Genomic DNA, 55,657 nt, shown 5'->3' on the forward strand with positions numbered 1-55,657 from the left:
ACGCTGCGCCACGGCATGAGGGCCGAGTCCTGGAAGGCGATGCCGAGCTTGTGGTCGCGGCGGAGCTCCTTGGGGCTCTTGCCGTCGACGCGAGTGGTTCCGCTGGTGGGCTGCTCGAGCCCCGCCAGGATGCGCAAGATCGTCGACTTGCCGCATCCTGACGGGCCGAGCAGCGACAGGAACGTGCCCTGTGCGGTGTGGAGGTTGGCGTCCTGCAGCGCGACCACGTTCTTGCGGCCGGTCGTGAAGACCTTGTTCAGTGCGGTGATCTGAAGGCCGGTGCCCAGGTTGTCCTGGGCACCGGTCTCGACAGCGGGCTGCGTCACGACGCTCTTCTCCGTGTGGTGGTGCTGATTACTTGGCGTACTTCACGAGGCCGGGGTTCTCCTGGTAGACCTCGGTGAGCAGCGACATGTCGAACAGGTCGGAGGCCTTCAGGGTGATGCCGGCGCCCGAGAGCGACTTGATGGTTGCATCCTGCAGGGTCTGCGAGATGGTGAACAGGCCGTTCTGCGCGGTCTCGTCGGAGACGACGAGCTTCTGCGCCTGCTCGGTCGCACCGGCGATCGAGTTGGTCAGGTCGAGTCCGAGGTCCTTGCCGTAGGTGTTGACGGCGAGCTCGGCGCCGGCCTGCGGGTTGTTGACCGCGTCGGACCAGCCCTGGATCTCCGCCTTCAGGAACGCCTTGAGCTTGTCGCGGTTCTTCGCGATCTGGTCGTCGGTCGTCGTGATGGTCTCGGCGACGAACGGCAGGCCGTTGTCGGCGAACGGGAGGTTCGCGACGCTGTAGCCCTTGGCGGCCACGGTAATCGACTCGTTCGTGAGGTAGGCGATGTAGCCGTCGATCTCACCGGAGAGCAGCGGCGCCGGGTCGTACTGCACGGGCACGACGGTCAGGTCGCTCTCGCTCATGCCGTTGGCCGCGAGGAACGCGTCGAACAGTGCCTTGTTCGAGTCCTGCACGCCGATCTTCTTGCCCTTGAGGTCCGAGGGCTTGGTGATGTTGCCCTTGTCGGCCAGCGAGAGCACCGTGAACGGGTTCTTCTGGTAGGTCGTGCCGATGATCTTCAGCGGCGCGCCCTCCGAGGCGACGACCGAACCGATCGAGACGGCGTCGGAGAGGGCCACATCGGCCTTGCCCGAGAGCAGCTCGCTCGCACCGGTCGAGGGGCCGGGGGTCATGTTGACCTTCGAGAAGCCGGCGGCGGTGAAGTAGCCGTTCGCGTCGGCGAGGAACTCGCCCGAGAACTCCTCGTTCTTGATCCACGACAGCTGCAGGTTCAGCTCGCCGTAGGTGCCGGGGGCGACCGAGGCGGCGCCGGTCGACGTGGGGGCCGTCGTGCTCGACGAGCTCGACGAGCAGGCGGACAGGGCGACGGCCGACACGGCGACCGCCGCAAGGGCGACCGCCGCGCGCAGCGCGCGCTTCGAGGTGCGGATGTTCATATGCTGTGTCTCCAGATGCTGAGTGCGTCGGGTCGGGACTCGTCTCTCACGTACCCGCCGGGTGCTCTGGGAACGACGAGGCAGCGGCGCAAGGGGCGACTCACTCGACGCTAGGCGATGGAGATTTCATCAACATCCGCTCGAATGTTTCCGCGGCGTTACGCGTCGCTTCGAACCGGAGTCGGTGATCAGCGGCGCTCGTGGCCGAGGAGCACCACTGATTCTGCCAGCGCCCGGATGCCCGCGGCGACGTCGGCGGCGCTGACCGCCTCATCGGGATGGTGGCTGATGCCGTCGGGGTTGCGGAGGAACAGCATTCCGACGTCGGTGATCGCCCCGATCGTCATCGCATCGTGACCTGCCCGCGAGAAGATCGTCGCCGGATCGGATGCCCCGGGGGCGCCAGTCGCGCCGATGCCCTCGCGCACGACGTCCTGCAGCAGCGGCGCGCACATGACCGCGGCGGCGTTGTGCACCTCGCGTGAGCGCCATCGCAGGCCGCGGCGACCCATGATGCCGTCGAGCTCGCGGGAGATCTCGTCGAACACGCGGTCGCGTTCGCCGTCGAACTCGCCGCGCAGGTCGAGGGAGAAGTGGGTCTCGCCGGGGACGATGTTGACCGCCCCGGGGAAGGCCTCGAACTGGCCGACCGTGCCGATGATGTGATGCTCGGTGCGGCAGATGCGCTCGATCGCGAGCGCCGCCTCGCTCGCACCGAGCAGGGCGTCACGGCGCATGTCATAGGGAGTTCCGCCCGCGTGCCGGGCCTCGCCCTCGACGACGAGCTGGAAGCGGCGAGCCGACGCGATCGACGACACCACGGCGAGGGCCTCCCCCCGCCGGTCGAGTTCCGGGCCCTGCTCGATGTGCGCCTCGAGGTAGCCCACGAGGCTGTCGGGGCGTCGCGCGGCCTCACCGATGCGTCCGGGGTCGAGTCCGAACTCGAGGAAGGCCTGGCGCAGAGTGGTGCCCGCGGCATCCGTCAGCGCCCACCAGTCGTCGTTCCACAGTCCCGCGACCGCCGACGACCCGAGCAGCGCCTTGCCGAAGCGGGTGCCCTCCTCGTCGCTGAAGGCGACGACCTCGATCGCGAACGGGAACGGCGAGCGCCATGCACTGTCGCTGTCGCCCGCGGGCACGCGCAGCAGACGCACGATCTCGAGGCCCATGAGCACGCCCACGATGCCGTCGTAGCGCCCCGCGTCGGGCACGGTGTCGAGATGCGAGCCGATGAGGAGCGCGGGAGCGTCGGAGATCACCGCGCCCGACGGATCGAGCACATCCAGGCGGCCGAGCTGGTTGCCCGCGGCATCCTGTCGGGTGCGCATGCCGAGCTCGCGCATCCACTCCGCGGCGAGACGGTTCACTCGGGCGTGCTCCGCCGACAGGTAGACGCGCTCGATGCCCTGGTCGGCGGCGCTGACCCGGGCGAGCTCGTCGCAGCGGTTCATGACGCGCCTCGCCGCGGCCGCGATGCGGTCGGGCGAGCCGAGGGACGGCACCGTCACGCGGGCGCCCCCGCGAACACGTCGCGCGCCGCCTCGACACCGCCACCCACGGGCACGGCCGCGCCGAAGCGCCGCAGCACGCTCTCGAGCGCCGCGAGGGTGGTGAGCACGGCGTCCTTGCGGGCGTTGTAGCCCATCGTGCCGATGCGCCACACGCGACCGTGCAGCGGACCGAACGACGTGCCGATCTCGATGCCGAAGTCGTCGAGCAGCGCGGCGCGGGCGACGTCTCCCGGAACCCCCTCGGGGATCTCCACCGCGACCACGTTCGCCATCTTGTGGGCGACGTCGCCGAAGACCGTCAGCCCCAGCGCCTCGACGCCGGCGAGCATGGCGTCACCCGCGAGCCGGTGGCGCGCGATGACCGCGTCGCGGCCCTCGCCCAGCAGCACGCGCGCGCACTCGCGGGCGGCGTAGAGCATGCTCGTCGCCTCGGTGTGGTGGTTGAGCCGGCGCGGACCCCAGTAGTCGAGGATCATGCCGAGATCGAAGTAGTTCGAGCGCACGAAATCGGATGCCGCGGCATCCCCCTCCTCGCGGATGCCGGCCTCCACGCGGCTGCGCGAGCGGACCACCTCGACCGCGCGGGGCGACAGCGTGATCGGCGCCGACCCGGACGGACCGCCGAGGCACTTCTGCAGGCCGGCGGTGGCGGCATCCAGCCCCCAGGCATCGGCCTCGAACGGGTTGCCGCCGAGCGACGCGGTCGCGTCGGAGTAGAACAGCACGCCGTGGCGGGCGCAGATCGCGCCGATCTCGTCGAGCGGCTGGTTCATGGTGGTCGAGGTGTCGCCCTGCACGAGGGCGAGCAGGGTGGGCTTGACCCGCACGATGGCCTCTTCGATGGCCGACGGGGTGAACACCTGGCCCCAGGCGGTCTCGATCGTGTGCACCTCGGCGAGCGCGCGCTCGGCGATCTCGGCGAGCAGGTGCCCGAACCGCCCGAACACGGGCACGAGCACCCGGTCGCCCGGGCGCACGAGCGAGACGATCGCCGCCTCGATGCCGGCGCGCGAGGTGCCGTCTATGAGCAGGGTCGCGTCGTTGCCTGTCGCCCAGACCTCGCGGTAGAGCTGTTGGGTCTCGGCCATCGCCTGCGTCATGAACGGGTCGTACTGCCCGACGAGCGGCGCCGACATGGCCCGCAGCACGCTCGGGTACGCCGAGATGGGGCCGGGCCCCATCAGTAGGCGCGCGGGCGGGTCGATCGGGCCGGGGAGGGTCACGGGAGGTCCTTTCGGAGGGCGAGGCCGGCGGAGAGACGACGCGCGAAGCGCACCAGCGCGACATCCGTGCCCGGCCGGGAGACGAAGCAGACGCCGACGGGGGCGGGTCCGAGCTGCGAGGGCACGGTGAGCAGCGGCACCGAGATCGCGGGCGCGCCGCCGACCGCGGCGGGGGCGGTCATGCGCAGGGTCGCCTGGCGCACCGCGTCGACGCGGTCGCCGTCGGAGGTGCGCACGGGCGCCGGGCCGGGCACGGTCGGCAGCACCAGCACGGCGTCGCGCACCAGACTCTGCACGTGGTCGCGGAGCGGCTCGAGGGCGGCGCGTGCCGCGGTCTCGTCGTCGCGGGTGACGGATGCCGCGATGCGGAACCGTTCGGCGACGGCGGCGCCCAGCGCGGTCGGGTGCGCGCGCACCCACTCGGCGTTGTTGCGCCAGGCCTCGGCGCCCTGCACGGTGCGGAACGCGGCCAGGTAGTCGTCGAGGGATCCGACGCTGACCCGGCGAAGGCTCGGCGCGTCATCGAGGCCGGCGATGCGGGCGAGCAGCGCCTCGAAGGCCGCACGGGTCTCGGGCTCGGCGGCGTCGACGATCTCGTCGGGCACGAGCAGGCGGGCGGGCAGATCGGCGCCCGACTCGCCGAAGACGCTCTCGGTCGAGGTCGACCCGTCGTAGCTCAGCGACCAGTCGACGACCCGCTGCAGGGTGTCGCCGTCGCGGGTGAGCCAGCCGATCGTGTCGAACGACTGGGCGAGAGGCAGCAGGCCCTGGCGCGGCACGAGGCCGTGGGTCGTGCGCAGTCCCCAGAGCCCCTGGTAGGAGGCGGGAACACGGATGGAGCCGGCCGTGTCGGTCGCGAGCCCCACCGACGCCTGCCCGGTGGCGACGGCCGTCGCCGGGCCGCTCGACGACCCGCCGGGCAGGGCACCCGCGAGGGCGCCGTTGGGCGGGGTGCCGTAATGGGCGTTGTCGCCGGCGATCGAATAGGCGAACTCGTCGGTGCGGGCGATTCCCCGCAGCGACGCCCCGCCGCGCAACAGCTCCGACACGGCGGCGGCGTTCGCCGTCTCGGGGCGGGCCGTCTCGAGGAAGGTCGGGTTGCCGGCACCGATGCGATAGCCCTTGATGGCGAAGAGGTCCTTGACGGCGACGGTGAGACCGTCGAGCGGCCCCTCCCATGCGCCCTGCAGCAGCGGGTCGCCGACCGAGCGCCACACCGACCGGTCGAGCGCCTGCGCGCGCGGGGTGACGTGGGCCGCGGTGATCAGCCAGCGGCCGTCGAGGCGCTCCCAGATCTGCGTCTGCAGGCCGGTGCCGCCGCCGCGGTAGCGCGAGATCGACACGAGCAGCGCGACATCCGGCGCCAGCTCTCGGTACTCGATGCGCTCGATCTCGCGCGGCGGCACCCCGCCCCGCACCCCGCGGAACGCGCTGATCGCGTCGTGACCGACGAGCAGGCCCGCCGCGTCGCCGCGCAGGGTGCCGGGTCCGGGGGCGAACAGCTCGTCGAGAACGGCGAGATCGTTGTCGAGGATCGCCCGCTCATACCGGTCGAACGCGGTGAAGAGGGCATCGGGGATGTCGCGGCTCACGGCACCCCCGGGGCATCCGTGGTCGTGGCCTGTGTGGCGCGCGCGACCCCGGCCGCGGCGCGCGCGACCCTCGCCGTGAGAACAGGCGAACTCTCGTGCACAGGACGCTTCGTCACGTGTGGTCCTGTTCCGGCGCGTTCTCCTGCGGTCCAGCCGTGGCGGGCGCGGCGGGCGTCGCAGGCGCGGCGGGCACCGCGGCGAAGTCCGCCACTCGGATGCGCGCGTGCACACCGGTGACGATGTCGACGACCTGCGAGATGTCGAAGTCGGTCGCCGCCGACAGGTAGGCATAGGCGAGGTGCTCGGACATGCCCCAGCGCGCCTGGATGAGCGCGAGCGCCGCCCGCACGCAGGCGCGCATCCCCTCATTGAGGTCGCGGTCGAGGCCGGTCGGCACGAGGTAGTCGGCGGTCTCGACGAGCGGGCCGAGCACGTCGCCGAAGGCGGCGAGCGCCTCAGCGCGCGGCACGACGTCGAAGCGCAGCGTCGCCCGCAGCGACGCCTCGAGCGCGGTGAGCGCCACCTCGCCGTCGCCCTGAGCGAAGTGCGGGTCTCCGACGTAGGCGAGGGCGCCGTCGACCTGCACGGGCAGGTAGAGCACCGAGCCCTCGGTGAGCAGCTTGATGTCGATGTTGCCGCCGAAGTTCGAGGGCGGCACCGAGTGGGGGCGCTCGTCGCTGTCGGGCGCGACGCCCATGGTGCCGAGGAACGGCGCGAGCGGGAACTCCACCACGCGCGGACCGCCGTCGGTGAGCGGGAGGGTGCCGACGAGGCATCCGTCGCGGTCCTCCACCGGGGTGAAAACGCTCATCGTGCCCTCGCCGCGCGGCAGCTCGCCGGGGAGCGCGCCCTTGCCGTGCCTGTTGGAGATGACCCCGTACGGCACCCGCGGCTGCAGGGCGACGACGGTGATCTTCAGCAGGTCGCCGCGGCGGGCGCCGTCGATGCGCACGGGCCCGGTGACGACGTGGGGTCCGTCGGCGGCGGGGTCGCGCGAGAGTGCGGCGGCGATCGCGACGGCGTCGTCGAGCACGGATGCCGCGACCACCCCGTGACCGGTGAAGTAGCCGAGCGGGTCCTTGCCCTGGTCCTCGAGGATGCCCTCGTGGCTGACCGTGTCGATCGTCACCGTGGTGCCCGCGGGAACGGTGAGCACGGGCGCGTCGGCGCGCGAGGGCAGGCGCCCCCACGTGACCGTCTCGGGGCTCGCCGGCAGGTAGACATCGGCCGGGATGGGTCCGGTGTGGGGCTGGAGGATCTCGAACGTCATCGTTCCGCTCCCGTGGGTCGCAGGGTGTGCAGGATCTCGGCGCCGGCTCGCACGCCGACCCCCTCGCCGAGGCGGAAGACCTCGTGCCCGGCGAGATAGGTGCGCTCGACGCGGCCCGTCAGGGTCTGGCCGTGCCACGGCGAGAGCTTGTTGCGGTACTCGAGCTCGGCGGCGTCGACCGTCCAGGCGCGATCGGGCGCGAAGACGGCGAGGTGCGCGGGGGCGCCGACGGCGATCTCGCCGAGGCCGGGCTGGCCGGCGATGCGCGCGGGGCCCTCGGTCATGAGCGGGAGCACGCGCTCGAGGGGGATGCCGCGTCCCGCCGCCGCGGTCCAGATCGCCGCGAGCCCGGTCTGCAGCCCCGCGATCCCGCCCCAGGCGAGGCCGAAGTCGCCGCCGCCCTGCTCCTTGAGCTCGCGGGTCGAGGGCGAGTGGTCGCTGACGATCGCGTCGATCGTGCCGTCGAGCACGCCCACCCACAGGAGGTCCTGGTTGGCGCGGTCGCGGATCGGCGGGCAGCACTTGAAGGCGCCCGCACCGTCTGGCACATCCTCGGCGGCGAGGGTCAGGTAGTGGGGGCAGGTCTCGACGGTGAGGCGCACACCGTCCGCCTTCGCGGCGCGCACCGCGTCGAGGGCGCCGCCGTCGGAGACGTGCACGATGTGGGCGCGGCCACCCGTGCGGCGGGAGGCCTCGATGACCTGCTCGATGGCCGCCTGCTCGCTCATCGGCGGGCGGGTCGCGAGGAAGTCGGCGTAGTGCACGCCGAGCGCGCCGTCGCCGTGCAGGTGGGCGGGGTCTTCCGCGTGCACGATGAGCACGCCGTCGAATGTCGCGATCTCGGCGAGCGCCGCCTCGAGCTGGTCGGCGTCGAGGTGGCCGAACTCGTCGATGCCCGACGGCGACAGGAAGCACTTGAAGCCGACGACACCGGCGGCGGCGAGCTCGGCGAGGGAGCCGAGGTTCTCGGGCACGGCGCCGCCCCAGTAGCCGACGTCGACGGCGAGCTTGCCGGCGGCGGCGGCCCGCTTGGCGGCGAGCGCCTCGGGGGTGGTCGTGACCGGCACGCTGTTCAGCGGCATGTCGAAGAGGGTCGTGACGCCGCCGGCTGCGGCGGCGGCGGTGCCGGTGGCGAAGCCCTCCCACTCGGTGCGGCCCGGCTCGTCGAGGTGCACGTGCGAGTCGACGAGGCCCGGCAGCAGCACGGTGTCGTCGGGCAGGACGACGTCGGCGGCGGGGTCGAACGGCCCAATGGCGGTGATCACGCCGTCGACGATCGAGACGGATGCCTCGTCGAACTCTCCGGCGACGAGCACACGGCGGGCCGCGATCGTGAAGGCGGGGGTCGTGCGCGACATGGCCCCACCCTAGGGCCGGTGCGTTTCACAGATGTAACCAGGATGAACATTCTGTGACGCGTGCGGGCGACCTCTCGCGCCGATCCGGCGGCCGCCTCGGACACCGGATCGGCGCGAGGCGACACCTGCCGCCCGGATAGGGTGACGCCATGCGCATCGCCGAGTTCGACGCCCTGCCCGCGCGCGACGCGGAGGACGTCGTCTCGGTGTGGGCAGCGATCCCCGCCTGGGTGACGGATGTCGTCGCCCACCGCCCGTACGGCACGGTCGAGGCCCTCGCCGACCATGCCGCGCGGACGGCGGGTGCGTGGTCCCGCGCCGACCTCGACGCCGCCCTCGCCCACCACCCCCGCATCGGCGAGAAGCCGAACGGCGCGGGCGCGGAGGCCGCGGCATCCCGAACCGAGCAGGCCGCGATGGCGACCGCCGACGACGACGTCACCGCGGCGATCGCGCAGGGCAACCGCGACTACGAGCAGCGCTTCGGGCGCGTGTTCCTCATCCGCGCGGCGGGCCGCACACCCGCGGAGATCCTCGCCGCCCTCACCCGCCGCCTCGCCCACGACCCCGAGACCGAGGAGCGCGAGGCCGCCGCTCAGCTCGCCGAGATCGCCCTGCTGCGCCTGCGCACCGCCGTCACCGAAGGAGACCCCGCATGAGCCACCTCACCACCCACGTGCTCGACGCCGCCACGGGCGCTCCGGCGTCGGGCGTCGGCGTCGTGCTCGCCCACGCCTCCGGCGCGGTCATCGCCCAGGGCGCCACCGACGGCGACGGCCGGCTCGCGCTCGGACCCGATGCGCTCACGGCCGGCGACTACACGCTGACGTTCCTCACCGGCCCGTACTTCGCGGCGGTCGGCGTCGAGACGTTCTACCCGCACGTGGCCGTCACGTTCCGCGTGCAGCCGGGCCGCGCGCACTACCACGTGCCCCTGCTGCTGAGCCCGTTCGCCTACTCCACCTACCGCGGCAGCTGACCCGCGCTGCCGGTCGATCGCCGCCCGCCCGCGTCGACGTGACGGGTGCCGGATGCCGCGGGCCGCGGCATCCGGCACGAAACGCGCCCGTGATGTGCGCGCCCTAGGGTGCCGACCATGCGCGTGATCATCATCGGGGCCGGCATCGGCGGAACCAGTGCCGCCCTCGCCCTGCAGAAGCTCGGCCACGACGTGGTCGTCTACGACCAGATGCGGGAGAACAAGCCCGTCGGGGCGGCCCTGTCGCTGTGGTCCAACGGCGTGAAGGTGCTCAACTGGCTCGGCCTCGGCGATGAGGTCGCCGCCCTCGGCGGCCGCATGGACGACATGGCCTACTACGAGGGGTTCGGCGGCGCCGAGATGTGCCGCTTCTCGCTCGAGACGGTGACGACCCAGACCGGGCAGCGCCCCTACCCGGTGGCGCGCGCCGACCTGCAGGCGCTGCTGATGGAACGCGTCGGCACCGACCGCGTGCACCTCGGCCGCAAGCTCGTCGCGGTGTCGGAGGCCGACGGGATCGTCACCGCCACGTTCGCCGACGGCACGACCGACACCGCCGACCTGCTGATCGGGGCCGACGGCGCCCGTTCTCTCGTGCGCGACTACGTGACCCGCGCCGACGAGGGCGGCACGCGCATCGAGCGCACCTACTCGGGCTACACGAACTTCAACGGCCTGGTGCCCGTCGACGAGCGCATCGGGTCGGCGACCCAGTGGACGACCTACGTCGCCGACGGCAAGCGCTGCGCGGTCATGCCGGTGGCGGGCGACCGGTTCTACTTCTTCGTCGACATCCCGCAGCCCTCGGGTCTGCCCTACGACAAGCAGGCCGACGGCAAGCGTCCGCTCGAGGAGGCGTTCGCCGGCTGGGCTCCGGGCGCCGAGGCGCTCATCGCGGCGATCGACCCCGAGACATCCCTCAACCGGGTCGAGATCTGGGACATCGACCCCTTCCACACGTGGGTGCGCGGCAGCGTGGCGATCCTCGGCGACGCTGCCCACAACACGTCGCCCGACATCGGGCAGGGCGCGTGCTCGGCGCTCGAGGACTCCTTCGCGCTCGGCATCGTGTTCGCGACCAACACCCTCGGCGTGCCCGACGCGCTGCGGCGCTACGAGAAGATCCGCGCCGAGCGTGCCGGCGACCTCGTGCTGCGCGCCCGCAAGCGCGCCTGGGAGACCCACGCGTTCGACCCGGCCGTGACCGACGCCTGGTACGAGAGCCTGCGGGGCGCCGACGGCGTCGGCATCATCCGCGGCATCGTCGGCAACATCGAGGACAGCCCGGTCAACCTCGGCGGCGGGCTGCTGTGACCGCTGCGGTCTACCGCGGCCACCTCGTGCACATCGCGGGCGCGCCCGTGGCGGGCGACGTCGATGCCGCGCTCGTCTCCGAGCCCGACGGGGTGCTGGTCGTGGACGCGGCCGGACGCGTCGCGTTCTCGGGCGCCTGGCGCGACCTTCCCGCCGAGTGGGCCGAGGCCCGGGTCACCGAGACCGGCGGCGTGCTGCTGCCGGGCTTCGTCGACACCCACCTGCACTTCCCGCAGACCTTCACCACCGACGCGTTCGGGGGCGGCGAGCTGCTCGAATGGCTCGAGCACTGCGTGTTCCCCGCCGAGTCCCGTCTCGCCGACGCGGCCTTCGCCGACGCAATCGCACGGGCGTTCGTCGCCCGCCGGGTGGCTGTCGGCACGACGGCGGCGATGGTGTTCGGCTCGGCGTTCCCGGTCGCGCAGGAGGCCCTGTTCTCCCGCACCCTGCAGGCGGGCCTGCGGGTGGTGAGCGGCCGCGGCATCCAGACCGTCGGCCCCGCCTCGGCCACCGCCCTTCTCACCACCGAGGCCGACGCGCTCGCGCTGACCCGCGACGAGATCGATGCCTGGCACGGGCAGGATGGCGCCGGCCCCGCGGCCGACGCGACGCGCGCGCTCGCGCAGGTCGCGGTCGTGCCGCGCTTCAGCCTGTCGGTGACTCCGACGACGCTGCGGGGGCTCGGCGAGCTGTACGGCGAGTCGCGCGAGCGCGGCGTCTACTTCCACTCGCACCTCAACGAGAACAACCGTCCGGGCGACGGCGAGATCGCCGCGGTGCGCGAGGTCTACGGCACCCGCACCTACCTCGACACCTACGACGGGCACTTCATGCCCGGATCGGCATACGGTGGCGAGAGCCTGCTGGGACGGCGCAGCATCCTGGCCCACGCGGTGCACTGCGAGGACACCGAGCTCGCCCGGCTCGCCGAGACCGGCTCATCGATCGCGCACTGCCCGACATCGCAGCTGTTCCTCGGCAGCGGCACCATGCCCTGGCGTCGCACGCTCGCACACGGCGTCACCGTGGCCCTCGGCACCGATGTCGGGGCGGGCGACGAGTGGCTCATCCCGCGTGTGCTCTCCGACGCATACAAGGTGCACATGACCGAGCCCGGTGACGACGCGATCGCGCTGCACCCCGCCGAGCTGCTCTTCCTCGGCACCCTCGCCGGTGCCCGCGCGCTCGACCAGGAGCACGTGTTCGGCAACCTCGACGCCGGCAAGGAGGCCGACTTCGTCGTGGTGCGGCCGCAGGACCAGCCCGGCTTCGCCGACGTACTCGCGCACAGCGGGGAACCCGGGACATCCGCCCATCTGTTCACGCTGCTGCTGGGCATGCGCGAGCAGGCGGTCGCACAGGTCTACGTGCGGGGGCGGCGCGTCGTCGCGCGGACCGCCTGACCTCAGACAGTGAACAGGGCGTGCACGTCTCCCGTGAGCGCCCGGCCGCCGAGCGCGGTGAGCTCGAGCAGCACGGCGGTGCCCGCGACCGTGCCGCCCAGACGCTCGACGAGGCCCTGCGCCGCGGCGATCGTGCCGCCGGTCGCGAGCACGTCATCGATCAGCAGCACCCGGGTGCCGGGAGCGATGTCGTCGTGCATCTCGATCGTGGCGGTCGCGTACTCGAGGGCGTAGTCGACGGATGCCGCGGGTCGCGGGAGCTTGCCCGCCTTGCGAATCGGCACGAGACCGGCATGACCGGCGACCGCCGCGGCGGCCGCCAGCAGGAATCCGCGCGCCTCGATCCCGGCGACGACGTCGTAGGTGCCCTCGAACGGGGCGAGGAGGCCGTCGATCACCGCACGGAACGCGTCGGCGTCGGCGAGCAGCGGCGTGATGTCGCGGAAGTTGATGCCCGGCGTCGGGAAGTCGGGAACGATCGCGATGAGACTCTCGGCGCGGGCGAGGTCGGCGGCAGACGGGGCTTCGATGGGCACGCGGTCACGATACCCGGCGTGTGTTTCCGGCATGGGGCGGGCGTCCCTTCGCTCCCCCGGCAGCACCACCCCTCCCGCGGCGGCGAGTCGCCGAGCTGCTGCGTTCCCGCAGCCCGCGCCCGACGCCGCCCCCAGGCGATAGGGACGCCGCCCTCAGGCGATGGGGCGGCCGCCCGCGCGCCCGAGCGCGCCCGCGGCGACGACGATCGCGCGGCGGGCGGCGACGGTCACATCGGCGCCGTCGTGGCGAGCCGCGAGGAAACCCGCGGCGAACGCGTCGCCCGCACCCGTCGGGTCGACCACCCGCACGCGCGGCGCCGGCAGGTGCACGCCGCGCTCACCCCGCTCCGCGACGAACACGCCCTCTCCGCCGAGGGTGATGACGACGGCGGGCACGATCTCGAGCAGCGCCTCGGCAGCGAGCCGCGGGTCGTCTTCGCCGGTGAGCGCCTCGGCCTCCGCGCGGTTCGGAAGCAGCACGTCGGTGCCGGCGATCGTGTCGAGGAAGGTCTGCGCGCCGATGTCCCGCAGGAAACCGGCCGACGACGGGTCGACGGTGACATCCAGCCCCGCCGCCTTCGCCCTCGGGACCAGGGCGGCCGTGTCGACCCGCCGCCACGCGTCGAGCATCGAGTGCCCGGTGAGGTGCAGAGCGGATGCCGCGCCCAGCTGCTCGTCGTCGAGCACGGCCGGCGAGAGCGAGCGCGCCGCGCCGCCGTCGGTGAGGAAGCTGCGCCGGTCGCCGTCGACGATCACGATGATGCGCCCGGTGGCGAGCACCGGGTCCTCGTCGATGAGCGCCTCGACGCCGAACGCCTCCAGGGAGGCCCGGTGCCGGGGGCCGTCACCCGCGCCCACGCGACCGACGAACCGCACCGCGGCACCGAGCGATCCGAGCCACGCGGCGACGTTCGCCGCCGACCCGCCCTGGGTCGACACGATCGTCGACAACGTGTCGGTCTCGGGTCGGATCGGCCCCGCGGGCACGACGATGATGTCGTCGATCACGTCGCCGATCACGAGGATCGGCCGCGCGCCCCCCGTCACAGCAGGCTCAGGCCCCGGCCGCGAACGCCGTCGCGATGCGGGCCGCAAGGCGCACGTTGTTGCGGGCGATGTCGAGGTTCACCTCGAGGCTCTTGCCCCCCGACAGCTCGACGATGCGCAGCAGCAGGAAGGGCGTCACTGCCTTGCCGCGCACCCCCTGCGCGTCGGCCTCGGCGAACGCCTCCGCGAGCACCCGGTCGTGCTCGACCAGGTCCCACTCGAGCTCGGGCGGGAGGGGGTTGGCGACGACGAGGCCGGCCCCGGTGCCGAGGAGGTCCTGTGCGCGCAGGATCGCCGCGACATCCGCCGGGTCATCGACCCGCCAGTCGAGCGTCAGGTCGGACTCGCGCAGCCAGAACCGGGGGAACACGTCGGTGCCGAAGCCCACGACCGGCACGCTCAGCGTCTCGAGGCGCTCCAGGGTCGCAGGCAGGTCGAGCACGCTCTTCGCACCCGCCGAGACGACGGCGACCCGGCTGTGCGCGAGCACCGACAGGTCGGCCGACTCGTCGAAGGTGTCCTGGGCGCCGCGATGCACACCGCCGAGGCCGCCGGTCGCGAACACGCGCACCCCGGCGAGGCCGGCGAGGTAGGCGGTCGCGGCGACGGTGGTGGCACCGCTGCGGCCGAGCGCGGCGAGGATCGCGAGGTCGCGCACGCTCGCCTTGGCGAGGTCCTCCTCGGCGATGCGCCGCACCTCGTCGGGCTCGAGGCCCACCCGCGGCACGCCGTCGAGCACCGCGATGGTCGCCGGCGTCACGCCCTGCGACCGCAGGATCTCCTCGAACTCGCGCGCCGCCTCGAGGTTGCGCGGCCGCGGCAGGCCGTGGCTGATGATCGTGGACTCGAGGGCGACGACGGGACGGCCGTCGGCGAGCGCCGCGGCGACCTCGGTCGACAGGCGCAGAGCGGGGTGGATGGTCACCCGACCAGCGTAGGGGCGGTGGACCGAGGCATCCGTCGAATCGATACGATTTCTGCCGTACCCTGGTGCCCATGACCTCGACGACGGATGTCTCTCCCCTGCCGAGCACCCCCGGGCACGAGTGGTGGCGCACCGCCGTGATCTACCAGATCTACCCGCGCTCGTTCGCGGACTCCAACGGCGACGGCATCGGCGACCTGCCCGGCATCACGTCGCGCCTGGACGCCCTCGCCGACCTCGGCGTCGACGCGATCTGGCTGAGCCCGTTCATGGTCTCCCCCCAGCGTGACGCCGGCTACGACGTCGCCGACTACTGCGACGTCGACCCCCTGTTCGGCACGCTCGCCGACTTCGACGAGATGCTGGCGCAGGCGCACAGCCGCGGCATCCGGGTGATCGTCGACCTCGTGCCCAACCACTCGTCCGATCAGCACGTGTGGTTCCAGCAGGCGCTGAAGGCCGCGCCCGGCAGCTCGGAGCGCGCCCGCTACATCTTCCGCGACGGCAAGGGCGAGAACGGCGAGCTGCCCCCGAACAACTGGGAGTCGGTGTTCGGCGGCGGCATGTGGGAGCGCGTGACCGAGGCCGACGGCACCCTCGGCCAGTGGTACCTGCACATTTTCGACGTCACCCAGGCCGACTTCGACTGGGACAACCCCGAGGTGCGCGAGTACTTCCGGGGCGTGCTGCGGTTCTGGCTCGACCGCGGTGTCGACGGATTCCGGGTCGATGTCGCGCACGGCATGATCAAGAAGGCGGGCCTTCCCGACTACGTCCCGCCGGTCGACGGCGGCTCGATGGGTGGCGAGGACGACGACGTGCCCTACTGGGGCCAGCCGGGCGTGCATGAGATCTACCGCGACTGGCACGAGGTGCTCGCCGAGTACGACGGCGACCGGGCCCTGTGCGCCGAGGCATGGCTGCCCACGCCCGAGAAGACCGCCCTGTGGGTGCGGCCCGACGAGATGCACCAGGCGTTCAACTTCCCCTACCTCACCACCGAGTGGGAGGCGGAGCCGCTGCGCCAGGTGATCGTCGACTCGCTGCGCGCCTTCCCCGCCGTCGGCGCGCCCGCCACCTGGGTGCTCTCCAACCACGACGTGATCCGGCATGCCTCCCGGCTCGCCCTCACGGCGCCGAGCCCGCAGGGCGAGGGCATCGGCCCGCTGTCGGCGGCCCAGCCGATCCCGGCGCTCGGTCTGCGCCGCGCGCGGGCGGCGACATCCCTCATGCTCGCCCTGCCCGGCTCCGCCTACGTCTACCAGGGCGAGGAGCTCGGGCTGCCCGAGGCCATCGACATCCCCGACGACAAGCGCCAGGACCCGACGTGGTTCCGCACGAACCACGAGAAGTACGGCCGTGACGGATGCCGCGTGCCCCTGCCCTGGACGTCGACCGGCCCCTCGTTCGGCTTCAACTCGACGGGCGCGTCGTGGCTGCCCCAGCCGGCGGAATGGGCGGAGCACGCCCGCGACGCCGAGACCGGCGACCCCGGCTCCACCCTGTCGCTCTACCGCGACCTGCTCGCGACACGTCGCGCCCACGGTCTGGGCGCCGGCGCCGTCGAGTGGCTCGACGGGTTCGGCGACGACGTCATCGCGTTCCGCAACGGCGACGTGACGGTCGTCGCGAACGTCGGGGCATCCCCGGTGGCGCTGCCCGCCGGCGACGTTCTCGTCGCGAGCGAACCGGGCATCGAGAAGACCCTGCCCGCCGACACCACGGTCTGGCTGCGCGCCTGACTCGCCGTGTCCGTGCGTAGCGCAGCGGCATGACGCGCGGACGCACTCGCCGCGGCGGCGGCTCGGGCACAGGCATGTTCGCCGCGACGGCGATCTGCCCGGAGGCGCCGGCGACCTAACCTCGCCGAAAGCCATCCACGAGCGGGAGTTCTCATGCGCATCCTCATCATCGGCGCGGGCGGGGTCGGATCGGCGGCGGTGCGTATCGCCGTACGTCGCGACTTCTTCGAGGCATTGGTCGTCGCCGACTACGACCCGGCGCGTCCGCAGGCCCTCGTCGACGCCGTCGGCGACCCTCGAGTGATCGCCGCACAGGTCGACGCCTCGAACGCGGACTCGGTCGCCGACCTCATCCGCGCGCACGACATCACCCACGTGCTCAACGCCGTCGACCCGCGGTTCGTGATGCCGATCTTCGACGGGGCGTTCGCGGCCGGCGCCACCTACCTCGACATGGCGATGAGCCTGTCGCACCCGCATCCCGACCAGCCGCACGCTCTGCCCGGTGTCAAGCTCGGCGACGAGCAGTTCGCGAAGGCCGCCGAGTGGGAGGCCGCCGGGCGCCTGGCGCTCGTCGGCATCGGCGTCGAGCCGGGCCTGTCGGACGTCTTCGCCCGCTACGCCGAGGACGAGCTGTTCGACGAGATCGACGAGCTCGGCGTACGCGACGGCGCGAACCTCGTCGTCGCCGGGTACGACTTCGCCCCGTCCTTCTCCATCTGGACGACCATCGAGGAGTGCCTGAACCCGCCGGTCATCTACGAAGAGGGCACCGGCTGGTTCACGACGCCGCCGTTCTCCGAGCCCGAGGTGTTCGATTTCCCCGACGGCATCGGCCCGGTCGAGTGCGTGAACGTCGAGCACGAGGAGGTGCTGCTCATGCCCCGCTGGACGAAGGCGAAGCGCGTCACCTTCAAGTACGGTCTCGGCGACGAGTTCATCGGCGTGCTCAAGACCCTGCACAAGCTCGGGCTCGACAAGACCGACAAGGTGACCGTGAAGGGCGTGGATGTCTCGCCCCGCGACGTCGTGGCCGCATGCCTGCCCGACCCGGCCACCCTCGGCGACAAGATGAGCGGCAAGACCTGCGCCGGCGTCTGGGTGCGCGGCACCGGCAAGGACGGCAAGCCCCGGTCGACGTACCTCTATCACGTGGCCGACAACGAGGAGACGATGCGCGAGTACGGCTCGCAGGCCGTGGTCTGGCAGACGGCCATCAACCCCGTCGTCGCCCTCGAACTGCTCGCCACCGGTGTGTGGTCGGGCACGGGCGTACTCGGCCCCGAGGCGTTCTCGGCGACCCCGTTCCTCGACCTGCTCGCCGCCCCCGCCCCGGCCGGCTACGGATCGCCGTGGGGCATCGAGGAGAAGCCGATCGACTGAGCCGCGCCGGGCGACGCTCGCGTAGGGTCGGGGCATGCCTCTCGACCTCGACGCGATCTATGTCGACCTGCACCGCCACCCCGAGCTCTCCTTCCAGGAGCACCGCACGGCCGGGGTGATCTCCGAGCACCTGACCGCGCTCGGCATCCCGCACGAGACGGGCGTCGGTCGCACAGGCGTCGTCGCGACGCTCGAGAACGGCGACGGCCCGGTCATCTGGCTGCGCGCCGACACCGACGGGCTCCCGGTGCCCGAGCAGACCGGCCTCGACTACGCGAGCACCGCGCGCGGCGTCGACCCGGCGGGCGTCGATGTGCCCGTCATGCACGCGTGCGGGCACGACATGCACATCACCGCGCTGCTCGGCGCGCTCGAGCGCCTGTGGACCGAGCGGGGCGGCTGGGCGGGCACGATCGTGGCGCTGTTCCAGCCGGCGGAGGAGTTCGGCGCGGGCGCTCGGGCGATGCTCGACGACGGCCTGCTCGACCGGTTCCCGCGGCCCGAGGTGGTGCTCGGCCAGCACGTGACGAGCACCCTCCCCGCGGGCCGTCTGGGTGCCCGGCCGGGCACGCAGATGGCCGCCGCCGAGGGCCTCACCGTCACGCTCCACGGGCGCGGCGGCCACGGCTCGCGCCCGCACGAGACGATCGACCCGGTCGTGCTCGCGGCGGCGACGGTGATGCGGCTGCAGACGATCGTCGCCCGCGAGACGAGTGCGCAGGACATCGCGGTCGTGACCGTCGGCTCCATCCACGCCGGCCTGAAGCACAACATCATCCCCGCCGAGGCGACCCTCGAGCTGAGCCTGCGCTACACGACCGACGACCAGCGCGAGCGACTGCTCAGCCAGGTGCACCGCATCGTGAACGCCGAGGCCGCGGCATCCGGGGTCGAGGTTCCGCCCACGTTCGACGGCGTCTTCACCCTGCCGCCCACCATCAACGACGAGGCGGCGACCGAGCGCGTCATGGGCGCGTTCCGCGCGGCGTTCGGCGAGCACGACGTCGTCGACCCCGGGCTGTTCACCGGCAGCGAGGATGTCTCGTGGTTCGCGCGCGACGCGGGGGTTCCCCTCGTCTACTGGTTCTGGGGCGGCGTCGACCCCGAGGCGTACGCCGCCGCGGCCGCGGCCGGCACGCTCGGTCGCGACATCCCGGCGAACCACTCGCCGTTCTACGCGCCGGTCATGCACCCGACGATCGAGCGGGGCGTCGACGCGCTCGTCGTCGCCGCCCGCGCCTGGCTCGGCTGAGCGCGCGAGACCGTGCGCGCGGCTGACCGTTCGGCGCCCCGTCGAGCACGATCGGAGAAGCACGCACAGAATCGCGCGGGGTACCGTGTGCTCGATGCCGCCGCGTGCGGCCCGAGTGGAAGAGACGCCATGACCCCGAGCGACGAGACGTTCAGCGCCGAGGAGCGCGCCGCCATGAAGGAGGCCGCAGCCGAGAAGCGCACCGCCGCCAAGCGCGCCAAGGACGCGGACAAGGCCGCCGCCGAGCTGCAGGACGTCATCGACAAGATCGCGACCTTCTCCGACTTCGATCGGCCGCTCGCCGAGAAGGTGCACGAGATCGTGACGACCGTCGCCCCGCAGCTCGCGCCGAAGCTCTGGTACGGCATGCCGTCGTACGCGAACGCCGAGGGCAAGTCGGTGCTGTTCTTCAAGGACGCCGCGAAGTTCAAGGACCACTACGCGACCCTCGGATTCCAGGCGACGGCCCACCTCGACGAGGGCACGTTCTGGGCGAAGGAGTTCGCGATCACGGCCATCGACGACGCCGTCGCCGCCCAGATCGCCGAGCTCGTGCGCCGCGCGGTGAGCTGAGGCATCCGCTCTCGATATCGCGTCGGGGATGCCGCATCCGCACCTGCGGACGGCATCCCTCACAACGATCGGGTGAACCCTCAGGAATCCGCGTTGCGGCGCCGTCGGCAAGCGCGTAATGTCGCGCGTCGTGACAAACGACGGTTCCGAACACGGCACGGACGCCACGGCGGCTGACCCGGCCCCGGACACACCCATCGCCAAGCGCATCCTCATCGGTGATCCGCTGGCTTCCACCGACGCCGAGGACCACCTGCTGCGCAAGCGCATGGCCCTTCCGATCTTCGCGTCGGACGCGCTGTCGTCGGTCGCGTACGCCCCGCAGGAACTACTCATGATCCTGCTGATCGGCGGTACCGCGTTCCTCGCGTTCAGCCCCTGGATCGCGACCGCCGTGGTCGTGCTGCTGATCGTCGTGGTGCTGTCGTACCGGCAGCTCATCAAGGCCTACCCGTCGGGCGGCGGCGACTACGAGGTCGCCCGCGTGAACCTCGGTGAGAAGTCGGGCGTCGTGGTCGCCTCGGCCCTGCTCGTCGACTACATCCTGACGGTCGCGGTGTCGGTCGCCTCCGGCGTCGACAACATCATCTCCGCGCTGCCGGTGCTCAACACGTGGCGCGTCGAGCTCTCGATCGGCTTCGTCGTGTTGCTCGTGCTCGTCAACCTCCGCGGCGTGCGCGAGGCATCCCGCGCCTTCGCTCTGCCGACCTACATCTTCATCGGCTCGATCGCGCTGATGATCGTGGTGGGTCTTGCACGCTGGGCCGTCGGCGACACCCCCATCGCCTCGAGCGCCGGCTTCGCGGTCAAGGCCGAGGACATCACGCAGGCGGGCATCATCCTGCTCATCCTGCGCGCGTTCTCCAGCGGCTGCTCGGCGCTCACCGGCGTCGAGGCGGTGTCGAACGGCGTGCCCGCCTTCCGCCGCCCGAAAGTGAAGAACGCGCAGCGCACGCTCACCGCGATGGGCCTCATCGCGATCATCCTGTTCGCCGGCCTCACGATGCTCGCCCTGGTCGCGGGAGTGCGCTATTCGGAGGACCCGTGTGCACTCGTGGGCTTCGACTGCGTCAACCAGCCCCAGCCGAGCCTCATGGCACAGGTCGCCGCGGCCACCTTCGGCAACAACTCGATCCTGTTCTTCGTCGTGCAGGCGGCGACCGCGGCGGTGCTGCTGCTCGCGGCGAACACCGCCTTCAACGGCTTCCCGCTGCTGGGTGCGACCCTCGCCCGCGACGGCTATGCACCCAAGGCCCTCAACACCCGCGGCGACCGTCTCGTCTTCTCGAACGGCATGGTCGCTCTGGGCCTGGCCGCGATCATCGTGCTCGCCGTCACCCAGGCGAACCTCACGACACTGATCCAGCTGTACATCATCGGCGTCTTCGTGTCCTTCTCGCTCGGACAGGCCGGCATGGTCGTGCACTGGCGGCGCGAGCTGAAGAAGCTGAAGTCCCTCACGCCCGAAGCACGGGCGCAGAAGTCCGCGAGCTTCACGCACCGCGAGATCTGGAACGGCCTGGTCATCAACGCGATGGGCGCCGGCTTCACGGCGGTCGTGTTCATCGTCGTGACGATCACCAAGTTCGTGCACGGCGCCTGGCTCGTCTTCCTCGCCATCCCGATCCTGTCGCTGCTGATGATCGGCGTGAACCGGTACTACCGCGATGTCGAGCACGAGATCCGCTTCGACGACCATGTGCACTTCGGCTCCGCGGGTGACGTGGCGATCGTGCTGGTCGGCAAGCTCCAGAAGCCGGTCGCGAAGGCTCTCGACTACGCGCTCGCCGCGCGCCACGACAAGACGATCGCGCTGCACGTCGCGCTCACCAAGGAGAGCGGCGACGACATCCAGAAGGAATGGGTCGACCACCGGATGCCTGTGCCCCTGGTCATCCTCGACTCGCCCTATCGCGCCTACGTCGCACCGATCGTCGGCTACATCGAGAAGTACCGCGAGAAGCACGGCCCCGCCGTCGTCACCGTCTATCTGCCGCAGTACATCGTCGGTCACTGGTGGGAGAACTTCCTGCACAACCGGCGCTCGCGGCGCATCGCGCAGCAGCTCATGCTCGTGCACGGCGTCTCGATCACCCTCGTGCCGTGGATGCTCGACTCGTCGGAACTCATCTACGGTCGTCGCTCCCGCCCGCTCCCGGGCCAGCAGCGCGCGGGTCGCGGCACCGAGCCGACGGTCGGGTCGCTGCCCGGCGCCCGCGGTCGCGACTGAGACGCCGCCGCGCCCGCCGTCCTCACGCGGCGTAGCCTGGAGGGATGACGTCGCTCGTGCCCGACCTGGCAGCCCTGCGCGCCGATTTCCCCCTGCTCGACCGTGAGATCGACGGTCACCCGCTCGTGTACCTCGACTCGGGGGCGACCAGCCAGAAGCCGCGCATCGTGCTCGACGCGGAGCGCGAGTTCCTCGAGCGCGAGAACGCGGCCGTGCACCGTGGCGCCCACACTCTCGCCGCCGAGGCGACCATCCGCTTCGAAGACGCCCGCGAGGCGGTCGCCGGCTTCGTCGGCGCCCCCGCCGAGCAGCTGGTGTGGACGAGCGGCGCGACGGCAGGCCTCAACCTGCTCGCGTACGGCATCGGCAACGCCACGGCCGGGCGCGGAGGTGCGGCATCCGCTCACCTGGCCCTGCGTGCGGGCGACGAGATCGTCGTGACCGAGGCGGAGCACCACGCGAACCTCATCCCGTGGCAGGAGCTCGCGGCCCGCACCGGCGCCGTCGTGCGGGCGATCCCGGTGCACGACGACGGCACGCTCGACCTCGATGCCGCCCGCGCCCTCGTCGGCCCGCGCACCCGCGTGGTCGCCTTCACGCACGTCTCGAACGTGCTCGGCATCGTCAACCCGGTGGCCGAGCTCGTCGGGCTCGCGCACGGCGTCGGCGCCCTCGCCGTGCTCGACGCCTGCCAGTCGGCCCCCCACCTGCCGCTCGACCTGCCCGCGCTCGGGGTGGATGCCGCGGTCTTCTCGGGTCACAAGATGCTCGGCCCCTACGGGGTGGGCGCCCTCTACGGCACTGCCGAGCTGCTCGAGGCGCTACCGCCGTTCCTCACGGGCGGCTCGATGATCACGACCGTCACCCTCGAGGGCGCGGAGTACCTGCCGCCGCCGCAGCGGTTCGAGGCGGGCACCCAGCCGGTGTCGCAGGCGGTCGCCCTGGCCGCCGCCGTGCGCTACCTCGACGGCATCGGCATGGCGCGCGTGCGCGACCACGAGCACGAGCTCGAGCGACGCCTGCGCGACGGACTGCGGGAGATCCCGGGGGTGCGGCTGCTCGGCGACGCCGATGTCGAACGGGTCGGGCTCGCCTCGTTCGACGTGGCGGGCGTGCACGCGCACGACGTGGGCCAGTACCTCGACGCCCGCGGCATCGCGGTGCGCGTCGGACACCATTGCGCCCAGCCGCTGCACCGCCGGTTCGGCGTGACGGCGACGGTGCGCGCCTCGACGCACGTGTACAACACGACCGCCGACGTCGACGCGCTCGTCGAGGGCGTCGCGGGCGTGCGTGCGTTCTTCGGAGCCGACGCGTGAACGGCCTCGAGCAGCTCTACCAGCAGCTGATCCTCGACCACTCGAAGCACCCGCACGGCTTCGGACTCGACACCGCAGCCGAGGGCTCGCCGCGCTCGCACCAGCGCAACCCGATCTGCGGCGACGAGATCACGCTGACCGCCACGGTCGAGAACGGCGAAGTGAGCCACATCGTGTGGGAGGGCGCCGGCTGCTCGATCTCGCAGGCCTCCGCATCGATGCTGTCCGCGCTCGTCGACGAGGAGGACGGGATGCCGCGGGCCGAGGCATCCGCTCTGATCGCCTCGTTCCGCGAGGCGCTGCGCTCGCGCGGGCAGATCGCCCTCGACGAGGAGGAGTTCGGCGACGCCGCCGCGCTCTCGGGCGTCTCGAAGTACACCGCCCGCGTGAAGTGCGCGATGCTCGCGTGGGTCGCCCTCGAGGACGTACTCGCCCGCTCCTGAGATCCGGGCGTCGGGCCCGCCGCAGCGGGCGTGGGGCCGCGTGCGCACGGATTCCGTGAGCGCCCGTGCGGGCGCCGTATGGATTCCGTAAGGACGCCGTCCGGGGTGCTCCGGGCGGTGTTCGATCGGGTGTCGTGCCCCCACCGGGCACCCGCGTCCTCGCGGATCCGCACCTCTGGAGTCCTCGTGCTCGATCTCATCTGCATCCTCGGCATCGTCGCGCTCTTCGCGATCGTCGCCCTCGTCGCCAAGGGGGTGGAGAAGCTGTGATCGTCTTCTCGATCGTCGCGGCCGTGCTCGCCCTCGCCGCGATCGCCTACCTCGTCGTCGCCCTCGTCGCCCCCGAGAAGTTCTGATGGATGCCGCGACCATCTGGGCCGGCATCGCACAGGCCGCGACCCTCATCCTCGTCCTCGTCGTGCTGTACCGCCCCCTCGGCGACTACATGGCGTGGATCTTCACCGCCCGCAAGAACCTCGTCGTGGAACGCGGCATCTACCGCGTCATCGGGGTGGATGCGGCATCCGAGCAGACCTGGCAGGCCTACCTGCGGGGCGTGCTGCTGTTCTCGTTCGTCGGCGTGATCTTCGTGTACGCCCTGGAGCGGCTGCAGCAGTGGCTGCCGTACTCGCTGGGGCTTCCCGCGGTTCCCGAGGGTCTCGCGTTCAACACCGCGATCTCGTTCGTCACCAACACCAACTGGCAGTCGTACTCGCCCGAGCAGACGATGGGCTACACGGTGCAGTTCGCCGGCCTCGCGGTGCAGAACTTCGTGTCGGCCGCGGTCGGCATCGCGATCGCCGTGGCCCTGGTGCGCGGGTTCGCGCGTCGCCGAGCCACCACGATCGGCAACTTCTGGGTCGACATCGTGCGCGTCATCTCGCGGCTGCTGCTGCCGGTCTCGATCATCGCCGCGGTCGCGCTGATCGTCGCGGGCGTCGTCCAGAACGTGTCGTCGTGGACCGATGTCACCACCGTCACCGGGCAGACGCAGTCGATCCCGGGCGGCACCGTCGCCTCGCAGGAGGCCATCAAGGAGCTCGGCACGAACGGCGGCGGGTTCTTCAACGCGAACTCCGCCCACCCGTTCGAGAATCCCACGCCGTGGACCAACCTCCTCGAGATGGTGCTGATGCTCGCGATCCCGTTCGCGCTGCCGCGCACGTTCGGTCGCATGGTCGGCGACAACCGCCAGGGCTACGCGATCGTCTCGGTCATGGGCACCCTGTTCCTCGCGTCGATCGTCGCGGTGAGCTGGCTGGAGGCGTCGGGCCTCGGCGCGGCGGCACAGGCCGCGGGCGGGGCGATGGAGGGCAAGGAGCAGCGGTTCGGCATCCTCGGATCGGCCCTGTTCTCCTCGACCACCACACTCACCTCGACGGGCGCGGTCAACTCGATGCACGACTCGTTCACGCCGCTCGGCGGCATGATCCCGATGATCGACATGATGCTCGGCGAGGTCGCCCCCGGCGGCACCGGCTCGGGTCTCTACGGCATGCTCATCCTCGCGATCATCGCCGTCTTCGTGGGCGGTCTGCTCATCGGGCGCACACCCGAGTACCTCGGCAAGAAGATCGGCCCCCGCGAGATCAAGCTCGCGAGCCTCTACCTGCTCGCCACCCCGACCCTCGTGCTGCTGGGCGTGGGCGCGAGCTTCGCGATCCCGCCGATCCGCGACGAGATCGAGAACGTGTCGATGCTGAACCCCGGCGTGCACGGCTTCAGCGAGGTGCTCTACGCGTTCACCTCGGCCGCGAACAACAACGGCTCCGCGTTCGCCGGACTGACAGCGAACACCGGATGGCTGAACGCTGCCCTCGCGGTCGCGATGCTGCTCGGCCGGTTCGTGCCGATCGTGCTCGTGCTCGCCCTCGCCGGATCCCTCGCCGCCCAGGGCACGCTCCCGACGACGGCCGGCACGCTGCCGACGCACCGCCCCCAGTTCGTGGGCCTGCTGATCGGCGTGTCGATCATCTTCACCGCTCTCACCTACTTCCCCGTGCTCGCGCTCGGGCCCCTGGCAGAAGGACTGTCCTGATCATGACCACCACCGCTCCGGTCGCCGAGAAGGCGACTCCCCGTTCGCGCGCGTTCAGCCGTGAACAGGTGCTGCAGGCGCTTCCCGGCGCCCTGCGCAAACTCAACCCCGCCACCCAGTGGCACAGCCCCGTCATGCTGCTGGTCTGGGTGGGCGCCGCCCTCACGACGCTCATCGCGATCGCCGAGCCGTTCCTGCACCAGGACGGACCGGCCGTTCCCGCAGGATTCACCTGGGGCATCGCGATCTGGCTGTGGCTGACGGTCGTGTTCGCGAACCTGGCCGAGTCGGTCGCCGAGGGTCGCGGCAAGGCGCAGGCCGCGTCGCTGCGCAAGACCCGCACGACGACTTTGGCCCGCAAGGTGGTCGCCTACGATCCGGCGACGGATGCCGCGGCCACCGCGGCCGAGACCGTCGAGATCGCGTCGGCCGAGCTGCGGCTCGGCGACGTGGTCGTCGTGACCGCGGGTGAGCTCATCCCGGGCGACGGCGACATCGTCGACGGCATCGCGACGGTCGACGAGTCGGCGATCACGGGCGAGTCCGCACCGGTCGTGCGCGAGTCGGGCGGCGACCGCAGTGCGGTCACCGGCGGCACCCGCGTGCTCAGCGACCGCATCGTGGTGCGCATCACCGCGAAGCCGGGCGAGACCTTCGTCGACCGCATGATCGCGCTCGTCGAGGGCGCGGCTCGTCAGCGCACGCCCAACGAGATCGCGCTGTCGATCCTGCTGGCGAGCCTGTCGATCGTGTTCGTGATCGTGGTGCTGACGCTGCAGCCGATCGCGGCCGCCGTGGGCGCCCCGGTGGGCATCCCGGTGCTCGTCGCCCTGCTCGTGTGCCTCATCCCGACGACGATCGGCGCGCTGCTGAGCGCCATCGGCATTGCCGGCATGGATCGTCTCGTGCAGCGCAACGTGCTGGCGATGTCGGGCCGTGCGGTCGAGGCTGCCGGCGACGTGTCGACGCTGCTGCTCGACAAGACCGGCACCATCACGTACGGCAACCGTCGCGCGACCGAGTTCGTGCGCATGCCCGGCGTCGGCGACGAGGTGCTCGCGCAGACCGCGGCGCTCTCGTCGCTCGCCGATCCCACCCCCGAGGGCACCTCGGTCGTCGAGCTGGCGACGAGCCGCGGCATCCGTGCGGAGCTGCCGGCCGGCGCCGTGTTCGTGCCGTTCACCGCGCAGACGCGCATGTCGGGCGTCGACCTCCACGACGGCACCGCGGTGCGCAAGGGCGCCGGCTCCGCCGTCACGGCGTGGCTGACCGGCGCGGGCGTGGAGATCTCCGACCACACCCGCCAGACCCTCACTCGCATCACCGACCAGATCGCCGGATCGGGCGGCACCCCGCTCGTCGTCGCGACCCTGGATGCCGCGGGCACCGGCGCGATCCTCGGCGTCATCCACCTGAAGGACGTGGTGAAGGACGGCCTGAAGGAGCGGTTCGCCGAGCTGCGGGCGATGGGCATCCGCACCGTCATGATCACGGGCGACAACCCGCTGACGGCGAAGGCGATCGCCGCGGAGGCGGGGGTCGACGACTTCCTCGCCGAGGCGACCCCGGAGGACAAGCTCGCGCTGATCAAGAAGGAGCAGGAGGGCGGGCGGCTCGTCGCGATGACCGGCGACGGCACGAACGACGCCCCCGCACTCGCGCAGGCCGATGTCGGCGTGGCGATGAACACGGGAACGTCGGCGGCGAAGGAGGCCGGCAACATGGTCGACCTCGACTCCGACCCGACGAAGCTGATCGACATCGTGCGCATCGGCAAGCAGCTGCTCATCACGCGCGGCGCACTGACCACCTTCTCGCTCGCGAACGACGTCGCCAAGTACTTCGCCATCATCCCGGCGATGTTCATGACGGTGTTCCCGGGCCTGGCGGCGCTGAACATCATGGGGCTGCACTCACCCGCCTCGGCGGTCACCAGCGCCATCATCTTCAACGCGCTGGTCATCATCGCCCTCGTGCCCCTCGCCCTGCGCGGGGTGGCGTACAAGCCGGCGAGCGCCGCGCGCATCCTCAACCGCAACCTGCTCGTCTACGGCATCGGCGGTGTCATCGCCCCGTTCATCGGCATCAAGCTGATCGACCTGGTCGTCGGCCTCATCCCCGGCTTCTGACCGAAGAAAAGAGACAGACATGTCCACGCTCTCGCGCACCTCGCTGCGCACCTTCGGCGTCGCCGTCCGTGCGATGCTCGTCTTCACGCTGATCCTCGGCATCGGCTACACCGCCGTGGTGACCGCGGTCGGCCAGCTGGTGTTCCCGTGGCAGGCGAACGGGTCGCTCGTCACCGACTCGTCGGGACAGACGGTCGGAAGCTCCCTGATCGGCCAGCAGTTCCTCGACACCGAGGGGAACCCCTCGCCGCGGTACTTCCAGCCGCGGCCGTCCGCGGCGGGCGAGGGCTACGACCCGACGGCCTCGGGCGGCTCCAACCTCGGCCCCACCAACCAGAAGCTCGTCGACGCGATCACCGGGCGCCGGGCGGCCGTCGCCGCGTTCGAGGGCGTCGACCCGTCGCTCGTTCCCGCCGACGCGATCACCGCGTCGGGCTCGGGTCTCGACTCCGACATCTCGGTGGCCTACGCCGACCTGCAGGTGGCCCGCATCGCCCGCGAACGGGGGTTCAGCGAACAGGTCGTGCAGCAGCTGGTCACGTCTAAGATCGAGCCGCGAGACCTCGGGTACCTCGGCGAGTCCCGGGTGAACGTGCTCGAGCTCAACCTGGCGCTCGACGCGCTCTCGCACTGAGACCTCGGGCGAAGGACGGACGACGATGCGACGGGGGCGACTGCGGGTCCTGCTCGGGGCCGCCCCCGGCGTGGGCAAGACCTACGCGATGCTCGAGGAGGGCCACCGGCTCTCCGCCGAGGGCGCCGATGTCGTCGTCGGCGTCGTCGAGACGCACGGGCGCGCGGCCACCGCCGCGCTGACCCGGGGTCTCGAGGTCGTTCGGCTGCGACGCGACCGGCACCGCGGGGTGAGCCTCGACGAGCTCGACGTCGAGGCGGTGATCACGCGGCATCCGTCGGTCGCCCTCATCGACGAGCTCGCCCACACGAACGCGCCCGGGTCGGCGCATGCGAAACGGTGGGAGGACGTCGAGCAGCTGCGGGACGCGGGCATCGACGTGATCACGACCGTCAACGTGCAGCACATCGCCTCTCTCAGCGACGTGATCGAGCAGATCACCGGCACCGTGCAGCGTGAGACGGTGCCCGATGCAGTGGTGCGGGGCGCCGACCAGATCGAGGTCGTCGACCTCGCCCCGCAGTCGCTGCGCGACCGCCTGTCGGCCGGTCTCGTCTACCCGGCGGAGCGGGTGGATGCCGCGCTGTCGAACTACTTCCGGCTGGGAAACCTGACGGCGCTGCGCGAGCTCGCGCTGCTGTGGCTCGCCGACGAGGTCGACTCCGCGCTCAAGCAGTACCGCGCCGAGCACGACATCGACGGCACCTGGACGACGCGTGAGCGCGTCGTGGTCGCGCTCACGGGCGGGCCGGAGGGCGAGACGCTCATCCGTCGCGGCGCCCGCATCGCGGCCCGCTCGGCGGGCGGTGAGCTGCTGGCGGTGCACGTGCTCAGCCAGGACGGCCTGCGGGGGGCGACGCCGGGGGCGCTCGCCACCCAGCGCGCACTCGTCGAGCAGCTCGGCGGCACCTATCACCAGCTCGTCGGCGACGACGTCGCGCACACCCTGGTGGAGTTCGCGCGCAGCGTGAACGCGAGCCAGCTCGTCATCGGCGTCAGCCGCCGCAGCCGCATGAGCGCGGCACTCACCGGGTCGGGCATCGGCGCGACGGTCATCCGCGATTCGGGCGACATCGACGTGCACATCGTCACCCACTCGGCGGCGGGCGGGAAGCTGCGCCTCCCCCGCGTGCGGGGCGGGGCGCTCAGCCGCGGGCGGCGCCTGCTCGGGTTCGCCGTCGCGCTTGTCGGCGGGCCGCTGCTGTCGTGGCTGCTGTTCTCGTTCCGCAGCGACGACTCGATCACCTCCGACGTGCTCGCCTACCAGCTGCTCGTCGTGATCGTCGCGCTCGTCGGCGGTATCTGGCCGGCACTGTTCGCCGCGGTGCTGTCGGGATTCACGCTCGACTACCTGTTCGTGCAGCCGCTGTTCACGATCACGATCGCCCATCCGCTGCACGCGCTCGCCCTCGGCCTCTACGTCGTCATCGCGATCCTGGTGAGCTACATCGTCGACCAGGCGGCCCGGCGTGCCCGGGTCGCCGAGCGCGCGACGGCGGAGGCGCGTCTGCTCGCCACCATCGCGGGCAGCGTGCTGCGCGGCGACAGTGCCGTCGAGGCGCTCGTCAGCCGCGCCCGTGAGGCGTTCGGGCTGCACGCGGTGCGGCTGGTCGGCGAGGGCGGCACAGTGCTGGCCGAGGATGTCGCCGACGGGCCGGCGCCCGCGAACGCCGCGTGCACGCGGCTCCCGGTCGGGGCGCGGGTGGGCGGCGCGCCGCGGGCGACGCTCGAGCTGACGGGCGACGAGCCGGATGGGGCATCCCGTCGGCTGCTCGATGTGATCGTCGCGCAGCTCGCCGCCGCGATCGACCATCTCGAACTGACCGCGGCCGCACGCGAGGCGGACGCCCTCGCCGAGACCGACCAGGTGCGCTCGGCGCTGCTGTCGGCCGTGAGCCACGACCTGCGCCGGCCTCTCGCGGCGGCGGTCGCGGCCGTCGGCGGGCTGCGGGCGGCCGATGTGCGGCTGAGCCCGACCGACCGCGCCGAGCTGCTCGAGACCGCGGACGAGAGCCTGCGCACCCTGTCGATGCTCGTGACCGACCTGCTCGATGTGAGCCGCGTGCAGGCGGGGGTGCTGGCGGTGTCGCTCGCGCCGGTCGATGCCGCCGGCGCCCTGCTGGCGGCGCTCGACGAGCTCGGCTACGGCCCCGACGAGGTCGAGGTGGCGCTCGATCCCGACCTGCCGCCGCTCGTCGCCGACCCGGTGCTGCTGCAGCGGGTGCTCGTGAACCTCCTCGCCAACGCGCGCCGCTTCGCGGCACCCGGAACCCATGTGGTGGTCACGACGAGCCGGCTGGGCGAGCTCGCGCAGATCCGGGTGATCGACCGCGGCCCCGGGGTGCCGGCCGACCGCCGCGACGACATCTTCGCGCCGTTCCAGCGGCAGGGCGACACCGACAACACGACCGGCCTCGGTCTCGGGCTCGCGATCTCCCGCGGGTTCACCGAGGGCATGGGCGGCACGCTCACCCCCGAGGACACCCCGGGCGGCGGGCTCACGATGGTCGTGGAACTGCCGGTGCAGCCGGTCGCCGAGACGACGACGCAGGGGGCGCGATGAAGGTTCTGGTGGCCGATGACGACCCGCAGCTCGTGCGGGCGCTGCGCATCACGCTGTCGGCGCACGGCTACGAGGTGATCGCCGCGCCCGACGGGGCGGCGGCGGTGACGCTCGCCGCGCAGGCGCATCCCGACATCGTGCTGCTCGATCTCGGGATGCCGCGGCTCGACGGCGTGCAGGTGATCGAGGCGCTGCGCGGCTGGACGACCGCGCCGATCATCGTGGTCTCGGGGCGCACGGGCTCGGCCGACAAGGTGGAGGCGCTCGACGCCGGCGCCGACGACTACGTCACGAAGCCGTTCCAGGTCGACGAGCTGCTGGCGCGGCTGCGCGCATTGGCGCGTCGGCGACCGGATGCCGCGGGCGAGCCGGTGGTGCGTTTCGCCGACGTGACGATCGACCTGGCCGCCAAGTCGGTGACGCGGGCGGGCGCGCGCGTGCATCTGACGCCGACCGAGTGGCGGATGCTGGAGTTCCTCGCCCGCAACCCCGACGCGCTGGTCACCCGGCAGACGCTCTTGAAGGAGATCTGGGCGAGCGAGCAGATCGCCGACACCGGGTATCTGCGCCTCTACATGTCGCAGCTGCGCAAGAAGCTCGAGGCCGACCCCGCCCACCCGGTGCACCTCCTCACCGAGCAGGGCATGGGCTACCGCCTGGTGCCGGGCGACTAGCGTCCGGCACCAGGCGGCGCGCGGTCAGACGGCGGCGAGCGCGTCGAGCCGCTGGTAGCTGCGCTCCATGCCCTCGGTCATGCCGGTGCCGAGGATCATGTCGCGGGTCGCGGCATCCGGGTATTCGATCAGCAGCGTGAGAAGGGTGACGCCGTCCTCTTCGTAGAGAGTCAGGTCGTTGAGGGTCGACGGTCCGGGCATGCCGGTCATGCGCTCGGTGGTCACGACGCGGCGCGGGGCGTCGACGACGAGCGTGTCGCCCTCGAACCCGAACGCCTGGCCCTCGCCGCCCTCGACGGGAGCCCACGCGTAGCGGTAGGTGTCGCCCGCAGCGAGCCCGGGTTCGGCGATCGTCATCTCCCACCCGTCGGGGCCGAGCAGCCAGGTCTTGAGCAGCTCTGGCTCGTGGTGCGCGCGCCACACCAGCTCACGGGGGCCTTCGATGAGTCGGGTGATGCGCACGTGGGTGTCGTCGAGAACCTCGACCTGGGTCCCGGCGCCGAGGGCGTAGTCACGCAGGTCGCGCAGCACCGCGTCGAGCTGGCTGATCGCCATGGTGAAGCCTTCGCGCATGCCCATCGCGAGCATCTGCTCGAGCGCCTCGACCGAGACGAAGTGGGAGACGCTGACCAGGCGTGCGCCGGTCGGGGTGGGCTCGACGGCGAACGTCGCCCGCATGCCGGGCATGTCGGGCACGCTGTCGCCGTTCTCGTCGGCGAAGGTGTCGAGCACCTCGAAGCGGTGCGGGGCGTCGATGACGAGGAACTCCCACCGGGCGTGCGCGAGCACTCCGCGCGGGCCCGTCATATGGTAGCTCGCGATGCCGCCGACCGTGAAGTCGAAGCGGGTGAACGAGGCCGGCCATCCGGGCGGGCCCCAGAAGCGCTCGAGCTGGGCGGGTTCGGTGAACGCGCGCCAGAGCCGCTCGGGGGTGGCGGCGACGTCGGCGATGAGGGTGAGGGTGAGGGCCTCGGGGTCGACGGTGACGGAGGTGACGGGCATGGCGAGCTCCTCTTTTCGGGGCGGATGCCGCGGCGCGGCGTCCTTCGGGGGGATCAGGCGGGGGTGGCGTCTTCGGCGAGCAGAGCGTCGAGCCGGTCGATGCGCGAGCGCCAGACGCGCTCGTACTCGGCCAGCAGGCGCCGCGCCCGCGCGATGGTGTCGGGATCGGCGCGCACGAGTCGCTCCCTCCCTTCCGCACGTTTGACGACGAGGTGGGCGGCCTCGAGCACGGCGACGTGCTTCTGCACGGCGGCGAAGCTCATGTCGTAGGCCGCGGCGAGCGCCGAGACGGTCTGCTCACCCGTGAGGGTGCGCTGCAGGATGTCGCGGCGCGTGGCGTCGGCGAGGGCCCGGAAGATGCGGTCCACGTCGGCGTCGGCGAGTTCAGTAAATACAACCATTTGGTTGTAGGTTACGACGCGCGCCGGACAGCGTCAAGCCCCGATCACGCCCGCGCGCGATCGGCGGCGCGCTCCACACCGAGGAAGATCGCCACGAAGCCGAGGAGCAGCGGCACGCCGAGCCACACGACTCCCGAGACGACGCCGACCACGGTCATCCACGCCTCGGTCAGCGGCGCGGGCATCACCCACACCACCGCCTGCATCACGGCGAACGCCACGGCGCCCCCGAGCGGAACCCAGCGCCACGGGCGCGGGACGACATCAACCCGAGCGATCTCGACCGCGGCGACGATCGCGGCACCCAGCATGAGCACCAGCAGCGCGAGGCTGTAGAGCGCGATCTCCGCGCCGCCGGCCACGGTCAGTGCCTCGTTCGCCGGAGTCGGGTCGACGTACCCCTGCACGAGCACCAGCGCGCTGAGTGCGAGCAGGGCGACCGTGCCGAGCGGGCGCCGGCCGGTGACGCTCGCCGCCCGGGTGAAGCCCACCGCGAAGAGCGCGTACGCCGCCGCCGTGAGCGCGGGCGCGATCGGCGGGGTGCCACCACGCGGAATCGCCGTCTGCGAGGTCCAGAGCGCACCGATCACCAGCAGCGCCCCGGCAACGACCCACGATCGAGCGGTCATCGTCGACTCCCTCATAGCAACATCACAGCACGTGGTCCGACGGCGCACAACGGATGCCGCGGCATCCGCTCACGACGGCGGTAGCACCCGACGCGCCCCCAAGAACCATCGCGTCGGGTACTCCGCCCCACCCCCGGGCTACCGCCCGGGGGCTGTGAGTCCGAGCGCGGCGCAGAAGGACGCATCGTCCTTGCCGGCCGCGTTCGGAAGTACGGCGATCCGTCGGTCCGACAGCACGCAGGCCGTCGGGTTGGGCACGTACGGCCCCGCCGGCGCGTCCTCGCCCGTGCGCACGGCCGTATAGCTCGCCTCGCACACGGCGAGAGCGGTCGCGACACGGTCGGCCATCGACAGTTCGGTGTTCTTGTCACGGTCGGTCTCGACCGACGTGGACGTGCTGTGGTTCGACGTCAGATCGGTGCTCGTGTAGCAGTCGAACGTCACGTTGCGGTCGTCGACCGAGGCGAACAGGGCCGCGACGCCCGCCGTCGAGGCGGCGAGCACGAGGGCCGTCGCACCCGCGACCCACCAGAATCGGCGGCGGCGACGCGTGCGACGCACGGCGATGATCGTGAGCACCTCGCGACGCATGCGCGCGATCTGCTCGTCGGTCGGGGGAAGCTGAAGAGTCATGATGTCGACCCCTCCTCTTCGCCGGGCGTGAGCGCCGCCCGCAGGCGCGCACGGATACGGGACAGCCGATTGCGGATGACGCCGTGGGACACGTCGAAGGCCTCGGCGGCCTGCGCGTAGCTGAACCCGTATTCGATGCACAGGTCGAACAGGCACTGGTCGTCGAACGAGAGGGCCGAGATCGCGGAGGCGATGGCGTCGGAGAGCAGGCGCCGCTCGATCTCTTCGGCGGGTCCGGGGGCGCGGGTGGCCACGGTGTCGTCGAGATCGGTCGATCGCTGCTGGTCCCGCACGCGCTTGCGGATGTGCGAGCGGGAGACGTTGCGGCACGTGACGAGCAGCCACGGCAGCGTGGAGCCGCCGACCAGGTGGATCGCGTGGGCCTTCTCGAACGCGACCACGAAGACGTCCTGGGTGACGTCCTCCGCGGCGTGGGGGTCGAGGCCGAGGCTCGCGGCGAACCGGTAGACGGTGGCGACATGACGGTCGTACAGCGCGCCGAACGCGCGGGAGTCGCCCGTGGAGACGGCCGCGAGCAGCGCGCGGTCGTCGGAGACATCGGTCTCCGTCGCGCTCAGCTCAGCCGTCATACCTGGTAATGCCCGTCGCCTCGGATTCGTCTCAGATTCTTCTGGACTTTTTTCGCGGCTCCCGCACGACGGCCTCCGCACCAGGATGCCCGCTGCGCGCGGGTTTGACCCGGCAGGCGCCCGTGCGCCACGATCGGCTCGGGGAGCCCTCGCAAGGGCCGATCATCAGGGGGAGATGATGGGGGAACGTTTCGCGCGGCGTCATGTCGCAGAGCTGGTGGGTGTGCTGATCGGCGCCGCGCTCGTGGTCAGTTCGGCGACGCCGGCCCGGGCGGATGCCGGGGGCGGCGAGAACTGCGGCGTCTTCCTCGAGTCCGGGCTCACGATCTGCGCCCCCGCGGGCGATGACCTCCACGCCGCAGTCACCGCGCAGACCGGCTACACGATCGTCGACGGCGACGAGACCGACGCGGGTCGTGCGACGACGGTCAGCTACCTGCTCGCGCGGCTCTACGACAACGCCGACTACGGCGGCGCGTACTACGAGGTGTGGGGATCATCTGGCTGCTCGTCGGCGGTCGGCGTGCGCGGCGTCGCCGACATCGGCGTCGGCTGGTACGGCAGGGTGAGCTCGTTCCAGGGCTTCTCGAGCTGCCGGGTCAAGGTGTGGCAGAACACGTCGTTCACCGGGTCGAGCGTCGGTTTCGCGTCATCGAGCAGCTACGTCGGCGCGGTCATGAACGACCAGACGCGTTCGGTGCAGGTCGTCTACTGAGCGGATGCCGCGGCATCCCGTTCGTCTGTCAGCACCCTGTCGCCGCTGCTCGCACCGCCGCGCCCGCAGCACCGTCATGAGCAGGCTCACCGCGGACGGATGTCGCCGAGCCCGACGGCGCCCGGACACGGCAGCGCGACGACATCGCCGACACCGAGGTCGGCGGGCAGCACCACGGTGCAGGCACCCAGCCGCCACCGGCGCTCCGCGGCGTGCGAGATGCGCCCGAGCAGTCGGGCCTCGGCCCAGCACGGCGCGAGCTCGTCGAGACGGGCGTCGAGGCGCAGCATCCCGTCGTCGCAACCGGTGACCGCCGCCACGAGCACGCTCGTCGACGCTGTCGCCGAGGGGACGCCGCCCGACAGCGGCACGATCGCGGGCGCCGTCGTCACGCACGGGGTGCCGCACAGCTCCGCGTAGCGCAGCACCGAGACGCCGGCGATCACGACGTCGCGCGGGGTCGCGTGGGTGCGGGCGGGCCAGGCGTCGCCCGCGAGGGGCGCCGGCAGAGAGTCGCGCAGGGTGGGCAACAGGGAGGTGAGTGTCATGACTCCGGTCTAGGGGCGACGGGATGCCGCATCCCCCGCCCCTCACGGATCCCATGCGCCCGCGCGCCCGATCCTCACGCGCGTCCGGCACGGGTGCGCCGGCGCGCGCCCCGGCTAGACTTGCCGCATCCCCGGCAGCCCTCGATTCTTGGAGACCAGCCGCGTGAGCACCTCCGCCGCTCCCCTCGGCAAGATCGCCGACACCGTCGCCGACGCCGAAGCCACCCCCGAGAAGGAGCAGCCGTACGCGGCGCTCGGTCTCAAGCCCGACGAGTATGCGCAGATCCGCGAGATCCTCGGCCGCCGTCCCACCAGCGGAGAGCTGGCGATGTACTCGGTCATGTGGAGCGAGCACTGCTCCTACAAGTCGAGCAAGATCTACCTGCGCCAGTTCGGCCAGAAGGTCAGCGACGAGATGCGCGAGCGCCTCATGGTCGGCATGGGCCAGAACGCGGGCGTCGTCGATATCGGCGAGGGCTGGGCGGTGACCTTCAAGGTCGAGTCGCACAACCACCCGAGCTACATCGAGCCTTTCCAGGGCGCCGCGACCGGCGTCGGCGGCATCGTGCGCGACATCATCTCGATGGGCGCGCGCCCGGTGGCCGTCATGGACCAGCTGCGCTTCGGTGCGATCGATCACCCCGACACTGCCCGCGTCGTGCACGGCGTCGTCAGCGGCATCTCCTTCTACGGCAACTGCCTGGGCCTGCCGAACATCGGCGGTGAGACCGTGTTCGACGCGGTCTACCAGGGCAACCCGCTCGTCAACGCGCTCGCCGTGGGCGTGCTGCGCCACGACGACCTGAAGCTCGCGAACGCGGTCGGCCCCGGCAACAAGGTCGTGCTGTTCGGCGCCCGCACCGGCGGCGACGGCATCGGCGGGGCATCCATCCTCGCGTCCGACACGTTCGCCGACGGCGGCCCCACCAAGCGCCCGGCCGTGCAGGTCGGCGACCCGTTCGCCGAGAAGGTGCTCATCGAGTGCTGCCTCGAGCTCTACCGCGACGAGCTGGTCGAGGCGATCCAGGACCTCGGCGCCGCCGGCATCTCGTGCGCCACGAGCGAGCTCGCCGCGAACGGCGGCTCGGGCATGCGCGTCGACCTCGAGAAGGTGCTGCTGCGCGACCCCTCGCTCACGCCCGAGGAGATCCTCATGAGCGAGAGCCAGGAGCGCATGATGGCGATCGTGCGCCCCGAGAAGCTCGACGAGTTCCTGGCTGTGACCGGCAAGTGGGACGTCGAGACGAGCGTGCTGGGCGAGGTCACCGGCGACGGTCGTCTCGAGATCTTCTGGCACGGCGAGAAGATCGTCGACGTCGACCCCTCGACGGTCGCGGTCGACGGCCCGGTCTACGAGCGTCCGGTGGCATACCCGACGTGGATCGACGCCCTGCAGGACGATTCCGCCGCCGCCCTCGAGCGCAGCGCCGACGCCGACATCCTGCGTGCGCAGTTCACCGCGCTGGTCTCGAGCCCGAACCTCGCGGATGCCTCGTGGGTCACGAACCAGTACGACTACTACGTGCTCGGCAACACGGCCCTCTCGTTCCCCGATGACGCGGGCATGGTTCGCGTCGACGAGCAGTCGGGTCTCGGGTTCGCGATCGCGACCGACTGCAACGGCCGCTTCTGCCAGCTCGACCCCTACGAGGGCGCGAAGCTCGCCCTCGCCGAGGCCTACCGCAACGTCGCCGTCACCGGCGCCGTGCCCACGGCTGTCACCGACTGCCTCAACTTCGGCAGCCCCGAGAACCCCGAGGTCATGTGGCAGTTCTCACGGGCCGTCGAGGGCCTGTCGGACGGCTGCCTCGAGCTCGGCATCCCCGTCACCGGCGGCAACGTGAGCTTCTACAACCAGACCGGCGACACCCCGATCCACCCGACCCCCGTCGTCGGCGTGCTCGGCATCATCGACGACGTCGCGGCGCGCATCCCGTCGGGCTGGCAGGACGCCGGCGAGAACATCTACCTGCTGGGGGTCACCTCCACCGAGCTCAGCGGCTCGCAGTGGGCGCAGACGGTGCACGGACACCTCGGCGGCCGTCCGCCGAAGGTGGACCTCGCGGCCGAGAAGCGCCTCGCCGAGCTGCTGCGCGCAGCGGGCGACCAGGGTCTCGTCTCCAGCGCCCACGACCTGTCCGAGGGCGGGCTCGCGCAGAGCCTCACCGACGGCGTGCTGCGCTTCGGCGTCGGCGCGCGGGTGTGGCTGACGGAGATCATCGAGCGCGACGGGGTGGATGCGGCATCCGCCCTGTTCTCGGAGTCGACCGGCCGCGTGCTCGTGACCGTGCCCCGCGAGGAGGACGTCAAGTTCCGCGGGCTCTGCGAGGGGCGCGGCTACCCGGTGCTGCGCATCGGGGTGACCGACGCCCCCGCCGACGGCTCGGCCAGCGCCCTAGAGGTGCAGGGCCTGTTCACCCTGCCGGTGCCCGAGCTGCGGTCACTGTCGACCGGCACGCTGCCGGCCGCGTTCGGCGCGATCGTGACGGAGCCGGAGGTCGTGCGATGAGCGATTCACCCGATGACCTGGGCGAGCGCCCTTACACGACCCGCACGCGCATCGTCGCGTGGGTCGTGATCATCGCGCTCGTGCTCGTCGGCGGCGGCGCGACCGTCGTTTCGCTGCTGATCCACTGACCCGCGGGCCGCGCGCGGGCGCGGTTACGATGAGGGCGTGGACCAGTTCTGGGGTTTCGCCGCGCACTACTGGTGGTTGGCGTTCCCGTTGTTCGGGGTGGTCGCGGCGGCCGGCCGCGGCTGGGAGCGCAATGCCCGGCGGCGCCACGAACGACGCCTCGAGGTGCTGCGCACGAAGGGCGAGATCCGGGCGGCGCAGATCGCCGCCCGGAAGGATCCGAAGGCCGTCGGATCGACGCGTCCCGCGCAGAAGGATGCCGCGCTCTCCCCGCTCGCCCAGCTGTTCGCCGATCACGACGAGGTGCGCCGGCGGTGGCTCGACTACGAGCTGGATGTCTCGAAGGCGATCGCGTACCCCGCGATGAGCGACGGTCGTCAGCCGCTCACGGCCGCGTTCCTGCGCGCCGGGAAGAAGGCCGACCGGCTGCGGCCCGCCGAAGGTCGCAAGGTGTCCGCGGACGAGCTGCGCGAGTACCGCGAGGCCGTCACCGACTACGAGGTCGCGTTCGATCTCGCCGAGCGCGATGCACGACGCCTGCGCGACTCCGGGTTCACCGAGGCAGAGCGCAAGCGCCTGCACACGGCGCAGCAGCTGTTGACGGTCGCCGTCGACGAGGCGGCGACGCCCGCCGAGCGCCAGCTCGCCTACCAGCGTGTGCGCGAGGAGCTCGACGGGCTCATCTCGCTCTCCGACGAGGCGCTCGACGTGCTCGAGAAGAAGGTCGCCCTCGAGATCACCGCGCCGAAGGCGACTCCGACGGCGCACGAGGCGACCTCCGGTCCCGACCGCGCGTGAGGCACGTTGCGGCGGGTGACAGTGCGGGTTGTAGGCCCGGGCGGGAGCTTCCGAGAATGAGCGCGTGAGCTCCCTTCCCCCGACCTCCTCCCCCGCCGCGGCGGCTCCGACGCCGCGGCTGTCCGCGAGTGACGTGCAGGTGCTCGACAACCCGGCATGGTTCTCCCTGGCCGGCCCGCACGCGCGATTCGCCCTCGGCGACGATCTCGCGCGACGCTATCCCGGCGACGTCGCGCCCTTCGTCGCGGTGCGCGACTGGAACGACCCCGGGGTGTGGGATCGACTGCACCGCCTGGTCGGGCCGTCGGCCGAGATCGGCCTCAACGGCGCCCCCGACGCACTGCCGGACGGCTGGGAGGTGCTCGGCGGAGGGTCGGGCGTGCAGCTGGTCGAGACCGACGTCCTCTCCCCCCGCCCGGAGCCCGAAGCGGTGCTGCTCGGTGCCGACGACGTGCCCGAGATGCTCGCGATCGTCGAACGCAACCAGCCGGGACCCTTCCTCCCCCGCACCCACGAGCTCGGACGCTACATCGGCATCCGCCGCGACGGACGCCTCATCGCCATGGCCGGTGAGCGGCTGCACCCGTCCGGCTGGACCGAGATCAGCGCGGTGTCGGTCGATGCCGACCATCGTCGCCAGGGGCTCGCGTCACGGCTCGTGCTCGACGTCGCGTTCCACATCCAGCAGCGCGGCGACCGCGCGCTGCTGCACGCGGCGGCGACCAACGTGGGCGCGATCGCCGCCTACGAGAGGCTCGGCTTCGTCCTGCGCCGGCACACCACGTTCGCCGCAGTGCGCACACCGGCGTTCGACCCGTCCTAGTCGCTCGCGAGACGTCGAGGCGGGCGATCCGCTCGACGTCGCCGCAGCAGTCGGGGGCCGCAGATCGAACCCCACGCCGGCACCCGGTTTCCGCCATACTGAAACCGGGTGCCGGGGGGCACCTGTTGATGCCGGTGCCCGCCGGCGAAAGGGGTAAGAATCATGGACTTCCTGTCGAACTTCGGGAGCCTCCTGTGGTGGTTCCTGTCGATCTTCGTATTCGTCGCCTACCTGATGGCGCTGTTCTCGATCATCGGTGACCTGTTCCGCGACCACACGCTCAACGGCTGGTGGAAGGCGCTGTGGATCCTCTTCCTGATCTTCGTGCCGTTCCTGACCGCCCTCGTCTACCTGATCGCGCGCGGTCAGGGCATGGCCGAGCGCAGCCGCGCCCAGGCCACGAAGGCGCAGGAGGCGGCCGACGACTACATCCGCTCCGTGTCGGGAACGAGCGCGGCCGATGAGATCGCGAAGGCGAAGGCGCTGCTCGACGCCGGAACGATCACGGCAGCCGAGTACGAGTCGCTCAAGGCGCGCGCGCTCGCGGGCTGACCGATGACCGACGAACGACCGTCCCCGTCGCGCGCCCGCGCCTGGGGGCGGTCGTTCGCGTCGGGGCTGGTGCTCACGATCGCGCTCGTGCTCGCGCCGCTGTCGATCATCACGGGCTGGGCCCGGGTGCAGCTCGTCGACACCGACGCGTTCGTCGCCGCCTACGCCCCGCTCGCGCACGACCCCGCCGTGCAGCAGAGCGTCACCGACGCGACGATGACGGTCATCGCCCAGCACGTGGACTACACGGCGATCGCCGGCCAGGTCATCGACGGCATCACCTCGCTCGGCACCGGCCCTCTCGCAACCCGGGCGCTCGACGCCCTCAAGGGACCCGCCGCGCAGGGCCTCGAGTCGGTCGTGCGCACGAACGTCGCGAGATTCGTGGCATCCGACGCGTTCGCGACCGTCTTCTCGACCGCGTTGCGCACCACCCACGCCCAGCTGGTGAAGACGATGCAGGGCGACCCGAACGCGCTCGTCTCGGTCGCCTCCGACGGCACCATCGGGCTCGAGCTCGGCCCCGTCGTCGCCGCGGTCCGCCAGCACCTCATCGACTCGCAGGTGCCGTTCGCCGCGCAGATCCCGGCGGTGCAGCGCACCATCCCGATCGCCCAGGCCGATGCACTGCCGACCGCGCAGACCGGCTACGCGGTCGCGGTCGCCGTCGGCGCGTGGCTGCCGTTCGCCGCCGCGGTGCTCCTGGTCGCGGGCATCCTGCTGGCCCGCCGCCGCCACCGGGCGGCCGTCGTCGCCGGCCTCGCCCTCGCGCTCGGCACGCTGATCCTCATCATCGGGCGCGCCGTCGCGGCATCCATCGTCAGCGCCGCACTGGCTCCGCAGGGCATTTCGGATGCCGCCTCCGCGGCCCTGTTCTCGGTCGTCACCGACGGCATGGTCTCGGTCGCGGCATGGACGTGCGCGGGCGGCGTGCTCGGTGCGGTCGCGGTGTGGATCGCAGGCCCCTGGCGCCCGGCACGCGCGATCCGGGCGAAGGTGCGCACCTGGACCACGAGGACGTCCACGGCCTGAGCTGTGGATTCTCCCGGCACCGTCTCGGCGTCGCCGATTAGCGTCGAGAGGTGATCCTCCCCGACGGCGCCCGCCGCACGCTCATCGTCCTGTCGATCGCGACCTGTGCCGTCGGCGTCATGGTGATGATCGCCGCCGGCAGACTCGACCTGCTCGCCGACGACAGCGCGAGAGTGCACCGTATCGGGATGTGGATCGCGATCTCCGGCGTGGCGATCGGCCTGGTGGCCGCGGCATCCGATCTGGTGCGACGCCGACGTCGCGACTGACAGGGGCGTTGGCGCGCCGTCAGGACTCGACGTGCTCGCCCTCGACGGCTTCCTCCGTCGTCGAGGCCTCCTCGGCCGCCGACTCCGTCTCGGCCGCGAACTCCGGCTCCTCGGAGATCACACCGGTCTCGGGGCGGATGAGCTCGCGCACCTCGGCCATGAAGCTGGTGAGCTGCTGCTGCTGCCAGCGCAGCTGCCGCGTGCGGTCCTCGGCGTCGCGCAGCACCGTCGTGGTGTGTCCGATCACGCTGTCGACGATCTTCTGCGCCTTGAGCTTCGCCTTGTCGACAGTCTCGCGGGCGCGGAGCTGGCTGTCCGCCTCGATCTGCGACGCCTGGGCGCGCATGAGCTTCTCGTAGTCATCGGCCTTCGCCGAGATGCGCTGCGCGTGGTCGAGCGACGCGGCGACCTGCTCGTTGGCGTCGGAGGTGATGCGCTCGGCGTGGGCGACCGCCTGGTTGTGCAGCACGAGGAACTCCTGCTGGGCGTCGTCCTGACGGCGGGTGAGCGCCTCCTCGAACTCGAGCACGCGGGCGTTCATCTCGCGCACGTCGCGCTCGGCGTCGGCGCGCTGCTCGGTGGTCTCGCGGGTGACCATCGAGCGCAGCGCCGCAGCGCCCTTCTCGGCCTCGGTGCGGATGGCCGCGGCCTCCTGCTCGGCCTGCGTCACCTTCTCCGCGGCGTGCGCGGCCTCGCGCTCGATGCGGGCCTCGTGGGCGGTGTACTCGGTGTCGATCTTCAGGCGCACCTGGTCGGCGTCGTGCTGCGCCTGGGCGAGGATGCGGGCGGTGTCGGAGTCGAGCGTCGCACGACGCTCGGTGATCTCCTCACGGGCGGCGGCGAGCAGGCGCTCGGCCTGCTGCGCGGCGTTCTGGATGAGCAGGTTCGCCTGCTCCTCCGCGACGTGCAGCACCGCCTCGAACTGCTGCCGGCTCTGCGGCTCGTCGCCGTCGCGCTCGAGACCGCCCTCGGCGAACTCGGTGGTCAGCGCGGTCACCCGCGCCTCGGCATCGGCGGCGCGCGCCTCCGCAGCGGCGAGGTCGGCCTTGAGCTTCGCGGTGGCCTTCTCACGGTCGGCGTCGGCCTTGGCGCTCGCACCCTTCGCCTTCTCGGCCTCCGCCTTCGCCTTCTCGGCCTCCGCCTTCGCCTTGTCGGCCTCTACGCGCTCCTCCGCGCGTGCCGCCTCGACGTCGGCGTCACGGCGCTCGGCGGCGGCGGCGAGATCAGCCGTCGCGCGCTGCAGCTTGCCCTGCAGGTCGGCGAGCGCGGTGTCGACCTCTTGTCGGTCGTATCCGCGGAACCCGACGGTGAAATAGGTGTGTTCGCCGCCGCTCTGGATGAGCTGGTCGAAGGATCCGTTGCTGCCCTGCTGCGCGGGGGTGTCGCTCATGATGCGGCGCCTTACTCGTCGAGGTCGGTCATGCGCTCCGCCGGCGAAGCGCTCCTGAGCGCGCGCGTGCGGAGCGCGACGTGCAGGATTCGCGTCCATCGTAGGGGGCGAGCCCTGGGGGATTCATCCCCCAGGCGATGGATCTTCCGAGAGGAACGCTCAGCGCGCGTCGGCGGCGGCGGTGTGGTGGCGGATGACCTCGGCCACCACGAAGTTGAACCACTTCTCGGCGAAGGCGGGGTCGAGGTCGGCGTCGGCGGCGAGCGCGCGCAGTCGGGCGATCTGCTGCTCCTCACGTGCCGGGTCGGAGGCAGGCATGCCGTGCTCGGCCTTGAGATGGCCGACCTGAGTGGTGCTGCGGAACCGCTCGGCGAGCAGATAGATGAGGGCGGCGTCGATGTTGTCGATGCTGGCGCGCAGGCGGCTGAGCGCGACGCGCGGGTCGGTGGTGTCGGACAAGATGGCCTCCTCGCGCTCGACCCTAGCGCCTCCGCCTCGGCGCGATCCGCGCGGGGTGCGCCGCAGCCCTAGAGTGTGAGCCATGAGCGACGCTCCCGCAGAGGTGTCCACCGAGGCATCCTCGTCCGCCACGACCGCATCGAGAGATGCCGCGGCCTCCCGAAGGCCGAAGACGACCGCCGGGCGCGCCATGGCCGCGATCGGCAATCCGTTCGCGTTCGGCTTCTTCCTCACCCTCGGCGGTCTGGTCGCACTCGTGCTCGGGCTCGCGATCTCGAACCTGTCGACGGTGCTCATCTACATCGTGTTCGCCCTGTTCGCCGCCCTCGGACTCGACCCGGTGGTGCGCGCGCTCGAGCGTCGGGGACTGGCCCGGGTGTGGGGCATCGTCATCGTCTTCGCCGGCTTCGCCGTCGTGCTCGCCGGCGTGCTGCTGCTGATCGTCCCGACCGTGGTGACGCAGATCGCCGGCTTCGTCGCCAACGTGCCGAGCCTCATCCGCGACTTCCAGGCGTCGGACCTCTACGCCTGGCTGCAGGCGAACTTCGGCAGCAATGTCGGCGAGATCGTCAGCCAGGTGCAGGGGTTCCTGACGAACCCGGCGAACCTCACCGCGATCGGCGGCGGCGTGCTGCAGGTGACGGTGTCGGTCATCTCGACCATCTCGGGCATCATCATCGTGCTCGTGCTGACGCTCTACTTCATCGCCAGCCTGGATGTCATCAAGCAGGCCTTCTACCGCCTCGTTCCCGCCCACGGCCGGGAGAGCGTCGCCGACCTGACCGATCAGATCACGCAGTCGATCGGCGGGTACCTCATGGGGATGGTCATCCTCGCGTTCTTCAACTCGCTGTTCGCGGGGCTGCTCTACTTTTTCCTCGGGCTCCCCTTCCCGCTGCTGATGGCGGTGATCGCGTTCTGCATCACCCTCATCCCGTTGGTCGGAACGGTGGCGTTCTGGGTGATCGGCTCGTCGCTCGCGCTGTTCGCGAGCCCGGTGGGCGCGCTCGTGTTCGCGGCCCTCTACCTCATCTACATGCAGGTCGAGGCGTACGTGCTGACGCCGCGCATCATGAACCGCGCGATCTCGATCCCCGGATCGCTCGTCGTCATCGGCGCCCTCGTCGGCGGCACATTGCTGGGTCTTCTCGGCGCGCTGGTGGCGATCCCGGTGACCGCATCGATCCTGCTGATCATCAAGAAGGTCATCATCCCGAGACAGGACGCGAAGGTCTGACCGGGCACGGGGATCCCCCGGCGCCCACGAGCGCGGTCGGACTCAGCGTGCCGGGTCGGCCGCGCAGGCGGGATCGCCCGCGGCGGTGACGGCCATCCGACGGTCGGGATCGACCCGGCCGAGAATCGCGAGTACGAGGCGCGAGAGGTCGTCGACGTCCGCGTCGTCCAGGTCGGCGAGGACGAACGAGCGCACCGCCTCCTCGTAGCGCGGTCGCGCATCCGCGAAGCGCTGCTCGCCCGCGCTCGTGAGCACCGCGTTGGTCGCCCGGCCGTCCTCGGCGCAGGGCGCCCGATCGACGAGGCCCTTGCGTTCGAGACCGGTCACGACGCGGGACAGTCGCGGCAGGGTGGCGTTCGTGCGCGACGCAAGTGCGGTCAGTCGCAACCGGCGGGCGGGCGCCTCGTGGAGGGCCTCGAGCAGCGTGTACTCGAACGAAGTGAGGTCGCTCGCGGCCATCTGCTGGTCGAGCGTGCGCGGCAGCAGCTCGAGCAGTGCGTGCAGGCGCGCCACCGAGACGCGCTCCTCATATCGCAGTCCCTCGGCCGGCATGCGGCCATCCTAGCAGTTGGTTGCAATTACAAGTAAGTGGGCGTACGGTAACACTTGTATCTACAAGCAATGCCCCGTCGTCGCGGGGCACGAGGGAAGGAACCCCATGGCCCACGTCACGATCTTCGGCACCGGCAACATGGCGAACGCGATCGGCGGAGTCTTCGCCGAGGGCGGCAGCAGCGTCACCTACATCTCCGCCGAGGAGTCGGGCACCGCCCCGATCGTCGGCGACATCGTCGTGTTCGCCGTGCCTTACCCGGCCGTCGCGGGCATCCTCTCGGCGTATGGCGAGCAGCTCGCGGGCAAGACCGTCGTCGACATCACCAACCCGCTCAACTTCGAGACCTTCGACTCGCTCGTCGTGCCGGCCGGGTCCTCCGCTGCCGCTGAGATCCAGGCCGCGCTTCCGCAGAGCTCGGTGGTGAAGGCGTTCAACACCACCTTCGCCGCAACGCTCGTCGCGAAGACGGTCGGTGGAGCGCCCACCACCGTGCAGGTCGCCGGCGACTCCGCCGAGGCCAAGAGCGCGCTCATCGCGGCCATCGCCGCCGGGGGCGTGCAGGCGATCGACGCCGGCGCACTCTCCCGTGCACACGAACTGGAGGCCCTCGGCTTCCTCCAGTTGACCCTCGCCGTCCGCGAGGTCATCTCGTGGACCGGCGGCTTCGCGGTCGTCCGCTGACCCGTCCGGGCGGGGGCCAAGGCCCCCGCCCGCTCGACCTCGCTCCGCTCGAAAGGCTCCCCCCATGCTGATCCGTGAGACCGCGGCATCCGACCCTCTCGCCACCAGCGCTCCCGTCGTCGCCCTGCTGCTGCACGGCTACGGAGCGAGCGAGCGCGACCTCGCCGGCATCGGCGACCGCCTCACCGCGGGACTCCCGTGGGTGTCCCTGCGCGCGCCGCTGGCCCTACCCCAGGGCGGAGCCGCGTGGTTCCCTGTCACGGTGCCCGGCTCCCCCGACCCGCAGCCCGTCGTCGAGGCGACCGAGGCGATCTGGACCTGGGTCCAGGAGAACCTGCTGCCCGATGCCCGGATCGTGCCGATCGGCTTCTCGCAGGGAGGACTCATGGCGAGCCAGCTGCTGCGCACCCGCCCCGAACGGGTCGCCGCCACCGCGGTGCTGGGGGGTTTCGTGCTCGGCGCCGCACAGCCGGCGGACCCGCTGCTTCGCCGCATGAAGCCGGAGGCGTTCTGGGCGCGGGGTGACGCCGACCGCGTCATCGCGACCCCGGCCGTCGAACGCACCGAGGCCTGGCTCCCCTCGCACACGACCCTCACCGCTCGGGTCTATCCCGGGCTCGGCCACACGATCGATCAGCGGGTGCTCGATGATCTCGCCGTGTTCCTCGCGGCCGCCGTGCCGCTCGGAGCGTCGACGATCTGACACCGCTCATGCGCACGCTGCCCCGCCGGTGGGCGCCTGCCGTGGCGCTCAGCGCGCGACGAGGATGCGTGTGGGGTTCGGCGCCTCGGTGCGGTGCCGCACGCGTCCCGGTACGCCCGTGCGTAGGTCGAGTGCGAGCGACGCGATGCTGCCGCTGCGCTCGCCTGCGACAAGCAGGGTGTCGCGCTGCACGGTGTGGTCGCGCGGCCAGCTCACCCCCGACTCCACGAGGGCGAGCGGGGTGAGATCGGTGCCGGTGCCGGCCACGCGCACGGTGGCGATCGTGTCGCTGCCCCGCAACCCCAGGTAGACCCGCTCGGCATCACGAGAGAGCACGATGCCCGCCGCGAGGTCGCCGGCGGGCGCACCCAGCGACAGACCCGCCACGATGCGCCACGCACCCGACGCATCCGGCGCGAGCGCGAAGAGCTCGGCGCTCAGCTCGGTGACGACGTACAGGTGACCGCTCGGGTGCCAGACCGCGTGCCGCGGCCCGCTGCCCCGCGGGAGCACGACCTCTCCGACCGGACGCAGCCGCGACCCCGACGGTCGCCAGAACCGCACCAGGTCGAAGCCCATGTCGGTGGTGGCGACGAGTCCGCGCGGCAGGAAGGTCGCATGGTGGGCGCGCGAGACGCGCACTTCGGGGTCGACCTCGACGACGACGGCGGGTTCGACGGATGCCTCGGGCTCGGCGTAGTCGGGAACGAGATGCGCGAACTCCGCCCCCGCCGCCTCACGCAGGGCGCGCGCCGCAGCGGCGAGATCGATCGCGTCCACCGCGGGGCGCGCGGGTGCCCGGCCCACCGACTCCCCCGCGACCGCGAACGGGTCGCCGGACGAGAACGGATCCCCGGCCGACGCCGCGATCTCCGGCGTATGCGGGCGGCCCGCGGCATCCAGCCCCATCGCCACGACACGACCGTCCCCCCAGCAGCTCGCGACGAGCCGCGTGCCGTCGGGGTCGACGGCGACGTGGCAGACCAGGTCGCCGGCGGGAACCGGATCGCCGAGGCGGGCGAAGCCGCGCTCGCTCGTGCGACGGAAGGCCTGCACGGCCCCCTGTCCCTCGAGTGCCGCGTAGACGACGTCGAGCCTCGGGTGGGCGCTGAGCCACGACGGCGAGGATGCCGCCGCCGCCGTGCCGGCGAAGGCCAACGGCCCGCCCGCGAGGTGGTCGATCACCTCACCGGCGCGCAGCTCGCCGATGCCGGCGGCCTCGCCGCCCATGTCGGCGCCGTACCCGCCGAGCCAGAACCGCATGGCGCGGGTCAGTCGACGAGATCGTGGCGCACGATGACGGCGTCGCGCGCGGGGCCGACACCGATCACCGAGATGCGGGTGCCGCTCATCTGCTCGAGCGCGAGCACGTAGTCCTGCGCCTCGAGGGGAAGCTCGTCGAAGGTGCGGGCACCCGAGATGTCCTCGCTCCAGCCCGGGAAGTACTCCAGGATCGGGGTCGCGTGGTGGAAGTCGCTCTGGTTCACCGGCACCTCGTCGAACCTCTCACCGTCGACGTCGTAGGCCACGCACACCGGGATCTCGTCGAGGCCGGTGAGGATGTCGAGCTTGGTGAGCACGAGGTCGGTGATGCCGTTGATGCGCGTCGCGTATCGGGTGATGGGCGCGTCGTACCAGCCCACCCGACGCGGACGGCCGGTGGTCGTGCCGAACTCGAAGCCGCGCGATCGCAGCCATTCGCCCTGTTCGTCGAACAGCTCGGTCGGGAAGGGACCCGAGCCGACCCGCGTCGTGTAGGCCTTCACGATGCCGACGATGCGGTCGAGGCGGTTCGGGCCGACACCGGAACCGGTCGCGGCGCCGCCGGCCGTCGCCGACGAGCTCGTGACGAACGGGTACGTGCCGTGGTCGACGTCGAGCATCGTGGCCTGTCCGCCCTCGAACACCACGACATCGCCCGCGTCGAGCGCCTCGCTGAGCAGCAGAGCGGTGTCGGCGACCATCGGGCGCAGGCGCTCGGCGTAGGAGAGCAGGTCGTCGACGATCTCGTCGACGGCGATCGCGCGACGGTTGAAGACCTTCACCAGCAGGTGGTTCTTCTGGTCGAGGGCGCCCTCGACCTTCTGACGCAGGATGTTCTCGTCGAAGAGGTCCTGCACGCGGATGCCGACACGGTTGATCTTGTCGGCGTAGGCGGGGCCGATGCCGCGCCCGGTCGTGCCGATCTGGCGCTTGCCGAGGAAGCGCTCGGTCACCTTGTCGAGGGTGCGGTGGTACTGCGTGATGATGTGGGCGTTCGCGCTGATGCGCAGGCGCGACGTGTCGAGACCGCGGGCGGCGAGCGCCTCGAGCTCGTAGAACAGCACCTCGAGGTCGACGACAACGCCGTTGCCGATGACGGGGTTCACGCCGGGCGACAGGATGCCGGAGGGAAGGAGGTGCAGCGCGTACTTCTCGTCGCCGATCACGACGGTGTGGCCGGCGTTGTTGCCTCCGTTGAACTTGACGACCCAGTCGGTGCGGTCGCCGAGCAGGTCGGTGGCCTTGCCCTTCCCCTCGTCACCCCACTGCACGCCGACGATGACAATTCCGGGCATGGTGGCTCCTCACCTAGCAGAGGGGGTTACACCCCATCCTATCGAGAGGCCCGCTCGGGAGCGGGATGGCGCGGACGCCGGTGTACGGCATCGCCCTACAGTGAGCAGATGACGACGCTGCAGACCCCCGGCTGGGCACGCACCTGGACGCTCGTGCGCGCCGCGGGAGCGCTCATCATCCTCACGGCGATCGTCGGTCAGGCCGAGGTCACCTTCGGCGGCGCGATCGCGAACGGGCTCGACGTGGGCGTCGTGCTCGTGAACTTCTTCAGCTTCTTCACGATCCTCTCCAATGTCGGGTCGGTCGTGATCCTCGCCGCGGTGGCGGTGTGGTCGGTCACCGGCGGGCGGGGTGGCGTCTCGCCTCTCCCCCGGGGTCTCGCGGTCGTGCTCGCCTGTGTGAGCACCTACATGATCATCACCGGCATCGTCTACAACACCCTGCTGCGCGGCATCCCGCTGCCTCAGGGCACGACCGTCGAATGGGCGAACGAGATCCTGCACGTGGTCGGTCCGATCATCCTGCTGGCCGATGTGCTGGTGGGCGCGCGGGTGCGGTCGTTGGGATGGCGCGTGGTGCCGATCGTGCTCGCGTTCCCGATCGTGTGGGTCGTCTACACCCTCGTGCGCGGGCCGCTCGTGACCAACCCCAACACGGGGGCGCCGTACTGGTACCCCTACCCGTTCCTCGACCCGAACGCGCAGGCGTCGGGCTACGCCGGGGTGGCGCTCTGGGTCGCGATCATCTCCGCGGCGTTCATCGTGGTCGGCGTCCTCGTGGTCTGGGTGGGGCGTCTGCGCACCCGCTCCTGACCGCGCCCGAGCGCGGGGCACGCGGCATCCGGCTCGGTAGGCTGGTGCCCATGTCGAAAGTGCTGCAGTCCCTCCCCGTCGGCGAGCGCGTCGGCATCGCGTTCTCGGGGGGCCTTGACACCTCGGTCGCGGTGGCCTGGATGCGCGACAAGGGCGCCATCCCCTGCACCTACACCGGTGACCTCGGCCAGCCCGATGAGACCGACATCGATGCGATCCCGGGGCGCGCGCTCGAGTACGGTGCCGAGGTCTCGCGCCTGATCGACTGCAAGACGGCCCTCGTCGAGGAGGGCTTCGTCGCGCTGACCTGCGGCGCGTTCCACATCCGCTCGGGCGGACGCACCTACTTCAACACCACCCCCATCGGCCGCGCCGTCACCGGCACGCTGCTCGTACGCGCGATGAAGGAGGACGGCGTCGACATCTGGGGTGACGGTTCGACCTACAAGGGCAACGACATCGAGCGGTTCTACCGCTACGGCCTGCTCGCGAACCCCGCGCTGCGCATCTACAAGCCGTGGCTCGACGCCGACTTCGTGACCGAGCTCGGCGGCCGGCAGGAGATGAGCGAGTGGCTCGTCGCCCACGGCTTCCCCTATCGCGACAGCGCCGAGAAGGCCTATTCGACCGACGCCAACATCTGGGGGGCGACGCACGAGGCGAAGACCCTCGAGCACCTGGATGTCTCACTCGAGACCGTCGAGCCCATCATGGGCGTTCGCTTCTGGGACCCGTCCGTCGAGATCGCCGCAGAGGACGTCACCGTGACGTTCGAGGCCGGGCGCCCGGTGGCGCTGAACGGCGTCGAGTTCCGCGACCCGGTGGCGCTCGTGTTCGAGGCGAACCGCATCGGCGGCCGCCACGGCCTGGGCATGAGCGACCAGATCGAGAACCGCATCATCGAGGCGAAGTCCCGCGGCATCTACGAGGCGCCGGGTATGGCGCTGCTGTTCATCGCGTACGAGCGACTCGTGAACAGCATCCTCAACGAGGACACCCTCGCGACCTACCACGAACAGGGTCGCCGTCTCGGCCGCCTCATGTACGAGGGTCGCTGGCTCGAGCCCCAGTCGCTCATGCTGCGCGAGTCGATCCAGAAGTGGGTCGGGTCGACGATCACCGGCTCGGTGACGCTGCGCCTGCGTCGCGGCGAGGACTACACGATCCTCGACACGACGGCCGTCGGCATGTCGTACGCACCCGAGAAGCTCTCGATGGAGCGTGTCGGCGACGCCGCATTCGGCCCGGTCGACCGCATCGGCCAGCTCACGATGCGCAACCTCGACATCGCCGACTCCCGCGCGCGCCTCGAGCAGTACGCGGCGCAGGGTCTCATCGGCGGTCCGACGGGCGCTCTCGTCGGACGTCTCGAGTCGGGCGCCGCGGACGAGATCGTCGAGCACGCCGAGCCGTTCTCCGACGCGCGCGAGGCCCTCGCCGACGCGACAGACGCGGCGAACGAGTCGTCGGCCTTCGACGCCGGAACCGACTGAAAGTCATCACCCCGAATTAACTTGCACACCTCTGTGCAAGTTAGCGTAGACTGACGGGCATGCCCCCCGGTGTGCCCCCTGCCGCGCCCGCACGCGCGCGACGAGCGGATGCCGCGACCAATCGGGTCGCGCTCGTGCGGGCCGCGCAGACCGTGCTCGCCCGCGACCCCCACGCCTCGATCGACACGATCGCCCGTGAGGCCGGCCTCAGTCGTCGCGCCGTCTACGGTCACTTCCCCGACCGCGACAGCCTGGTGCGCGCGGTCATCGCGGTCGCCGCCGAGCGGTTCAACGCGATCGCGACGAGCACGCTCGACATCGACCCCGCGATCGCCCTCGCGACGCTCGCCGCACGGCTGTGGGCGGAGGCCGCACAGGTGCAGGCCTCCGCGAGCCTTGCTGTCGACGACGACCACGTCGACGAGACCGCCCGCTCCCTCGCGCCGTTGCGTGAGCGGCTGCGCGGGATCGTCGACCGCGGCGTCGCCGACGGCGCATTCCGCCGCGACCTCCCGCCCGCCCTCCTCGCCCGCGTCATCGAGGAGGCCGCGCGCACAGCGCTCCGCGAGCTGACAGACATCGACGACGTCGACGCCCGCGATGTCGCCGTGCGCCTCGTGCTGAGCGTCGCGGGACTGTCATGGCACGAGGCATCCGACCTGCTGAGCACCCACCCCGCCGTTCTCGAGGAGGACTGATGCGCATCGAGCTGACCGACGTGTCGAAGGGTCGCGGCGGCGAGGCGCTGCCGTCGACCACGATCGCCTACGAGTCGGGGGTCGCCCGTCTCGCGACCGCCGAGACCGAGCAGCGGCCGACAGTGCTGGGCCTGCTGGCCGCCGGACGCATGAGCAGCGGCACCGGCGAGGTGCGCATCGACGGACGAGCGGATGCCGCGGCCCTGCGTCGACGCATCGCCCTGGTCGACGCGCCCGACGTGTGCGCTCCGGCCCCCGATGTCACGGTCGCCGGCGTCGCCGCCGAGGAGCTGATGTTCGCCGGCGCTCCGTCCCACCCCCGCGCGGTGCGCGCGTGGCTGCGTTCGCACGACCTCGACGCCCATTCCCGCACGCCGATCGCCGACCTCGAGCCGGCCGCGCGGGTGAGGATGCTGCTCGAGCTCGCCCTGCTTCGGCGCGGCGTCGACGGCGTCGTGCTGGTCTCCCCCGACCGCCACGGCGGCGACCCGGTCGCGTGGTGGTCGATCGCCGAGGAGATCGCCGCCCGCGACGTGGCCGTGCTGGTGATCGCCGGTGAGGCGTCGGCGATGGTGCTCGAGGGCACCGCCGTGCGGGCGACCGAGCCGCTGGCACTCCTGCCCGTCGAGCCCGAGGGGACGGGCGACCAGACGAGCGAGCCCGAGCCGGGCGCCGACGGCGCCTCGGTGTACGCGCCCGTGGGCGACCCGACGAGCGAGCCCCTCGACTCCCCCCACACTCCCGACCCCACCGAGGACCCCCGATGAAGATCCCCGCCATGATCGCGGCGGAACTGCGCCGCCTCACCGCCACCCGCATGGCCGTCATCGCGCTCATCGCGCTCATGTGCGTGCCGATCCTCTACGGCGGCCTGTACCTGTGGGCCAACCAGGACCCGTACGGCAAGCTGGCCGACGTTCCCGTCGGCCTCGTCGTCGAGGACACCGGCGTCGCGGCATCCGGCGACCAGCCCGCGTCGAACTACGGCGAGCAGGTCGCCGACCAGCTGATGTCGAGCGGAACGTTCGCATGGCAACGCCTGACTCCTGCCGAGGCGCAGGCCTCGCTCGCGCAGGGCGGCGTCGACTTCACGGTGACGATCCCGGCCGACTTCTCGGCCGCTCTCACCTCCGCTGCCGGCACCGATCCGCACGCGGCGACGATCTCGCTGCAGACCAACGACGCGAACAACTACCTGGCGTCCACGATCGGCTCGCAGGCGGTCGCGAAGATCCAGGCCTCGGTCACGCAGCTCGTCGGCAAACAGGCGGCCCTGCGGCTGCTCACCGGCATCAGCGACATCCGCTCGAACCTGGTGACGGCGGCGGACGGCGCGACGAGCCTCGCGAGCGGGGCGGATGCCGCGGCATCCGGTGCGAACACGGCCGCCGCAGGAGCGGCGCAACTCTCCGACGGCACGTCCCAGCTCGCCGCCGGGGCGGGCACGCTCAGCGCGGGCGCCGACCGGGTGGCGAGCGGCGCCGCCCAGGTCGCCTCGGGCACGGCGCAACTCGCGCAGACGGCCGATCAGGTGGGTGCGGTCGCGAACCAGGCCGCAGGTGCGCTGCCGCAGGTGCGGTCGGCCATTGCGCAGCAGCTCGCAGACCAGGGGCTCACCCAGGCCCAGATCGACCAGGTGCTCGCGCAGCTCGATCCGCTCGGCACCCAGCTGACGGCGGCGAACACGCAGCTGCAGGCCGCTGTCGGCAAGATCGACCAGCTCAACGCGGGCGCGCAGCAGGTCTCGAGCGGGGCGAGCCAGGTCGCCGATGGCGCGTCGAACCTGGCAAGCGGGGCGGATGCCGCGGCATCCGGTGCCTCTCAGCTGAAGGACGGCACGGCCGAGCTGGCGAGCGGGCTAACGACGCTCGATCAGGGCGCCGCGAAGCTGCGCGACGGACTCGAGAGCGGGCTGTCGCAGATCCCGGACTCGTCGGCCGAGCTTCGCGAGAAGCAGGCGGAGACGATCTCGGACCCGGTGACGGTCACCTCGGGCAAGCTCGCCTCCGCCGAGGACTACGGCGCGGGCCTCGCCCCCTTCTTCGTGGCCCTCGCCGGCTGGATCGGCATCTACGCCCTGTTCCTGATCGTGAAGCCGATCTCCCGGCGAGCCGTGACCGCGCTGCACTCGCCCCTGCGGGTGACGGTCGCCGGTTGGCTGACCCCGGGGCTGCTCGGCGGCGTGCAGATGCTGGGACTGTTCGGCGTGCTGGCGGTCGCGCTCGGGTTCACCTTCGCGAACCCCGTCGCCACACTCGGCATCATGCTGGTCGCCTCGCTGACCTACGCCGCGATCGTGCTGGCGCTGAACGTGTGGCTCGGGTCGGTCGGGCAGTTTCTCGGGTTGGTGCTCATGGTGCTGCAGCTGGTCACCGCGGGCGGCACCTTCCCGTGGCAGACGCTCCCCGGGCCGCTCGCCGCACTGCATCATGTACTGCCGATGGGATATGTCGTCGACGCCATGCGCCAGCTCATGTACGGCGGCGACCTGTCGCGCGTTCCCGGCGATCTCGCGGTGCTGTTCACCTGGATGATCGGCGCGCTGCTCCTCGCCGCGATCGGCGTGACGCGGATGACCCACCGCCGCACCCTGCGCGATCTGCAGCCGAGCCTCATCGGGTGAGGTGAGGGGGGCGGATGCCGCGGCATCCGCCCCCCTCACCTCACGTGGCCGCGAGCGTCGCACCACAGGCGGGGCCCCGCCCGCACAGGAACTCCCGCGGGAACAGGGCGATCACGCCCGAATCGTCCTGTTCTCGCGCATTCTCCTGCACTCAGCCGCTGTAGGCGCCCGCGGCGATGTCCTCGGCGAGGGTCGGCCCGGTCGGCTCCCAGGCGAAGCGCTCACGGGTGAGCGT

General features: G+C 71.6%; 56 protein-coding genes (2 of these 56 cut by a window edge). 34 read left to right on the forward strand and 22 right to left on the reverse strand.

Features of this window, described 5'->3' with window-relative positions; all coding sequences use genetic code 11:
* The 7 genes from FFS51_RS00820 to allB form a co-directional block, all read right to left on the reverse strand.
* Positions 1-326, reverse strand: the beginning of a protein-coding gene (locus tag FFS51_RS00820; protein ID WP_045247994.1) for an ABC transporter ATP-binding protein. The gene continues 496 nt to the left of window position 1, outside the view; the window shows 326 of its 822 coding nt (coding positions 1-326); the start codon lies at positions 324-326; the stop codon falls past the left edge of the window.
* A gap of 28 nt (positions 327-354) precedes the next feature.
* On the reverse strand, positions 355-1,446 hold the full coding sequence (locus FFS51_RS00825; protein WP_045247993.1) for an ABC transporter substrate-binding protein: 1,092 nt from the start codon (positions 1,444-1,446) through the stop codon (positions 355-357).
* A gap of 188 nt (positions 1,447-1,634) precedes the next feature.
* Positions 1,635-2,954, reverse strand: a complete 1,320-nt coding sequence (locus tag FFS51_RS00830) for an allantoate amidohydrolase (RefSeq protein ID WP_137877204.1) — start codon at positions 2,952-2,954, stop codon at positions 1,635-1,637.
* Positions 2,951-4,138 carry a pyridoxal-phosphate-dependent aminotransferase family protein gene (locus FFS51_RS00835; RefSeq protein ID WP_084603867.1) on the reverse strand — a complete coding sequence of 396 codons (1,188 nt, stop codon included), beginning with the start codon at positions 4,136-4,138 and terminating at the stop codon, positions 2,951-2,953. Before FFS51_RS00835 ends, FFS51_RS00830 begins: the two co-directional genes overlap by 4 nt.
* 38 nt (positions 4,139-4,176) lie before the next feature.
* A complete protein-coding gene (locus tag FFS51_RS00840; RefSeq protein ID WP_171006056.1) occupies positions 4,177-5,772 on the reverse strand; it encodes an AtzH-like domain-containing protein in 1,596 nt (531 codons plus the stop codon).
* A 112-nt stretch (positions 5,773-5,884) separates the two neighbouring features.
* Complete coding sequence (locus FFS51_RS00845; protein WP_137877206.1) at positions 5,885-7,042, reverse strand: acetamidase/formamidase family protein; 1,158 nt, start codon at positions 7,040-7,042, stop codon at positions 5,885-5,887.
* Positions 7,039-8,400, reverse strand: coding sequence for an allantoinase AllB (gene allB, locus FFS51_RS00850; RefSeq protein ID WP_137877207.1), 1,362 nt, complete (start codon positions 8,398-8,400; stop codon positions 7,039-7,041). Before allB ends, FFS51_RS00845 begins: the two co-directional genes overlap by 4 nt.
* Positions 8,401-8,549: 149 nt before the next feature.
* Here allB and uraD point away from each other — a divergent pair, with 149 nt between their 5' ends.
* The 4 genes from uraD (at position 8,550) to FFS51_RS00870 (ending at position 12,096) form a co-directional block, all read left to right on the forward strand.
* The gene (gene uraD, locus FFS51_RS00855) at positions 8,550-9,059 is read left to right on the forward strand and encodes a 2-oxo-4-hydroxy-4-carboxy-5-ureidoimidazoline decarboxylase (protein ID WP_137877208.1); all 510 of its coding nucleotides are present in this window, start codon (positions 8,550-8,552) and stop codon (positions 9,057-9,059) included.
* Entirely contained in the window at positions 9,056-9,379 is a 324-nt protein-coding gene (gene uraH / locus FFS51_RS00860) for a hydroxyisourate hydrolase (protein WP_137877209.1), read from the forward strand. Before uraD ends, uraH begins: the two co-directional genes overlap by 4 nt.
* A 117-nt stretch (positions 9,380-9,496) precedes the next feature.
* Positions 9,497-10,693 (forward strand): FAD-dependent urate hydroxylase HpxO, encoded by a 1,197-nt coding sequence (hpxO, locus tag FFS51_RS00865; protein WP_137877210.1) that lies wholly within the window; start codon positions 9,497-9,499, stop codon positions 10,691-10,693.
* Positions 10,690-12,096, forward strand: a complete 1,407-nt coding sequence (locus FFS51_RS00870) for an amidohydrolase family protein (protein ID WP_137877211.1) — start codon at positions 10,690-10,692, stop codon at positions 12,094-12,096. Before hpxO ends, FFS51_RS00870 begins: the two co-directional genes overlap by 4 nt.
* Before the next feature lie 2 nt (positions 12,097-12,098).
* On the opposite strand, the gene FFS51_RS00875 is transcribed toward FFS51_RS00870, so the two are convergent.
* The 3 genes from FFS51_RS00875 to FFS51_RS00885 form a co-directional block, all read right to left on the reverse strand.
* Positions 12,099-12,665 carry an adenine phosphoribosyltransferase gene (locus FFS51_RS00875; protein WP_137877212.1) on the reverse strand — a complete coding sequence of 189 codons (567 nt, stop codon included), beginning with the start codon at positions 12,663-12,665 and terminating at the stop codon, positions 12,099-12,101.
* Positions 12,666-12,785: 120 nt separating this feature from the next.
* The gene (locus FFS51_RS00880) at positions 12,786-13,679 is read right to left on the reverse strand and encodes a carbohydrate kinase family protein (protein WP_171006066.1); all 894 of its coding nucleotides are present in this window, start codon (positions 13,677-13,679) and stop codon (positions 12,786-12,788) included.
* A 7-nt stretch (positions 13,680-13,686) separates the two neighbouring features.
* Complete coding sequence (locus FFS51_RS00885; RefSeq protein ID WP_137877214.1) at positions 13,687-14,604, reverse strand: pseudouridine-5'-phosphate glycosidase; 918 nt, start codon at positions 14,602-14,604, stop codon at positions 13,687-13,689.
* 71 nt (positions 14,605-14,675) lie between these two features.
* Here FFS51_RS00885 and FFS51_RS00890 point away from each other — a divergent pair, with 71 nt between their 5' ends.
* The 14 genes from FFS51_RS00890 (at position 14,676) to FFS51_RS00955 (ending at position 31,584) form a co-directional block, all read left to right on the forward strand.
* Positions 14,676-16,346, forward strand: a complete 1,671-nt coding sequence (locus tag FFS51_RS00890; RefSeq protein ID WP_137877215.1) for a glycoside hydrolase family 13 protein — start codon at positions 14,676-14,678, stop codon at positions 16,344-16,346.
* A gap of 153 nt (positions 16,347-16,499) precedes the next feature.
* Positions 16,500-17,729 carry a saccharopine dehydrogenase family protein gene (locus tag FFS51_RS00895; protein ID WP_137877216.1) on the forward strand — a complete coding sequence of 410 codons (1,230 nt, stop codon included), beginning with the start codon at positions 16,500-16,502 and terminating at the stop codon, positions 17,727-17,729.
* Positions 17,730-17,763: 34 nt separating this feature from the next.
* Positions 17,764-18,981: an amidohydrolase gene (locus FFS51_RS00900; protein WP_056206222.1), complete on the forward strand. Its 1,218-nt coding sequence runs from the start codon at positions 17,764-17,766 to the stop codon at positions 18,979-18,981.
* Between the two features lie 129 nt (positions 18,982-19,110).
* Entirely contained in the window at positions 19,111-19,554 is a 444-nt protein-coding gene (locus FFS51_RS00905) for a DUF1801 domain-containing protein (protein ID WP_045247980.1), read from the forward strand.
* 118 nt (positions 19,555-19,672) lie between these two features.
* Positions 19,673-21,784, forward strand: a complete 2,112-nt coding sequence (locus FFS51_RS00910; protein ID WP_137877217.1) for an APC family permease — start codon at positions 19,673-19,675, stop codon at positions 21,782-21,784.
* Between the two features lie 44 nt (positions 21,785-21,828).
* A complete protein-coding gene (locus tag FFS51_RS00915) occupies positions 21,829-23,103 on the forward strand; it encodes a SufS family cysteine desulfurase (protein WP_137877218.1) in 1,275 nt (424 codons plus the stop codon).
* On the forward strand, positions 23,100-23,546 hold the full coding sequence (gene sufU / locus FFS51_RS00920) for a Fe-S cluster assembly sulfur transfer protein SufU (RefSeq protein WP_056206219.1): 447 nt from the start codon (positions 23,100-23,102) through the stop codon (positions 23,544-23,546). Before FFS51_RS00915 ends, sufU begins: the two co-directional genes overlap by 4 nt.
* Before the next feature lie 78 nt (positions 23,547-23,624).
* Positions 23,625-23,816 carry a hypothetical protein gene (locus FFS51_RS00925; RefSeq protein WP_045247976.1) on the forward strand — a complete coding sequence of 64 codons (192 nt, stop codon included), beginning with the start codon at positions 23,625-23,627 and terminating at the stop codon, positions 23,814-23,816.
* Complete coding sequence (locus FFS51_RS00930) at positions 23,813-23,902, forward strand: potassium-transporting ATPase subunit F (RefSeq protein WP_045247975.1); 90 nt, start codon at positions 23,813-23,815, stop codon at positions 23,900-23,902. The genes FFS51_RS00925 and FFS51_RS00930 overlap by 4 nt, the downstream gene beginning before the upstream one ends.
* Positions 23,902-25,584 carry a potassium-transporting ATPase subunit KdpA gene (gene kdpA / locus FFS51_RS00935; protein WP_137877219.1) on the forward strand — a complete coding sequence of 561 codons (1,683 nt, stop codon included), beginning with the start codon at positions 23,902-23,904 and terminating at the stop codon, positions 25,582-25,584. The genes FFS51_RS00930 and kdpA overlap by 1 nt, the downstream gene beginning before the upstream one ends.
* A gap of 2 nt (positions 25,585-25,586) precedes the next feature.
* Complete coding sequence (gene kdpB / locus FFS51_RS00940) at positions 25,587-27,713, forward strand: potassium-transporting ATPase subunit KdpB (protein WP_137877220.1); 2,127 nt, start codon at positions 25,587-25,589, stop codon at positions 27,711-27,713.
* 19 nt (positions 27,714-27,732) lie between these two features.
* Positions 27,733-28,347 (forward strand): K(+)-transporting ATPase subunit C, encoded by a 615-nt coding sequence (kdpC, locus tag FFS51_RS00945; RefSeq protein ID WP_137877221.1) that lies wholly within the window; start codon positions 27,733-27,735, stop codon positions 28,345-28,347.
* 25 nt (positions 28,348-28,372) lie between these two features.
* On the forward strand, positions 28,373-30,910 hold the full coding sequence (locus tag FFS51_RS00950; protein ID WP_137877222.1) for an ATP-binding protein: 2,538 nt from the start codon (positions 28,373-28,375) through the stop codon (positions 30,908-30,910).
* A complete protein-coding gene (locus tag FFS51_RS00955; protein WP_056206216.1) occupies positions 30,907-31,584 on the forward strand; it encodes a response regulator in 678 nt (225 codons plus the stop codon). The genes FFS51_RS00950 and FFS51_RS00955 overlap by 4 nt, the downstream gene beginning before the upstream one ends.
* A 24-nt stretch (positions 31,585-31,608) precedes the next feature.
* Here FFS51_RS00955 and FFS51_RS00960 read toward each other — a convergent pair whose 3' ends face one another.
* The 5 genes from FFS51_RS00960 to FFS51_RS00980 form a co-directional block, all read right to left on the reverse strand.
* Positions 31,609-32,586: an SRPBCC family protein gene (locus tag FFS51_RS00960; RefSeq protein ID WP_137877223.1), complete on the reverse strand. Its 978-nt coding sequence runs from the start codon at positions 32,584-32,586 to the stop codon at positions 31,609-31,611.
* Positions 32,587-32,639: 53 nt separating this feature from the next.
* The gene (locus FFS51_RS00965) at positions 32,640-32,987 is read right to left on the reverse strand and encodes an ArsR/SmtB family transcription factor (RefSeq protein ID WP_137877224.1); all 348 of its coding nucleotides are present in this window, start codon (positions 32,985-32,987) and stop codon (positions 32,640-32,642) included.
* 44 nt (positions 32,988-33,031) lie between these two features.
* Complete coding sequence (locus tag FFS51_RS00970) at positions 33,032-33,616, reverse strand: hypothetical protein (RefSeq protein WP_137877225.1); 585 nt, start codon at positions 33,614-33,616, stop codon at positions 33,032-33,034.
* 138 nt (positions 33,617-33,754) lie between these two features.
* The gene (locus FFS51_RS00975) at positions 33,755-34,249 is read right to left on the reverse strand and encodes a DUF3108 domain-containing protein (protein ID WP_137877226.1); all 495 of its coding nucleotides are present in this window, start codon (positions 34,247-34,249) and stop codon (positions 33,755-33,757) included.
* Positions 34,246-34,839: an RNA polymerase sigma factor gene (locus FFS51_RS00980; protein ID WP_045247965.1), complete on the reverse strand. Its 594-nt coding sequence runs from the start codon at positions 34,837-34,839 to the stop codon at positions 34,246-34,248. The genes FFS51_RS00975 and FFS51_RS00980 overlap by 4 nt, the downstream gene beginning before the upstream one ends.
* Positions 34,840-35,017: 178 nt before the next feature.
* Between FFS51_RS00980 and FFS51_RS00985 the strand changes: the two genes are divergently transcribed.
* Positions 35,018-35,554 (forward strand): hypothetical protein, encoded by a 537-nt coding sequence (locus FFS51_RS00985; RefSeq protein WP_048808977.1) that lies wholly within the window; start codon positions 35,018-35,020, stop codon positions 35,552-35,554.
* An 86-nt stretch (positions 35,555-35,640) separates the two neighbouring features.
* Here FFS51_RS00985 and FFS51_RS00990 read toward each other — a convergent pair whose 3' ends face one another.
* Positions 35,641-36,102 carry a hypothetical protein gene (locus FFS51_RS00990; protein ID WP_137877227.1) on the reverse strand — a complete coding sequence of 154 codons (462 nt, stop codon included), beginning with the start codon at positions 36,100-36,102 and terminating at the stop codon, positions 35,641-35,643.
* A gap of 163 nt (positions 36,103-36,265) precedes the next feature.
* On the opposite strand from FFS51_RS00990, the gene purL reads away from it, so the two are divergent.
* From purL to FFS51_RS01020, 7 genes are all read left to right on the forward strand, one after another.
* On the forward strand, positions 36,266-38,611 hold the full coding sequence (purL, locus tag FFS51_RS00995) for a phosphoribosylformylglycinamidine synthase subunit PurL (RefSeq protein ID WP_137877228.1): 2,346 nt from the start codon (positions 36,266-36,268) through the stop codon (positions 38,609-38,611).
* Positions 38,608-38,739 carry a hypothetical protein gene (locus FFS51_RS14945; RefSeq protein ID WP_048808975.1) on the forward strand — a complete coding sequence of 44 codons (132 nt, stop codon included), beginning with the start codon at positions 38,608-38,610 and terminating at the stop codon, positions 38,737-38,739. The genes purL and FFS51_RS14945 overlap by 4 nt, the downstream gene beginning before the upstream one ends.
* A gap of 37 nt (positions 38,740-38,776) precedes the next feature.
* Positions 38,777-39,535, forward strand: a complete 759-nt coding sequence (locus FFS51_RS01000) for a hypothetical protein (protein ID WP_137877229.1) — start codon at positions 38,777-38,779, stop codon at positions 39,533-39,535.
* A gap of 64 nt (positions 39,536-39,599) precedes the next feature.
* Complete coding sequence (locus tag FFS51_RS01005; RefSeq protein ID WP_431463289.1) at positions 39,600-40,358, forward strand: GNAT family N-acetyltransferase; 759 nt, start codon at positions 39,600-39,602, stop codon at positions 40,356-40,358.
* Positions 40,359-40,520: 162 nt separating this feature from the next.
* Entirely contained in the window at positions 40,521-40,910 is a 390-nt protein-coding gene (locus FFS51_RS01010; protein WP_045247961.1) for an SHOCT domain-containing protein, read from the forward strand.
* A 3-nt stretch (positions 40,911-40,913) separates the two neighbouring features.
* On the forward strand, positions 40,914-41,942 hold the full coding sequence (locus FFS51_RS01015; RefSeq protein WP_137877230.1) for a hypothetical protein: 1,029 nt from the start codon (positions 40,914-40,916) through the stop codon (positions 41,940-41,942).
* A gap of 50 nt (positions 41,943-41,992) precedes the next feature.
* Positions 41,993-42,211 (forward strand): hypothetical protein, encoded by a 219-nt coding sequence (locus tag FFS51_RS01020; RefSeq protein WP_045247960.1) that lies wholly within the window; start codon positions 41,993-41,995, stop codon positions 42,209-42,211.
* A 19-nt stretch (positions 42,212-42,230) separates the two neighbouring features.
* Here FFS51_RS01020 and FFS51_RS01025 read toward each other — a convergent pair whose 3' ends face one another.
* Positions 42,231-43,601, reverse strand: coding sequence for a cell division initiation protein (locus tag FFS51_RS01025; protein WP_212742760.1), 1,371 nt, complete (start codon positions 43,599-43,601; stop codon positions 42,231-42,233).
* 159 nt (positions 43,602-43,760) lie between these two features.
* Positions 43,761-44,060: a chorismate mutase gene (locus FFS51_RS01030; protein WP_045247959.1), complete on the reverse strand. Its 300-nt coding sequence runs from the start codon at positions 44,058-44,060 to the stop codon at positions 43,761-43,763.
* 82 nt (positions 44,061-44,142) lie between these two features.
* Between FFS51_RS01030 and FFS51_RS01035 the strand changes: the two genes are divergently transcribed.
* Positions 44,143-45,297 (forward strand): AI-2E family transporter, encoded by a 1,155-nt coding sequence (locus FFS51_RS01035; RefSeq protein WP_045247958.1) that lies wholly within the window; start codon positions 44,143-44,145, stop codon positions 45,295-45,297.
* Positions 45,298-45,339: 42 nt separating this feature from the next.
* On the opposite strand, the gene FFS51_RS01040 is transcribed toward FFS51_RS01035, so the two are convergent.
* Positions 45,340-45,849: a MarR family winged helix-turn-helix transcriptional regulator gene (locus FFS51_RS01040; protein WP_045247957.1), complete on the reverse strand. Its 510-nt coding sequence runs from the start codon at positions 45,847-45,849 to the stop codon at positions 45,340-45,342.
* A gap of 106 nt (positions 45,850-45,955) precedes the next feature.
* Here FFS51_RS01040 and FFS51_RS01045 point away from each other — a divergent pair, with 106 nt between their 5' ends.
* Complete coding sequence (locus FFS51_RS01045; RefSeq protein WP_137877231.1) at positions 45,956-46,534, forward strand: NADPH-dependent F420 reductase; 579 nt, start codon at positions 45,956-45,958, stop codon at positions 46,532-46,534.
* Between the two features lie 64 nt (positions 46,535-46,598).
* Positions 46,599-47,237 carry an alpha/beta hydrolase gene (locus FFS51_RS01050; protein WP_045247955.1) on the forward strand — a complete coding sequence of 213 codons (639 nt, stop codon included), beginning with the start codon at positions 46,599-46,601 and terminating at the stop codon, positions 47,235-47,237.
* A gap of 48 nt (positions 47,238-47,285) precedes the next feature.
* Here the strand turns inward: FFS51_RS01050 and FFS51_RS01055 are convergent, their stop codons facing one another.
* Positions 47,286-48,500 carry a lactonase family protein gene (locus FFS51_RS01055; protein WP_137877232.1) on the reverse strand — a complete coding sequence of 405 codons (1,215 nt, stop codon included), beginning with the start codon at positions 48,498-48,500 and terminating at the stop codon, positions 47,286-47,288.
* Between the two features lie 8 nt (positions 48,501-48,508).
* Positions 48,509-49,795 carry an adenylosuccinate synthase gene (locus tag FFS51_RS01060; RefSeq protein WP_045247953.1) on the reverse strand — a complete coding sequence of 429 codons (1,287 nt, stop codon included), beginning with the start codon at positions 49,793-49,795 and terminating at the stop codon, positions 48,509-48,511.
* A gap of 108 nt (positions 49,796-49,903) precedes the next feature.
* On the opposite strand from FFS51_RS01060, the gene FFS51_RS01065 reads away from it, so the two are divergent.
* Genes FFS51_RS01065 through FFS51_RS01085 form a run of 5 tightly spaced genes read left to right on the forward strand, consistent with a single transcriptional unit; the run spans position 49,904 to position 55,422 of the window.
* Positions 49,904-50,608 (forward strand): Pr6Pr family membrane protein, encoded by a 705-nt coding sequence (locus FFS51_RS01065; protein WP_137877233.1) that lies wholly within the window; start codon positions 49,904-49,906, stop codon positions 50,606-50,608.
* A 50-nt stretch (positions 50,609-50,658) separates the two neighbouring features.
* Positions 50,659-52,101, forward strand: a complete 1,443-nt coding sequence (gene argG / locus FFS51_RS01070; RefSeq protein WP_137877234.1) for an argininosuccinate synthase — start codon at positions 50,659-50,661, stop codon at positions 52,099-52,101.
* A 59-nt stretch (positions 52,102-52,160) separates the two neighbouring features.
* Positions 52,161-52,799, forward strand: coding sequence for a TetR/AcrR family transcriptional regulator (locus FFS51_RS01075; protein ID WP_137877235.1), 639 nt, complete (start codon positions 52,161-52,163; stop codon positions 52,797-52,799).
* Complete coding sequence (locus FFS51_RS01080; protein WP_212742761.1) at positions 52,799-53,566, forward strand: hypothetical protein; 768 nt, start codon at positions 52,799-52,801, stop codon at positions 53,564-53,566. Before FFS51_RS01075 ends, FFS51_RS01080 begins: the two co-directional genes overlap by 1 nt.
* Complete coding sequence (locus FFS51_RS01085) at positions 53,563-55,422, forward strand: YhgE/Pip family protein (protein ID WP_137877236.1); 1,860 nt, start codon at positions 53,563-53,565, stop codon at positions 55,420-55,422. Before FFS51_RS01080 ends, FFS51_RS01085 begins: the two co-directional genes overlap by 4 nt.
* Positions 55,423-55,573: 151 nt before the next feature.
* Here the strand turns inward: FFS51_RS01085 and FFS51_RS01090 are convergent, their stop codons facing one another.
* Positions 55,574-55,657 carry the 3' portion of an NAD-dependent epimerase/dehydratase family protein gene (locus tag FFS51_RS01090; RefSeq protein WP_137877237.1) on the reverse strand. Its footprint extends 807 nt past the window's final position, so only the last 84 of its 891 coding nucleotides appear in the window; the start codon falls outside the window, past its right edge; its stop codon occupies positions 55,574-55,576.

Source organism: Microbacterium sp. 4NA327F11, assembly GCF_005503465.1.
GTDB lineage: Bacteria > Actinomycetota > Actinomycetes > Actinomycetales > Microbacteriaceae > Microbacterium > Microbacterium ginsengisoli.

Excerpts from the sequence above, each read along its gene's own strand:
- FFS51_RS00895 (WP_137877216.1), top strand. The coding sequence starts at position 16,500 with ATGCGCATCCTCATCATCGGCGCGGGCGGGGTCGGATCGGCGGCGGTG.
- FFS51_RS01055 (WP_137877232.1), bottom strand. The coding sequence starts at position 48,500 with ATGCGGTTCTGGCTCGGCGGGTACGGCGCCGACATGGGCGGCGAGGCC.
- FFS51_RS00835 (WP_084603867.1), bottom strand. The coding sequence starts at position 4,138 with ATGGGGCCCGGCCCCATCTCGGCGTACCCGAGCGTGCTGCGGGCCATG.
- FFS51_RS01085 (WP_137877236.1), top strand. The coding sequence starts at position 53,563 with ATGAAGATCCCCGCCATGATCGCGGCGGAACTGCGCCGCCTCACCGCC.
- FFS51_RS00950 (WP_137877222.1), top strand. The coding sequence starts at position 28,373 with ATGCGACGGGGGCGACTGCGGGTCCTGCTCGGGGCCGCCCCCGGCGTG.
- kdpA (WP_137877219.1), top strand. The coding sequence starts at position 23,902 with ATGGATGCCGCGACCATCTGGGCCGGCATCGCACAGGCCGCGACCCTC.
- FFS51_RS00955 (WP_056206216.1), top strand. The coding sequence starts at position 30,907 with ATGAAGGTTCTGGTGGCCGATGACGACCCGCAGCTCGTGCGGGCGCTG.
- FFS51_RS00875 (WP_137877212.1), bottom strand. The coding sequence starts at position 12,665 with ATGCCGGAAACACACGCCGGGTATCGTGACCGCGTGCCCATCGAAGCC.
- hpxO (WP_137877210.1), top strand. The coding sequence starts at position 9,497 with ATGCGCGTGATCATCATCGGGGCCGGCATCGGCGGAACCAGTGCCGCC.
- FFS51_RS00960 (WP_137877223.1), bottom strand. The coding sequence starts at position 32,586 with ATGCCCGTCACCTCCGTCACCGTCGACCCCGAGGCCCTCACCCTCACC.
- FFS51_RS00975 (WP_137877226.1), bottom strand. The coding sequence starts at position 34,249 with ATGACTCTTCAGCTTCCCCCGACCGACGAGCAGATCGCGCGCATGCGT.
- uraD (WP_137877208.1), top strand. The coding sequence starts at position 8,550 with ATGCGCATCGCCGAGTTCGACGCCCTGCCCGCGCGCGACGCGGAGGAC.
- FFS51_RS01010 (WP_045247961.1), top strand. The coding sequence starts at position 40,521 with ATGGACTTCCTGTCGAACTTCGGGAGCCTCCTGTGGTGGTTCCTGTCG.
- allB (WP_137877207.1), bottom strand. The coding sequence starts at position 8,400 with ATGTCGCGCACGACCCCCGCCTTCACGATCGCGGCCCGCCGTGTGCTC.
- FFS51_RS00825 (WP_045247993.1), bottom strand. The coding sequence starts at position 1,446 with ATGAACATCCGCACCTCGAAGCGCGCGCTGCGCGCGGCGGTCGCCCTT.
- FFS51_RS00970 (WP_137877225.1), bottom strand. The coding sequence starts at position 33,616 with ATGACCGCTCGATCGTGGGTCGTTGCCGGGGCGCTGCTGGTGATCGGT.
- FFS51_RS00915 (WP_137877218.1), top strand. The coding sequence starts at position 21,829 with ATGACGTCGCTCGTGCCCGACCTGGCAGCCCTGCGCGCCGATTTCCCC.
- FFS51_RS01045 (WP_137877231.1), top strand. The coding sequence starts at position 45,956 with ATGGCCCACGTCACGATCTTCGGCACCGGCAACATGGCGAACGCGATC.
- FFS51_RS01040 (WP_045247957.1), bottom strand. The coding sequence starts at position 45,849 with ATGCCGGCCGAGGGACTGCGATATGAGGAGCGCGTCTCGGTGGCGCGC.
- FFS51_RS00990 (WP_137877227.1), bottom strand. The coding sequence starts at position 36,102 with ATGACACTCACCTCCCTGTTGCCCACCCTGCGCGACTCTCTGCCGGCG.
- FFS51_RS14945 (WP_048808975.1), top strand. The coding sequence starts at position 38,608 with ATGAGCGATTCACCCGATGACCTGGGCGAGCGCCCTTACACGACCCGC.
- FFS51_RS01035 (WP_045247958.1), top strand. The coding sequence starts at position 44,143 with ATGAGCGACGCTCCCGCAGAGGTGTCCACCGAGGCATCCTCGTCCGCC.
- FFS51_RS01015 (WP_137877230.1), top strand. The coding sequence starts at position 40,914 with ATGACCGACGAACGACCGTCCCCGTCGCGCGCCCGCGCCTGGGGGCGG.
- FFS51_RS00980 (WP_045247965.1), bottom strand. The coding sequence starts at position 34,839 with ATGACGGCTGAGCTGAGCGCGACGGAGACCGATGTCTCCGACGACCGC.
- FFS51_RS01025 (WP_212742760.1), bottom strand. The coding sequence starts at position 43,601 with ATGAGCGACACCCCCGCGCAGCAGGGCAGCAACGGATCCTTCGACCAG.
- FFS51_RS00905 (WP_045247980.1), top strand. The coding sequence starts at position 19,111 with ATGACCCCGAGCGACGAGACGTTCAGCGCCGAGGAGCGCGCCGCCATG.
- FFS51_RS00845 (WP_137877206.1), bottom strand. The coding sequence starts at position 7,042 with ATGACGTTCGAGATCCTCCAGCCCCACACCGGACCCATCCCGGCCGAT.
- FFS51_RS00985 (WP_048808977.1), top strand. The coding sequence starts at position 35,018 with ATGGGGGAACGTTTCGCGCGGCGTCATGTCGCAGAGCTGGTGGGTGTG.
- FFS51_RS01050 (WP_045247955.1), top strand. The coding sequence starts at position 46,599 with ATGCTGATCCGTGAGACCGCGGCATCCGACCCTCTCGCCACCAGCGCT.
- kdpB (WP_137877220.1), top strand. The coding sequence starts at position 25,587 with ATGACCACCACCGCTCCGGTCGCCGAGAAGGCGACTCCCCGTTCGCGC.
- FFS51_RS01080 (WP_212742761.1), top strand. The coding sequence starts at position 52,799 with ATGCGCATCGAGCTGACCGACGTGTCGAAGGGTCGCGGCGGCGAGGCG.
- FFS51_RS01075 (WP_137877235.1), top strand. The coding sequence starts at position 52,161 with ATGCCCCCCGGTGTGCCCCCTGCCGCGCCCGCACGCGCGCGACGAGCG.
- FFS51_RS00965 (WP_137877224.1), bottom strand. The coding sequence starts at position 32,987 with ATGGTTGTATTTACTGAACTCGCCGACGCCGACGTGGACCGCATCTTC.
- FFS51_RS00910 (WP_137877217.1), top strand. The coding sequence starts at position 19,673 with ATGTCGCGCGTCGTGACAAACGACGGTTCCGAACACGGCACGGACGCC.
- FFS51_RS00925 (WP_045247976.1), top strand. The coding sequence starts at position 23,625 with ATGGATTCCGTAAGGACGCCGTCCGGGGTGCTCCGGGCGGTGTTCGAT.
- FFS51_RS01065 (WP_137877233.1), top strand. The coding sequence starts at position 49,904 with ATGACGACGCTGCAGACCCCCGGCTGGGCACGCACCTGGACGCTCGTG.
- uraH (WP_137877209.1), top strand. The coding sequence starts at position 9,056 with ATGAGCCACCTCACCACCCACGTGCTCGACGCCGCCACGGGCGCTCCG.
- argG (WP_137877234.1), top strand. The coding sequence starts at position 50,659 with ATGTCGAAAGTGCTGCAGTCCCTCCCCGTCGGCGAGCGCGTCGGCATC.
- FFS51_RS01060 (WP_045247953.1), bottom strand. The coding sequence starts at position 49,795 with ATGCCCGGAATTGTCATCGTCGGCGTGCAGTGGGGTGACGAGGGGAAG.
- kdpC (WP_137877221.1), top strand. The coding sequence starts at position 27,733 with ATGTCCACGCTCTCGCGCACCTCGCTGCGCACCTTCGGCGTCGCCGTC.
- FFS51_RS00900 (WP_056206222.1), top strand. The coding sequence starts at position 17,764 with ATGCCTCTCGACCTCGACGCGATCTATGTCGACCTGCACCGCCACCCC.
- FFS51_RS00890 (WP_137877215.1), top strand. The coding sequence starts at position 14,676 with ATGACCTCGACGACGGATGTCTCTCCCCTGCCGAGCACCCCCGGGCAC.